51 protein-coding genes (2 of these 51 only partly in view) are annotated in these 57,671 nt (G+C 66.0%); 14 read left to right on the forward strand and 37 right to left on the reverse strand.

Annotated features, from left to right (window positions below):
- Both NGB94_RS07135 and NGB94_RS07140 read right to left on the reverse strand, forming a co-directional pair.
- Window positions 1-365, reverse strand: the 5' end (the start) of a protein-coding gene (locus NGB94_RS07135; protein ID WP_325789919.1) for a S41 family peptidase. The gene continues 3,151 nt to the left of window position 1, outside the view; only the first 365 of its 3,516 coding nucleotides appear in the window; the start codon lies at window positions 363-365; its stop codon lies beyond the left edge, outside the window.
- A gap of 31 nt (window positions 366-396) precedes the next feature.
- Complete coding sequence (locus NGB94_RS07140) at window positions 397-2,049, reverse strand: serine/threonine-protein kinase (RefSeq protein WP_325789920.1); 1,653 nt, start codon at window positions 2,047-2,049, stop codon at window positions 397-399.
- A 113-nt stretch (window positions 2,050-2,162) separates the two neighbouring features.
- Between NGB94_RS07140 and lipB the strand changes: the two genes are divergently transcribed.
- The 3 genes from lipB to NGB94_RS07155 all read left to right on the forward strand — a co-directional run bounded on the left by lipB (window position 2,163) and on the right by NGB94_RS07155 (window position 4,725).
- Window positions 2,163-2,879, forward strand: coding sequence for a lipoyl(octanoyl) transferase LipB (gene lipB / locus NGB94_RS07145; RefSeq protein ID WP_091605581.1), 717 nt, complete (start codon window positions 2,163-2,165; stop codon window positions 2,877-2,879).
- Window positions 2,876-3,880, forward strand: a complete 1,005-nt coding sequence (lipA, locus tag NGB94_RS07150; protein WP_325789921.1) for a lipoyl synthase — start codon at window positions 2,876-2,878, stop codon at window positions 3,878-3,880. Before lipB ends, lipA begins: the two co-directional genes overlap by 4 nt.
- 92 nt (window positions 3,881-3,972) lie before the next feature.
- Complete coding sequence (locus tag NGB94_RS07155) at window positions 3,973-4,725, forward strand: DUF4191 domain-containing protein (RefSeq protein WP_325789922.1); 753 nt, start codon at window positions 3,973-3,975, stop codon at window positions 4,723-4,725.
- A gap of 63 nt (window positions 4,726-4,788) precedes the next feature.
- Here the strand turns inward: NGB94_RS07155 and NGB94_RS07160 are convergent, their stop codons facing one another.
- The gene (locus NGB94_RS07160; protein ID WP_325789923.1) at window positions 4,789-5,235 is read right to left on the reverse strand and encodes an RDD family protein; all 447 of its coding nucleotides are present in this window, start codon (window positions 5,233-5,235) and stop codon (window positions 4,789-4,791) included.
- Between the two features lie 262 nt (window positions 5,236-5,497).
- Here NGB94_RS07160 and glnA point away from each other — a divergent pair, with 262 nt between their 5' ends.
- Both glnA and NGB94_RS07170 read left to right on the forward strand, forming a co-directional pair.
- The gene (gene glnA, locus NGB94_RS07165) at window positions 5,498-6,922 is read left to right on the forward strand and encodes a type I glutamate--ammonia ligase (RefSeq protein WP_325789924.1); all 1,425 of its coding nucleotides are present in this window, start codon (window positions 5,498-5,500) and stop codon (window positions 6,920-6,922) included.
- A gap of 134 nt (window positions 6,923-7,056) precedes the next feature.
- A complete protein-coding gene (locus tag NGB94_RS07170) occupies window positions 7,057-8,193 on the forward strand; it encodes a serine hydrolase domain-containing protein (protein WP_325789925.1) in 1,137 nt (378 codons plus the stop codon).
- Between the two features lie 71 nt (window positions 8,194-8,264).
- On the opposite strand, the gene NGB94_RS07175 is transcribed toward NGB94_RS07170, so the two are convergent.
- From NGB94_RS07175 to NGB94_RS07190, 4 genes are all read right to left on the reverse strand, one after another.
- Window positions 8,265-8,993 (reverse strand): amino acid ABC transporter ATP-binding protein, encoded by a 729-nt coding sequence (locus tag NGB94_RS07175; RefSeq protein ID WP_325789926.1) that lies wholly within the window; start codon window positions 8,991-8,993, stop codon window positions 8,265-8,267.
- A complete protein-coding gene (locus NGB94_RS07180; RefSeq protein ID WP_418910617.1) occupies window positions 8,990-10,465 on the reverse strand; it encodes an amino acid ABC transporter substrate-binding protein/permease in 1,476 nt (491 codons plus the stop codon). The genes NGB94_RS07175 and NGB94_RS07180 overlap by 4 nt, the downstream gene beginning before the upstream one ends.
- Window positions 10,466-10,572: 107 nt before the next feature.
- The gene (locus NGB94_RS07185; RefSeq protein WP_325789928.1) at window positions 10,573-13,590 is read right to left on the reverse strand and encodes a bifunctional [glutamine synthetase] adenylyltransferase/[glutamine synthetase]-adenylyl-L-tyrosine phosphorylase; all 3,018 of its coding nucleotides are present in this window, start codon (window positions 13,588-13,590) and stop codon (window positions 10,573-10,575) included.
- Between the two features lie 16 nt (window positions 13,591-13,606).
- A complete protein-coding gene (locus NGB94_RS07190) occupies window positions 13,607-14,947 on the reverse strand; it encodes a glutamine synthetase family protein (RefSeq protein ID WP_325789929.1) in 1,341 nt (446 codons plus the stop codon).
- A gap of 248 nt (window positions 14,948-15,195) precedes the next feature.
- Here NGB94_RS07190 and panB point away from each other — a divergent pair, with 248 nt between their 5' ends.
- On the forward strand, window positions 15,196-16,050 hold the full coding sequence (gene panB / locus NGB94_RS07195) for a 3-methyl-2-oxobutanoate hydroxymethyltransferase (RefSeq protein WP_325789930.1): 855 nt from the start codon (window positions 15,196-15,198) through the stop codon (window positions 16,048-16,050).
- A 45-nt stretch (window positions 16,051-16,095) separates the two neighbouring features.
- On the opposite strand, the gene NGB94_RS07200 is transcribed toward panB, so the two are convergent.
- Window positions 16,096-16,260, reverse strand: coding sequence for an SPOR domain-containing protein (locus NGB94_RS07200; RefSeq protein ID WP_325789931.1), 165 nt, complete (start codon window positions 16,258-16,260; stop codon window positions 16,096-16,098).
- Window positions 16,261-16,362: 102 nt separating this feature from the next.
- Between NGB94_RS07200 and map the strand changes: the two genes are divergently transcribed.
- Window positions 16,363-17,241 carry a type I methionyl aminopeptidase gene (gene map, locus NGB94_RS07205; RefSeq protein ID WP_325789932.1) on the forward strand — a complete coding sequence of 293 codons (879 nt, stop codon included), beginning with the start codon at window positions 16,363-16,365 and terminating at the stop codon, window positions 17,239-17,241.
- Window positions 17,242-17,265: 24 nt separating this feature from the next.
- Entirely contained in the window at window positions 17,266-18,063 is a 798-nt protein-coding gene (gene ppgK / locus NGB94_RS07210; RefSeq protein WP_325789933.1) for a polyphosphate--glucose phosphotransferase, read from the forward strand.
- A gap of 100 nt (window positions 18,064-18,163) precedes the next feature.
- On the opposite strand, the gene nrdR is transcribed toward ppgK, so the two are convergent.
- The 25 genes from nrdR to dinB all read right to left on the reverse strand — a co-directional run bounded on the left by nrdR (window position 18,164) and on the right by dinB (window position 46,893).
- Window positions 18,164-18,661, reverse strand: a complete 498-nt coding sequence (gene nrdR, locus NGB94_RS07215) for a transcriptional regulator NrdR (protein ID WP_325789934.1) — start codon at window positions 18,659-18,661, stop codon at window positions 18,164-18,166.
- Between the two features lie 92 nt (window positions 18,662-18,753).
- A complete protein-coding gene (hisD, locus tag NGB94_RS07220) occupies window positions 18,754-20,115 on the reverse strand; it encodes a histidinol dehydrogenase (protein ID WP_325789935.1) in 1,362 nt (453 codons plus the stop codon).
- Between the two features lie 13 nt (window positions 20,116-20,128).
- Window positions 20,129-23,668, reverse strand: a complete 3,540-nt coding sequence (gene dnaE, locus NGB94_RS07225; RefSeq protein ID WP_325789936.1) for a DNA polymerase III subunit alpha — start codon at window positions 23,666-23,668, stop codon at window positions 20,129-20,131.
- A gap of 29 nt (window positions 23,669-23,697) precedes the next feature.
- Window positions 23,698-24,633, reverse strand: coding sequence for an RluA family pseudouridine synthase (locus NGB94_RS07230; RefSeq protein ID WP_325789937.1), 936 nt, complete (start codon window positions 24,631-24,633; stop codon window positions 23,698-23,700).
- The gene (gene lspA, locus NGB94_RS07235; protein WP_325789938.1) at window positions 24,626-25,195 is read right to left on the reverse strand and encodes a signal peptidase II; all 570 of its coding nucleotides are present in this window, start codon (window positions 25,193-25,195) and stop codon (window positions 24,626-24,628) included. Before lspA ends, NGB94_RS07230 begins: the two co-directional genes overlap by 8 nt.
- Before the next feature lie 168 nt (window positions 25,196-25,363).
- A complete protein-coding gene (locus tag NGB94_RS07240; RefSeq protein WP_325789939.1) occupies window positions 25,364-26,023 on the reverse strand; it encodes a DivIVA domain-containing protein in 660 nt (219 codons plus the stop codon).
- A 148-nt stretch (window positions 26,024-26,171) separates the two neighbouring features.
- On the reverse strand, window positions 26,172-26,465 hold the full coding sequence (locus NGB94_RS07245; protein ID WP_152229168.1) for a YggT family protein: 294 nt from the start codon (window positions 26,463-26,465) through the stop codon (window positions 26,172-26,174).
- Between the two features lie 60 nt (window positions 26,466-26,525).
- Window positions 26,526-27,059: a cell division protein SepF gene (locus NGB94_RS07250; RefSeq protein WP_325789940.1), complete on the reverse strand. Its 534-nt coding sequence runs from the start codon at window positions 27,057-27,059 to the stop codon at window positions 26,526-26,528.
- 82 nt (window positions 27,060-27,141) lie between these two features.
- Window positions 27,142-27,888, reverse strand: a complete 747-nt coding sequence (locus NGB94_RS07255) for a YggS family pyridoxal phosphate-dependent enzyme (RefSeq protein ID WP_325789941.1) — start codon at window positions 27,886-27,888, stop codon at window positions 27,142-27,144.
- A gap of 32 nt (window positions 27,889-27,920) precedes the next feature.
- Window positions 27,921-28,631 carry a polyphenol oxidase family protein gene (locus tag NGB94_RS07260; protein ID WP_325789942.1) on the reverse strand — a complete coding sequence of 237 codons (711 nt, stop codon included), beginning with the start codon at window positions 28,629-28,631 and terminating at the stop codon, window positions 27,921-27,923.
- A gap of 31 nt (window positions 28,632-28,662) precedes the next feature.
- Complete coding sequence (gene ftsZ, locus NGB94_RS07265; protein ID WP_325789943.1) at window positions 28,663-29,829, reverse strand: cell division protein FtsZ; 1,167 nt, start codon at window positions 29,827-29,829, stop codon at window positions 28,663-28,665.
- A 216-nt stretch (window positions 29,830-30,045) separates the two neighbouring features.
- Window positions 30,046-31,053 carry a cell division protein FtsQ/DivIB gene (locus NGB94_RS07270; RefSeq protein WP_325789944.1) on the reverse strand — a complete coding sequence of 336 codons (1,008 nt, stop codon included), beginning with the start codon at window positions 31,051-31,053 and terminating at the stop codon, window positions 30,046-30,048.
- Window positions 31,043-32,482 carry a UDP-N-acetylmuramate--L-alanine ligase gene (gene murC, locus NGB94_RS07275; RefSeq protein WP_325789945.1) on the reverse strand — a complete coding sequence of 480 codons (1,440 nt, stop codon included), beginning with the start codon at window positions 32,480-32,482 and terminating at the stop codon, window positions 31,043-31,045. The genes NGB94_RS07270 and murC overlap by 11 nt, the downstream gene beginning before the upstream one ends.
- A complete protein-coding gene (murG, locus tag NGB94_RS07280; protein WP_325789946.1) occupies window positions 32,479-33,588 on the reverse strand; it encodes an undecaprenyldiphospho-muramoylpentapeptide beta-N-acetylglucosaminyltransferase in 1,110 nt (369 codons plus the stop codon). Before murG ends, murC begins: the two co-directional genes overlap by 4 nt.
- Window positions 33,585-34,916: a putative peptidoglycan glycosyltransferase FtsW gene (locus tag NGB94_RS07285; RefSeq protein ID WP_325789947.1), complete on the reverse strand. Its 1,332-nt coding sequence runs from the start codon at window positions 34,914-34,916 to the stop codon at window positions 33,585-33,587. The genes murG and NGB94_RS07285 overlap by 4 nt, the downstream gene beginning before the upstream one ends.
- Window positions 34,917-36,458, reverse strand: a complete 1,542-nt coding sequence (murD, locus tag NGB94_RS07290) for a UDP-N-acetylmuramoyl-L-alanine--D-glutamate ligase (RefSeq protein WP_325789948.1) — start codon at window positions 36,456-36,458, stop codon at window positions 34,917-34,919.
- The gene (gene mraY, locus NGB94_RS07295) at window positions 36,455-37,561 is read right to left on the reverse strand and encodes a phospho-N-acetylmuramoyl-pentapeptide-transferase (protein WP_325789949.1); all 1,107 of its coding nucleotides are present in this window, start codon (window positions 37,559-37,561) and stop codon (window positions 36,455-36,457) included. The genes murD and mraY overlap by 4 nt, the downstream gene beginning before the upstream one ends.
- Complete coding sequence (locus tag NGB94_RS07300; protein WP_325789950.1) at window positions 37,558-39,042, reverse strand: UDP-N-acetylmuramoyl-tripeptide--D-alanyl-D-alanine ligase; 1,485 nt, start codon at window positions 39,040-39,042, stop codon at window positions 37,558-37,560. Before NGB94_RS07300 ends, mraY begins: the two co-directional genes overlap by 4 nt.
- A 6-nt stretch (window positions 39,043-39,048) precedes the next feature.
- Window positions 39,049-40,641 (reverse strand): UDP-N-acetylmuramoyl-L-alanyl-D-glutamate--2,6-diaminopimelate ligase, encoded by a 1,593-nt coding sequence (locus NGB94_RS07305; protein WP_325790025.1) that lies wholly within the window; start codon window positions 40,639-40,641, stop codon window positions 39,049-39,051.
- A 51-nt stretch (window positions 40,642-40,692) separates the two neighbouring features.
- Complete coding sequence (locus NGB94_RS07310; protein WP_325789951.1) at window positions 40,693-42,486, reverse strand: penicillin-binding protein 2; 1,794 nt, start codon at window positions 42,484-42,486, stop codon at window positions 40,693-40,695.
- A 27-nt stretch (window positions 42,487-42,513) separates the two neighbouring features.
- Window positions 42,514-43,206: a hypothetical protein gene (locus tag NGB94_RS07315; protein ID WP_325789952.1), complete on the reverse strand. Its 693-nt coding sequence runs from the start codon at window positions 43,204-43,206 to the stop codon at window positions 42,514-42,516.
- A complete protein-coding gene (rsmH, locus tag NGB94_RS07320) occupies window positions 43,206-44,201 on the reverse strand; it encodes a 16S rRNA (cytosine(1402)-N(4))-methyltransferase RsmH (RefSeq protein WP_325789953.1) in 996 nt (331 codons plus the stop codon). The genes NGB94_RS07315 and rsmH overlap by 1 nt, the downstream gene beginning before the upstream one ends.
- Before the next feature lie 195 nt (window positions 44,202-44,396).
- Window positions 44,397-44,828, reverse strand: coding sequence for a division/cell wall cluster transcriptional repressor MraZ (mraZ, locus tag NGB94_RS07325; RefSeq protein WP_325789954.1), 432 nt, complete (start codon window positions 44,826-44,828; stop codon window positions 44,397-44,399).
- 291 nt (window positions 44,829-45,119) lie between these two features.
- Window positions 45,120-45,500, reverse strand: coding sequence for a DUF3040 domain-containing protein (locus tag NGB94_RS07330; RefSeq protein WP_325789955.1), 381 nt, complete (start codon window positions 45,498-45,500; stop codon window positions 45,120-45,122).
- Between the two features lie 169 nt (window positions 45,501-45,669).
- A complete protein-coding gene (gene dinB, locus NGB94_RS07335; RefSeq protein WP_325789956.1) occupies window positions 45,670-46,893 on the reverse strand; it encodes a DNA polymerase IV in 1,224 nt (407 codons plus the stop codon).
- A gap of 84 nt (window positions 46,894-46,977) precedes the next feature.
- Here dinB and NGB94_RS07340 point away from each other — a divergent pair, with 84 nt between their 5' ends.
- Together NGB94_RS07340 and NGB94_RS07345 are read left to right on the forward strand one after the other, a co-directional pair.
- Window positions 46,978-47,493: a hypothetical protein gene (locus NGB94_RS07340; protein WP_325789957.1), complete on the forward strand. Its 516-nt coding sequence runs from the start codon at window positions 46,978-46,980 to the stop codon at window positions 47,491-47,493.
- Between the two features lie 68 nt (window positions 47,494-47,561).
- Entirely contained in the window at window positions 47,562-48,638 is a 1,077-nt protein-coding gene (locus tag NGB94_RS07345) for a polyprenyl synthetase family protein (protein WP_325790026.1), read from the forward strand.
- A gap of 8 nt (window positions 48,639-48,646) precedes the next feature.
- On the opposite strand, the gene NGB94_RS07350 is transcribed toward NGB94_RS07345, so the two are convergent.
- Complete coding sequence (locus tag NGB94_RS07350) at window positions 48,647-49,000, reverse strand: Rv2175c family DNA-binding protein (protein ID WP_325789958.1); 354 nt, start codon at window positions 48,998-49,000, stop codon at window positions 48,647-48,649.
- Window positions 49,001-49,277: 277 nt separating this feature from the next.
- Between NGB94_RS07350 and NGB94_RS07355 the strand changes: the two genes are divergently transcribed.
- Both NGB94_RS07355 and pknB read left to right on the forward strand, forming a co-directional pair.
- Window positions 49,278-50,615, forward strand: a complete 1,338-nt coding sequence (locus NGB94_RS07355) for a LysM peptidoglycan-binding domain-containing protein (protein ID WP_418910618.1) — start codon at window positions 49,278-49,280, stop codon at window positions 50,613-50,615.
- A gap of 93 nt (window positions 50,616-50,708) precedes the next feature.
- Window positions 50,709-52,790, forward strand: a complete 2,082-nt coding sequence (gene pknB / locus NGB94_RS07360) for a Stk1 family PASTA domain-containing Ser/Thr kinase (RefSeq protein WP_325789960.1) — start codon at window positions 50,709-50,711, stop codon at window positions 52,788-52,790.
- 54 nt (window positions 52,791-52,844) lie between these two features.
- Here the strand turns inward: pknB and NGB94_RS07365 are convergent, their stop codons facing one another.
- On the reverse strand, window positions 52,845-54,233 hold the full coding sequence (locus tag NGB94_RS07365) for a class II 3-deoxy-7-phosphoheptulonate synthase (protein WP_325789961.1): 1,389 nt from the start codon (window positions 54,231-54,233) through the stop codon (window positions 52,845-52,847).
- Between the two features lie 79 nt (window positions 54,234-54,312).
- On the reverse strand, window positions 54,313-55,233 hold the full coding sequence (locus NGB94_RS07370) for a lysophospholipid acyltransferase family protein (protein WP_325789962.1): 921 nt from the start codon (window positions 55,231-55,233) through the stop codon (window positions 54,313-54,315).
- A gap of 175 nt (window positions 55,234-55,408) precedes the next feature.
- On the opposite strand from NGB94_RS07370, the gene NGB94_RS07375 reads away from it, so the two are divergent.
- A complete protein-coding gene (locus tag NGB94_RS07375; protein WP_325789963.1) occupies window positions 55,409-56,173 on the forward strand; it encodes an alpha/beta hydrolase in 765 nt (254 codons plus the stop codon).
- Window positions 56,170-56,691: a hypothetical protein gene (locus NGB94_RS07380; protein WP_325789964.1), complete on the forward strand. Its 522-nt coding sequence runs from the start codon at window positions 56,170-56,172 to the stop codon at window positions 56,689-56,691. Before NGB94_RS07375 ends, NGB94_RS07380 begins: the two co-directional genes overlap by 4 nt.
- A 13-nt stretch (window positions 56,692-56,704) precedes the next feature.
- On the opposite strand, the gene NGB94_RS07385 is transcribed toward NGB94_RS07380, so the two are convergent.
- Window positions 56,705-57,671, reverse strand: partial view of an ROK family glucokinase gene (locus NGB94_RS07385; protein ID WP_418910619.1) — the 3' portion only. 104 nt of this gene lie beyond the right edge of the window; only the last 967 of its 1,071 coding nucleotides appear in the window; the start codon falls outside the window, past its right edge — the gene reads right to left on this strand; its stop codon occupies window positions 56,705-56,707.

The raw sequence follows: 57,671 nt of genomic DNA on the forward strand, positions 1-57,671 counted from the left end.
ACGGGGACTTCATAGGCCCAGCGGAGCCGGAAGTCTTCGAACTCAAACGGGCTGGTGGCGATCACGGCTCCCGAGGGAGCGAACCCCCGCACCGTGGTGTTCTGGTTGCCCCAGAACGTGAGCTGGCGGAAATCCCCGCCGTCGGTATCGGCCGTAACGACTTCAGGGGCAGAGCCCTGGGTGACGCTCCAGGCGATCCTCGAACCGTCCGGAGAGAATTTCGGGTTGCGGGCCGGCAGCTGGAGCGAGGAAACCCGCCAGGCCCGGCCGCCGGAGACTGGTGCCACCCAGACATCGTCCTCAGCCACGAAGGTCACTCGGTCGCCGTGCAGGTCGGGATAGCGAAGGTACGGAGTTGAACTCATACCTTCGATCCTATCTTTCGGTACCGGCAGGCTACTGAAGGCTTGCCGCCGCGGGCAGCACCGCCGCGATCCGCCACTGTTCCCCGGTGCGCGCCAGCTCCAGGAGCACTTCCTGCCGCATGGGGCCGCCCGGGGCCGCTGCCTGGGTGCCGTCACGGCGGACCTGCATCCAGCCTGACAATTCGGCGGAGACCGAAACGCGGGTCCTCTGGCCGGAGCCGCCGGCTGCAGAGCTTTCCAGGACTGCCACGGACAGGCCTTCCAGCCGTTCGCTGCGTTCCTGCAGGGCCAGGACCTGTTCCAGGTCTGCCGCTGCCGCGGGTGAACCAGGGAGGTTGACCCAGTCCAGCAGCCGCGGGTTCCCCTGCGCGAAGGCACGCGCCCGGATCACGGTGAGCACTTCTGCGGCAGCCACCGGATCGTCCCCGGTCAGCACGGCCAGCTCAGGCGGTTCGGGCGGCTCCCCGCCCGGGGCTCCTGCCGGCGCCTCAGCGGGCGGCGGCTCAGGTCCAGCCGGGGAAGGTGTGTCGCCGGCGGTGCCAGCGGAAACAGAGCCAGTGGCCTGACCCGTTCCTCCGTTCCCGCTTCCGGGCTCAGGCCGGAGCAGCTGGGGTGCCAGAACCGCGACGGCCCCGAGCACCGCCGTCACACTGACCATGAGCGTGGCCGCTATCAGCCAGCCGCTGAGCAGCCCTGGACCCCTGCCGCGCTTCCGCACTTCTTCCCAAGGCGCCTTCCGGGATCTCCGCCGCGCCCTTAGCCGGGGCCTCCGCGTCCCGGCCGGGCCCGGACTGCCGGACGTACGTCGGGTACGCAGTTCCGGACGAACGCTTGAGTGGACAGCCGGAAGCAGGTCCACCGGTTCCGCCGGGCAGGCCCGCAGCACCCGTGCGGCAAAGTCAGCTGCTTCCGGCCTCAGCTGCGGATCTTCCTCCAGGGCGGAATCCACCAGGTCCCGCAGGCCAGACGGAAGTTCCGGGAGCAGGACGCTGAGGGGAGGGCGCAGACCCGGCACCAGCGGCCTGCCGGTCAGCATGAACCAGCCCAAGGCACCCAGCGCAAACACGTCACCGGCCTGCCCGGCTCCGGAGTCCCCCGCCGGGCCCGCCGGATCGGCGGCCGTGAATCCCGGCGTCCCCGTCCTCGGGCCGCCAGGTTCGGCGAGAAGCCTTCCGGTCCCGAAATCTGCCAGCAGGGGCTTTCCGTTGGCGGTGAAGAGGACGTTTCCCGGGGAAACGTCCCCGTGGACGGCGCCGTCGGCGTGAAGACAGCCCAGGGCACGCCCCACCGCCACGAGCACAGTGACCGTTTCTCCGGCACTGAGGGTTCCGCGGGCGGCCACGAGCCGCGCCAGGCTGTCGCCGGGTGCGTACTCCAGCAGCAGTCCGAACCCGCGGACCGTGGCCAGGATGCCTTCGACGCCCAGCAGGTTCTCATGCCGGTATCTGGACAGGATGCCCAGCTCCCGGCGGATTTCAAAACCATCAGGCAGCGCATCCCGGCCGAGCGGCACCTTCAGGGCGTACCGTTTCCGGTCCACCGGCCGCTCCACCAGCCACACGGATGAGCTGCTGCCCTTCCCCAGGCAGCGGCCTACGTGCCACTGCGGATCAGGGAGTACCGGCCTGGGCGGGGAATCTTCTTCATCCTCTCCGGGTACGTCCGGGTCCTGGACCATTTGCATGCCGATATTTCTAGCCTCTTCGGCGCACTCACGCAGAAGTTATCCACAGGCCCGGCGAAACATGACGTGAATCATGCCCGCTTTCAGTCACAATCCCGGCTAGGGTAGCCGGTATGGATTTGCAGTTTCTGCGCGTGGGCCTTGCTCCGGACTACCTGGATTACCGGGAGGGGTGGGACCTCCAGCGCAGGGCCCACTCCGAGGTGAGGGACGGCAGCCGTCCGAACACCGTTTTCCTGCTCGAACACACGCCTGTTTACACGGCGGGCCGCCGCACCGAACCTCACGAGCGCCCTTTCGACGGCACGGAGGTTGTCAGTGTTGACCGTGGAGGCAAGCTCACCTGGCACGGCCCGGGACAGCTCGTCGGGTACCCCATTCTCAAGCTGCCGGACCCCGTCCTCGTGGTGGACTATGTGGCTGCACTCGAGGAGGCGCTCATTGCGGTGCTGGCCGGCTACGGCGTCGAAGGCCGGCGCGTCGAGGGACGGTCCGGAGTCTGGATCACCGGCACGGACAACGCCCAGGACCGCAAGATAGCCGCCGTGGGGATCCGCGTGGACCACGGCGTCACCATGCACGGCTTCTCGCTGAACTGCAGCAACGACCTGGCACCCTACGCCCAGATCATCGCCTGCGGCATCACGGACGCCGGAACCACCTCCCTGAGCCAGGAAACAGGAACCCTGGTGACCCCCGCCGCCGTCGTGCAGCGGGTCGAGGAGGAACTCATGCGTACCCTCGGGGGGCTCACCAGCCGTCCCGGAGCCGCCGCGTCCGCACCAGCGGCCGCCGGCACAGTCGAAGAAACACAAGGAGCCGTGACGTGACACTTGCCCCCGAAGGCCGCCGCCTGCTGCGCATCGAGCAGCGAAACGTCGCCGTTCCGGTGGAGCGCAAGCCCGACTGGATCAAAGCCAAGGTGAACATCGGCCCCGAGTATGTGCACCTCAAGGGCCAGGTGAAGAAGGAAGGCCTCCATACGGTTTGCGAGGAAGCCGGATGCCCCAACATCTTCGAATGCTGGGAAGACAAGGAAGCCACTTTCCTCATCGGCGGCTCGGACTGTACCCGCCGCTGCGACTTCTGCCAGATCGACACCGGCAAGCCCTCTCCCCTGGACCGCATGGAACCGATGAAGGTTGCCCGGTCGGTCCAGTCGATGAACCTGCGCTACGCCACAGTCACCGGAGTAGCGCGCGATGACCTGGCGGACGAGGGCACCTGGCTGTATGCCGAAACGATCCGCCAGATCCATGCAGTGAACCCGGGAACCGGCGTCGAAATCCTGATTCCGGACTTCTCCGGCAAGCCCGAGCACATCCAGGCGATCTGCGACGCAGCCCCTGAAGTCTTCGCGCACAATGTGGAGACAGTGCCGCGGCTGTTCAAGCGGATCCGTCCCGCGTTCCGCTACGAGCGCTCCCTCGACGTCATCACCCAGGGCCAGGCGCTGGGGATGGTTACCAAGTCCAACCTGATCCTGGGCATGGGCGAGACGCGGGAGGAGATTTCCGGCGCGCTGCGGGACCTGCGCGACGCCGGCTGCGACCTGCTGACCATCACGCAGTACCTGCGCCCCAGCGAACGCCACCTGCCGGTTGACCGCTGGGTCAAGCCCGAGGAGTTCGTTGAACTGAGCGCCGAAGCCGAGGAACTTGGTTTCCTGGGCGTCATGAGCGGGCCCCTTGTCCGGTCCTCTTACCGTGCCGGCCGGCTGTGGGCCGGCGCCATGCGGAAGAAGGGCAGGGTAATGCCGCCCAACCTGGCGCACATCGAAGACTCCGGGACCGCCGCCCAGGAGGCATCCGCCGTCCTGGCCCGGCGGTAGGACGGCGCTCTCCATCAGACTCCAACGGCCCGGCGCCTCCCTTTGTCACGGGGAGAAAGCGCCGGGCCGTCATCACGTAGAATTGACGCATTATGGCCAACAGCACTGATTCCGACGCATCCAAGGGCGCCCGCCGCGGCCTCTTCTCCCGCAAGCCGAAGGCGGAAAAGAAGAACAAGCAGCCCGGCCGCATGAAACAGATCGCCGATGTCTTCAAGATGACGCGGCGCAACGATCCCAGCGTTATCTGGCGGATGGTTGGTGCCTTCCTCGGCATCATCGCCATCGGCCTGGTCATCGGGTTCCTGATCGACAACTGGGTCACGATGCTCATCATCGCGATCCCGCTCGGTCTGCTGGCCGCAATGTTCATCCTTTCCCGCCGCGCCGAGCGTGCCGCCTTCGCCCAGATTGAGGGACAGCCCGGTGCCTCCGGCGCTGCGCTCTCCGTCCTGCGCCGCGGCTGGATCCTCGAGGAACAGCCCGTGGCAGTCAGCCCCCGCACCCAGGACGCAGTCTTCCGTGCGATCGGCCGTCCCGGAATCGTCCTCGTAACCGAAGGCCCGTCCAACCGCGTGAAGGCCCTCGTTGACGGGGAGCGCCGCAAGATGAACCGCATCGTCCCCAACGTCCCGGTCCACGTGATCCAGACCGGCCGCGGCGAGGGCCAGGTTCCGCTCCAGCAGGTGGCCAAGAAGGTCAAGAAGCTCAAGAAGTCACTGACCAAGCAGGAGGTCCAGGCCGTGAACAAGCGCCTCTCCGCCATCGGCCAGCGCCTTCCGATTCCCAAGGGAATCGACCCGTACAAGGCCCGTCCGGACCGCAAGGCCGCACGCGGACGCTAACCGACGCCAAACAGAACGCCCCCGGCAGATTGTGCCGGGGGCGTTTTTTCGTTTGCGGAAGGATCAGCGTCCGTGCTTGACCTTCACCAGGACGGTCTTCATGGCCCGGTCATGCAGGCCCCGCTGGTCGGCGTCGAAAATCAGCGCCGGAACCACGAGGCACAGCAGGACGGTGCGCACGACGCCGGCAAGGGGGCCGGCTGCCCCGCCGTCCAGTTTCTGGACCTGCAGGCTGAAAACGCGGTGGCCGATACTGTAGCCCAGCAGGCCCACGAGCAGGATCTGCTCCGCCGCGAACACCAGCAGGATCGAGTTTCCGGTGCCGCCGAAGAAGGCATAGGCGATCAGTGATGCCACGGCCCAGTCGATCACCAGGGCACCCAGCCGCGGCCCTACCCGGGCAATGGAGCCGGGGCCGGTGCGGGGCCTTCCCAGCCTGCGGCCCGGCCAGTTGTTTTCATCCGACGGAGGGCCTTCGAGCCATGAACCTAAGCTTCTTCTGTCAACCACCGTTTAAGACTACCGGGCTCACCCATGTCCCGCCGACGGACTGTGAAGCGGCCAATTATGCCTGTGGCAGCGCGCACAGGCTAGGGTGGTGATAGGAGCCCGGTGCACGTAACGTCGCCGAAACATTGGTGACACGGGCGGGTAATGGGGTGCTCCTAGACTATTTTTTGTTGCCGGATCCTGCGGGAATCACCGACTGGCGCATGGACAGGCCCACCGCCCGAGGCCTTCCAACCAAACATGTATAAGGAGCATAGACACGATGTTCAAGAATGCGGACGAGGTCCTCAAGTTCATCGCTGACGAAGATGTGAAGTTCGTCGACATCCGGTTCACCGACCTTCCCGGCGTGCAGCAGCACTTCAACGTTCCGGCAAAGTCCGTGGACGCCGACTTCTTCGTCAACGGCCAGCTCTTCGATGGTTCCTCCATCCGCGGTTTCCAGGGAATCGCCGAATCAGACATGCAGCTGATCCCCGATGTCACCACCGCCTTCCTGGACCCGTTCCGCATTGAGAAGACGCTTGCGCTGAACTTCTCCATCGTCAATCCCCGCACCGGCGAGCCCTACCACCGCGATCCCCGCGGCGTGGCCGAGCGTGCTGAGGCCTACCTGGCTTCCACCGGCATCGCCGACACCGCGTTCTTCGCTCCCGAAGCCGAGTTCTTCATCTTCGACAACGTGCAGTACGAATCTGCCCCGCAGGGCAGCTTCTACAAGGTCGACTCGATCGAAGCTCCCTGGAACAGCGGCCGCGAAGAAGAGGGCGGCAACCTGGGCAACAAGACCCCGTTCAAGGGCGGCTACTTCCCGGTTGCGCCCGTGGACAAGCAGGCCGACCTCCGCGACGCGATCTGCGTAGAGCTGGACAACGCCGGCCTCGAGGTCGAGCGCTCCCACCACGAGGTTGGCGGCGCCGGCCAGGCCGAAATCAACTACAAGTTCACCACGCTGACCCACGCGGCCGACGACCTGATGAAGTTCAAGTACATCGTCAAGAATGTCGCCGATGCCTGGGGCAAGTCCGCCACCTTCATGCCGAAGCCCGTCTTCAACGACAACGGCTCGGGCATGCACTGCCACCAGTCGCTGTGGAACGGCGGCGAGCCGCTGTTCTACGACGAGAAGGGCTACGCCGGCCTGTCCGACATCGCCCGCTGGTACATCGGCGGCCTGCTGAAGCATGCATCCGCTGTCCTGGCCTTCACCAACCCGACGGTGAACTCCTACCGCCGCCTGGTCAAGGGCTTCGAAGCACCGGTGAACATGGTCTACTCGCAGGGCAACCGCTCCGCCGGTATCCGCATCCCGATCACCGGTTCCAACCCGAAGGCCAAGCGCATCGAGTTCCGCGCTCCGGACCCCTCCTCCAACCCGTACCTGGCATTCGCTGCCCAGCTGATGGCAGGCCTGGACGGAATCAAGAACCGCATCGAACCGGCAGATCCGATCGACAAGGACCTCTACGAGCTCCCGGCCGAGGAAGCCAAGGACATCCAGAAGGCTCCGGGCTCCCTCGAGGAAGCCCTGGATGCCCTCGAAGCCGACAACGAGTTCCTGCAGGCGGGCGGCGTGTTCACCCAGGACATGATCGAGGCCTGGATCGCCTACAAGCGTGAGAAGGAAATCTTCCCGCTCTCCCTGCGCCCGAACCCCTACGAGTTCGAGCTCTACTACGGCGTCTAGCATTCACGGCGGCTGAACCATCCGCCGCTTGGAAGGCCCGCACCGCTGCTCCGGCAGCAGTGCGGGCCTTTCGTTTTGGCAAGGCCTCCCCGGCAGGCATTGACCCGCCGGGAAATCCGGTGGACCGTTGACGCATGCCCGGATCAATTCAGCCGCTGTGGGACAGCCTCGCTCTGCAGGTGGAGTCCGGATGGTGCCCCGGACTCGTTGCGGGGGTCCGGATTGCCGGACAGACCGAAGTCCGGGCCTTCGGGACGCTCGATACGGCCGGAACGGCGCCGGTCACACCGGAGACGCCGTTCCGCATCTCATCGCTGAGCAAGCTCATGGGCGGCGCCCTGGCCCTCGACCTGGTGGCCGAAGGGCGGCTGGCACTGGACGACGACGTCTCCCGCTGGCTCCCCGGCCTCGGCGGAGTGCGCGTGCTGGCCTCCCCTGACGCACCGCTTTCGGTGACGGTTCCGATCCGCGGCCCGGTGACGCTGCGGCACCTGCTCACCTTCACCGCAGGGTTTGGCATCGATTTCGGGCAGACCCCATATGCCGCGGCGACACGGGACCTGCTCTGGGGCCCCAACCCACCGGACATAGACCCGGATGCCTACCTCGCCCGGCTGATAGAACTGCCGCTTGCCGCGCAGCCCGGACAGCGCTGGATGTACCATTCAGGAGCGGATCTGCTCTCGGTACTGCTCGGCAAAGTCGCAGGCACGACGGTAAGCAGTCTGCTTGCCGAACGGATCACCGGTCCTTTTGGACTCACGGGCACCGGTTTCCCCACCGGCCGCGAACAGTTCCCGTCCGTATACCAGGCAGAAGCCGGCAGGCTGGCCGAGGCGCAGGACTACCGGGACGCGTTCCGCATCCCGCCGCGCTTTGAATCGCTGGCAGGCGGCATGGTCTCGACCGTGCCGGATTACCTGGCTTTCCTCTCGGCCCTGGCAGACGATGTGCTGCTTCCCGCCGGCTTTGCCGCAGAAATGGCCTCGGACCAGCTGGTGGGCAGCCAGCGTGCCGGATTCGCCGAAATGGCCGGTCCGGTGGAGAGCTGGGGCTACCTGACCGCGGTGCAGACAGAACCCGGTGCCGCCTGGTCCGAGCCGGGCATGTGGGGCTGGGCCGGAGGTTCCGGCACCAGTGCCGCGGTCTATCCGAACGGCGACATCGGCGCCGTCTTTACCCAGCGCTTTATGTCCGGCCCGCAGGACACCTTCGACTGGTTCTGGGAACCGTTCGGGCAGGTACGTTCCGCGGTACGCGGGGGCCGTTAATGCCCGACGGCGGCGCCTCTGACGATCCTTTGAGAACGTCCGCCGCACCGCCGTCGTTGGCTGCTGAGGCCCTAGAGGACCTTCGCCAGGAAGTCCTGCAGCCGCGGGGACTGCGGGTTGCCGAAGAGCTCCTCGGGTGAGTTTTCCTCCACAATGTGGCCATCTGCCATGAAGACCACCCGGTCGGCGACTTCACGGGCGAAGCCCATCTCATGGGTGACCACGACCATGGTCATGCCTTCCTTGGCCAGGTCGCGGATGACCTGAAGCACCTCGCCGACCATCTCCGGGTCAAGGGCGGAGGTTGCCTCGTCGAAGAGCATGACGTCCGGCTTCATGGCCAGGGCGCGTGCAATGGCCACACGCTGCTTCTGGCCGCCGGAGAGCTGTGCGGGCCGTGCGTCGGCCTTGTCGGCCAGTCCCACCCGCTCCAGGAGTGCCAGGGCGTTGGCACGGACCTCGGCCTTGGAGCCCTTCTTCAGTTCCACGGGTGCCAGCATGATGTTCTCCAGCACGGACATGTGCGGGAACAGGTTGAAGTGCTGGAACACCATGCCGATGTGCTGGCGGACCTTGTTCAGATCCACCTTCGGATCGGTGAGGTCGAAGCCGTCAATGACGACCTTGCCCGCGGTAATGTCCTCCAGCTTGTTCAGGCAGCGCAGGAACGTGGACTTGCCGGAGCCGGAAGGTCCGATCACGCAGACCACTTCGCCCTCGGCGACGGCGACGTCCAGTCCCTTCAGGACCTCGACCGGGCCGTAGGACTTGCGCAGGCCGATGGTTTCGATCTTGCTCACTTGTTGAACCTCTTATCCAGGACGTCCGCCAGCTTGGTCAGCAGCGTAATGACGATGAAGTACAGGGCAGCGACGATGATGAGCACCTCGGCGGTCCGGAAGTTCACCGCGTAGATCTGCTGTGCCTGGTACGTCAGTTCCGCGAAGCCGATGACGGCAAGCAGCGAGGTGTCCTTCAGGGTGATCACGAACTGGTTGATGAAGGACGGCGTCATGATCTTCACGGCCTGCGGAATGATGATCTTCTGCATGGTCTTGCCGTAGCCGAGGCCAAGGCTGCGGGCCGCTTCCATCTGGCCCGGATCCACGGACTGGATGCCGCCGCGCACGATTTCGGTCATGTACGCACCGGCGTTCAGGCTCAGGGTCAGGACACCGGCGGTCAGCACGTCCACCGGCTGGCCGATGATCTGCGGAAGGCCGAAGTAGAAGAAGAACGCCTGCACCAGGACAGGGGTGCCGCGGAAGATCGACACGTAGGTGGTGGCGATGCCGCGGAGCACGATCTTGGAGCTGACCTTGAAGAAACCGAAGATCACACCCAGGATCAATGCGAAGAACAGGGACAGCGCGGTGGCCAGCAGCGTCAGGCCCAGGCCCTTGGCGAAGGCGGGTGCGTTGTCGGTGACCAGGGACCAGAAGCTTGAGTCGGCTGCGCCGGCGTCCAGGTAGCGGTCCAGGATCTCGTCGTATTCGCCGGATTCGCGGAGGTCCGCGAGGCCTGCGTTGAAGGCCTCCAGCAGTTCGGGGTTGGTGTCGGCGTTGACGGCAAAGCCGTAGGAGGAGCCAACTTCCTTGTCGGTAACGGTCTTCAGGCCGTTGCCGGACTTGATGCCGTACGCCAGGACGGGGTAGTCGTCGAAGACAGCGACTGAGGAGCCGGCCTTGACGTCGTCGTACATCTGCGCCGACTGGGCGAAGGCAATGACGTCGAAGCCGTACTGGTCCTTAATGGACTCGGCGAAGGCCTGGCCTTCGGTGCCCGTCTTGACGGCCACGCGCTTGCCCTCGAGGTCTTCGTAGCCGGAGACATCGTTGTTGTTCTCGGCCACCGCCATCTGGATGCCGGACTCGAAGTACGGGTCGGAGAAGTCGAAGACTTTCTGCCGTTCTTCGGTGATGGACATACCGGCGATGACGCCGTCCACCTGGTTGGACTGCAGCGCCTGGAGCGCAGCGTCAAAGCCGAGGGAGCGGATCTCAACGGAGAAGCCCTGGTCTTCGGCGATGGCGTTCATCAGGTCAATGTCGATGCCGACCAGTTCGCCGTTCTCGCGGAACTCGAAGGGAGCAAAAGTTGTATCGGTACCGATGGTGTAAGTCTTGCCGGCCGCCTCACCGGCAGCCGGAGAGGTGGCCGCGAAGGCCCCGGATGCGGGAATGCCCAGCAGCAGCGCTACAGCTGCCAGCAGGGAGGGGAGGGGAACCGCGAGTGAGGCGGGGCCCTTGGGCACCCGTTTGCCACTGTGCAAAGTAAACATCTCCTAGCTAATGGTTCGCGGCGATGCGCAGCAAACGCCATCAAAGAGCCTACTAGGAATGACAGCACCGAAATTACCGCGGGGTGCCCTGAACGGCCTCAGCCGACCCCGTAACCGTAGAACCAGCGCTCAAAGACGCCGCGTGCCCGCCGGGTGATCCGAAGATAGTCTTCCTCCAAAACCCCGCCCTGACCTGCAGCGTAACCGCACCAGCGAGCGACGGCTTCCAATTCGCGGCGGGATGAGGGCAGCACGTCAGGGTTCCTTCCGCCGCGAATCACATTTGCACAACGGATCCGGCTGGCCAGTAGCCAGCTCTCCCGCAGGATGGCGGTGTCCGTCTCCGGCAGGAACCCCGCATCGGAGATTGCATCCAGCGCGGGCAGGGTGGCCGTGGTGCGCAGCGCGGGATATTTGCGGGCATGCTGCAGCTGGAGCAGCTGTACCAGCCACTCGACGTCGCTCAGTCCCCCGCGGCCCAGTTTGAGCTGCCGGGAGGGGTCCGCCCCGCGCGGCAGGCGTTCGGCTTCCACCCGGGCCTTGATCCGGCGGATTTCCCGCACGTCGGACTCTGCGACCTGCTCCGGATAGCGGATCGGATCGATGAGCGAGATGAAGTCCTCGCCCAGCCGGTCGTCACCGGCCATTGGACGGGCCCGCAGCAGTGCCTGCGCTTCCCAGGCCAGGGACCAGCGCTCGTAGTAACCGGCGTAGGAGTCCAGACTGCGCACCAGCGGCCCCTGGCGGCCCTCCGGCCGCAGTGCGGCGTCGAGCTCCAGGACCCGTTCGGCCTGGACTGCCGGGCGGCAGGGCTGCTGCAGCAGGGAAGAGACAAGCTGCACGATCTTCTCAGCCTGTCCCTGCGCGGCCTGGGCATCGGTGCCGGGCAGCGGGCGGTGCACGTAGAGCACGTCGGCGTCGGACCCGTAGCCGATCTCCCGGCCGCCCTGGCGGCCCATGGCAACCACCAGGACATCCGTGAGCTGTTCCTCACCGGCGTAGACCTCGTTTTCAGCCACATGCAGGGTCCCCAGGACCGCGGCGCGGTCGTTGTCGGACAGGGCGCGGCCCACCTCTTCCTGGCTCAGCAGGCCGGCGCTGTCCGCCAGCGCAATGCGCAGCATTTCCCGGCGCCGGATCAGGCGGATCAGGCGGACGGCTTCCGCCGGCCGGGGATGCCGGGACATCTTGGCGCGCATTTCCTGCCAGAGCGAATCGAAGCTGGAGGGCTGCAGGTCCTTGTCCGTTCCCAGCCAGGCGGTGGATTCCGGGGACACTTCCAGCAGGTCACTGATGAACCGTGAGGAGGAAAGGATCTGGCAAAGCCGCTCCCCCGCGGCGGATGAGTCCCGGATCATGCCGAGGAACCAGTGGCTGTCCCCGAGTGCCTCGCTGAGCCGCCGGAAGCCGAGCAGCCCGGCGTCGGGGTCCACGCCGTCGCCCAGCCAGCCCAGCAGCACCGGAAGCAGCTGGCGCTGCAGCGCTGCCCGGCGGCTGACGCCGCTGGTGAGGGCCTCGATGTGCTTCATGGCTCCGCGCGGGTCGGCGTAGCCCAGCGCCGCCAGCCGGGCCTGGGCCGCTTCCGGGCTGAGCCGGACCTCGGCTTCGGAGAGGTTCGCCGCGGTGGCGAGCAGTGGTCGGTAGAAGATCGCTTCATGCAGCCGGCGTACCAGGCGCTTGGTCCGCTGCCAGTTCTCCAGCAGCCGCTCGGCGCTGGGGCGGACCAGGGCCAGGGCGCCGGCCGAGGACTTGGAGAGGGCACGGAGGGCCGGCTCCGATTCGGGCATCAGGTGGGTCCGGCGCATGTGCACCATCTGGATCCGGTGCTCCAGCACGCGGAGGTAGCGGTACGCCGCGTCAAGGTCGGCGGCATCGCCGCGCCCAATGTAACCGCCCTCGCTCAGCGCTGCGATAGCCGCCGTAGTGGTGCGGACCCGCAGCGTGTCGTCGATCCTGCCGTGGACAAGCTGAAGCAGCTGGACGGTGAACTCAACGTCGCGGAGCCCGCCCTTGCCCAGCTTGATCTGCCGGGTCTCCTCATGGGAAGGAATGTGGTCGGTCACGCGCCGCCGCATGGCCTGGACCGACTCAACGAACCCGTCCCGCTCCGAGCTGGACCAGATGAGCGGGGCAACGGCGTCTTCATAGCGCCTGCCCAGTGCCGGGTCCCCGGCCACCGTGCGGGCTTTGAGCAGCGCCTGGAATTCCCAGGTCTGTGCCCAGCGCTGGTAGTAGTTCAGATGCGAGTCCAGCGTGCGGACCAGCGGTCCGTCCTTGCCCTCCGGGCGCAGGTTGGCGTCTACCTCCCACAGCCCGGGTTCGGGGACCGAGGCGTTGATGACACGGGAAATACCTGCCGCCATCGCCGTGCCGATGCGTCCGGCGAGTGTCTCATCAAGGTCCGGGGCATCCATCACGTAAATGACGTCGACGTCGGAAATGTAGTTGAGCTCGCTGGCACCGCACTTGCCCATGCCGATCACGGCCAGGCGCACCGCGGCGACGTCGGCCGGTTCGAAGGCATCTGCCAGCTCCGCGCGGGACACAGCCAGCGCAGCCTCCAGGGCGGCCCCGGCCAGGTCGGCGAGTTCACGCCCGACGGCGGGCATGGTGTCTTCCGGTGACGCTGCCCCCAGGTCGCGGATCGCCAGGTCCAGGAGATGCCGCCGGTAACGGGTCCGCAGCCGGACGTAGGCCTCCGGGCCCGTCAGGCGCGCCACTGGATTCGGACCTGTTCCGGCCTGCACGGACTCCAGCAGCGACGCGCGGAGTGTCCGGGCAGGAACCTGTCCCGGTTCGGCACGCGGGCCCGTGCGGAACAGCTCGGCGTTCTCCGGGTGCCGCATCACGAACTCGGCCAGTGCCTCGGACGCTCCAAGCACCCGGAACAGGGCTTCGCCATCCTCCTGCTCCCCGCCCGCCAGCTCAGCGAGCGACGGGACGCGCGCGAGCAGCCGCACCAGGGACTGCAGGGCCATGTCCGGATTCGCTGCCCGGACAAACCCGGCGAAGAGCCGTTCCTGGTCGATTCCGGAAAGTTCCGGAGCGGCCAGGAACCGTTCGCTTTTCTCGAGGTCCGTGAATCCGGCGGCGATCAGGCGTCTGGTCAGGCTCATCGGCAGTCAGCTTCCGTTAGAGGATGCTCAGGTTCTTCTTCAGCTCGAAGGCCGTGACCTGCTGGCGGTATTCGTTCCAGTCGGCCTGCTTGTTGCGCAGGAAGTTCTCGAAGACCTGCTCGCCCAGGATCTCCGCGACCAGTTCCGAGTCTTCCATGACGCGGATGGCATCATGCAGGCTCGACGGCAGCGGCGCATGGCCCATGGCCCGGCGTTCAGCGGCGCTCAGCGACTCGATGTCGTCTTCCGCGCCCGGGGGAAGCTCGTAGCCTTCCTCGATGCCCTTCAGGCCTGCACCCAGCAGCACGGCGTAGGAAAGGTAGGGGTTGGCCGCGGAATCGATGCCGCGGTATTCGATCCGCGCGGACTGTCCCTTGCCCGGCTTGTATAGCGGCACCCGCAGCAGGGCGGAGCGGTTGTTGTGGCCCCAGGACAGGTAGCTGGGAGCTTCTCCCCCTCCCCAGAGCCGCTTGTAGGAGTTCACGAACTGGTTGGTCACCGCTGTGAATTCGGGTGCGTGGCGCAGGATGCCGGCCATGAACTGCCGCGCGGTGGTGGAGAGCTGGAATTCGGCTCCGGCTTCGAAGAAGGCGTTGGAGTCGCCCTCGAAGAGGGAGAAGTGAGTGTGCATGCCGGACCCCGGGTGGTCGGAGAACGGCTTGGGCATAAAGGTGGCGTAGCAGTCAGTCATCAGGGCGACTTCCTTGACCACCGTGCGGAACGTCATGATGTTGTCCGCGGTCTGCAGTGCGTCCGCGTAGCGCAGGTCGATTTCGTTCTGGCCGGGGCCTGCCTCATGGTGGCTGAACTCCACGGAGATGCCCACGGCTTCAAGCATTGACACCGCGGTGCGCCGGAAGTCCTGGGCCACGCCGCCCGGAACGTGGTCGAAGTAGCCGGCACGGTCCACCGGGACCGGCTCGCCGTCGGGACCGGGCTGGTCCGACTTCAGCAGGTAGAACTCGATTTCCGGGTGCGTGTAGCAGGTAAAGCCCATGTCCGCGGCCTTGGCGAGCTGGCGCTTGAGCACATGGCGGGGGTCGGCTGCCGAGGGCTGTCCGTCGGGCGTGAGGATGTCGCAGAACATCCGGGAGGTCTGCTCCTCGTCTCCGCGCCAGGGCAGGATCTGGAACGTCGAGGGGTCCGGCTGGGCCAGCATGTCCGATTCGAAGATCCGTGCCAGTCCCTCAATCGAGGAACCGTCAAAGCCCAGGCCCTCCTCAAAGGCACCTTCGACTTCCGCCGGAGCCAGGGCCACCGACTTCATGGAACCCACCACATCCGTAAACCACAGCCGCACGAACCGCACGTCGCGTTCTTCGATCGTTCGCAGAACGAATTCCTGCTGGCGGTTCATGCTTAACCTCTTTCGCTGTACTTCGCTTGGCGGTTCCGGTTCCGGTGCCCAACGGGCTCCGGAAAACAGCATCGGGCCACTCAGGCCGCGCTGCGGGACAGGCTCGCTCGGCGGTGCGCGCAGCCTGCAATTACTCTACCCAGCCAACGCGGTTTTTCGACTCAGGACAGCGCGTGCCCTGCGGACATTACGCGCAGGACATAAAGCGGGCCCGGCACGGCCCGGCCAACGTTTAGTAGTCTCGAAGAATGACCAGCGCTGAACAGCCCAAACCGTACGGCACCGAACAGAGCACGGCACCGGTGCCGCCGCGGCGGGTACGAACCTCCTACCTCCAGCAGCTCAAGGACACCGGCGGGAAATTCGCCATGCTGACTGCCTATGACCAGTACACCGCGCAGATCTTCGACGAGGCCGGGATCGAGACCCTCCTGATCGGGGACTCTGCCGCCAACAACGTCATGGGGCACGAAACGACCCTGCCCATCACGCTGGACGAAATGATTGTCTTTGCCAAGTCGGTTTCAGCCGGAGCCAAGCGTGCACTGATCGTCTGCGACCTCCCGTTCGGCTCCTATGAAGTGTCCCCGGCCCAGGCGATCGAATCCTCGGTCCGGCTCATGAAGGAGGCTGGCGTGCAGGCCGTCAAGATGGAGGGCGGCGCCCACTACGCGGACCATGTCCGGGCCATGACCGCGGCCGGCATCCCCGTGATGGCGCACGTGGGCTTCACGCCCCAGAGCGAGCATGCACTGGGCGGCTACAAGGTACAGGGACGGGGCGACGCCGCGCAGGCGGTGATCGAGGACGCAACGGCCCTGGCCGAAGCCGGCGCCTTCTGCGTCCTGATGGAGATGGTTCCGGCAGACGTCGCAGCCGCCGTCGACGCCGCCGTGCGCGTTCCGACGATCGGCATCGGCGCCGGAAACGCCACTACCGGGCAGGTACTGGTGTGGCAGGACATGGCAGGAATGCGCGGCGGCAAGGCGCCGAAGTTCGTCAAGGCCTTCGCGGACGTCCGCTCAGTTCTCTCCAACGCCGCCCGCGAATACGCTGACGAAGTCCGCAGCGGCACCTTCCCGGGTCCGGAACACAGCTTCTAGCCGGTGTGTCCCGGCGGGGGCCCGCAAGCCGCCCGCCGGGACTGCTCAGTCTTCGTCCTGCTTGTCCCAGGCCTCGTTGCGCGCCTGGACCTTCTGCAGGGCGGCGGCAGCTTCCTCCCGGGTCTGGTACGGCCCCAGCAGCTTCGTCCAGTCCGACTGCGGGCCCACCTCGACTTCGTGGGTCTGAACATTGAACCAGTACTCGGCCATTGGCCCTCCTCAGTCTCGGCCCCGGGACCGTTGGGGCGGCCCGGGGATGCGCGGCCACCGTTCCATGCAGCAGCACGGAACGCTGGCGATAAGATCGATACTATGCCCCAGAATATTGCCGCCGCACCCCTTGGCCGCCTGCAGCCGGGAACGGTCTCTCCCCGCCGGCACGTGCCTGCCTCGATCGCCCGTCCCGAATACGTGGACAGGGACGCACCCGCGAAATTCACCGGCTCCGAGGTCAAGTCCGCGGAAACCATCGAGAAGATCCGCATCGCCAGCAGGATCGCTGCGCAGGCCATCGCAGAGGTGGGCAAGCATATTGAACCCGGTGTCACCACTGATGAGCTGGACCGGGTGGCCCATGAATTCCTGCTGGACCACACGGCCTACCCTTCCACTCTGGGCTACCGGCACTTCCCCAAGTCCATCTGCACCTCCATCAACGAGGTCATCTGCCACGGCATCCCGGACACGACCGTGATCCAGGACGGCGACATCGTCAACGTGGACATCTCCGCGTACATCAACGGCGTGCACGGCGATACCAATTACACCTTCCTGGCCGGAAATGTGGACGAGGAGTCCCGGCTGCTGGTCGAGCGCACAGCCGAATCGCTCCGCCGGGCCATCAAAGCCGTGATGCCCGGCCGCGAAATCAACGTCATCGGCCGCGCCATCGAGTCATATGCCAGGCGCTTCGGCTACGGTGTGGTTCGGGACTTCACCGGGCACGGCGTGGGCGAGGCGTTCCACACCGGGCTGATAATCCCGCACTACGACGCCGCACCGGCGTACAGCCGCCTCATCGAAACCGGAATGGTGTTTACCATTGAGCCTATGCTCACTCTTGGGACCATTGAGTGGGACATGTGGGAAGACAACTGGACCGTGGTCACCAAGGACCGCAAACGCACCGCCCAGTTTGAACACACCCTGCTCGTCACCGATGACGGCGCCGAAATCCTGACCCTGCCCTAGGGCAACGCCTAGCACTGGAGAACCATGGCCAAGAAGCACAAGAACAAGCACGACGCCGTCATCGGCATCGACATCGGCGGCACGGGCATCAAGGGCGGCATCGTCGACCTCGCCAAGGGCAAGCTCATCGGTGACCGCTTCCGCATCCCCACGCCGCAGCCCGCCACCCCCGAGGCAGTGGCCGGCGTCGTTGGCCAGATCGTCGCCGAGCTCTCCTCCCGCCCGGAGGGACCCGGCACCGATGTTCCCGTTGGCGTGACCTTCCCGGCCATCATCCAGCACGGTGTTGCCCGCTCCGCGGCCAACGTCGACAAGAGCTGGGTGGACACCGACGTCGACGCCCTCCTCACCAAGGCGCTGAACCGCGAAGTGCAGGTCATGAACGACGCCGACGCCGCGGGCCTGGCTGAGGCCCGCTACGGCGCGGGCCGCGGCGTTGACGGCACGGTGCTGGTCATCACCCTGGGCACCGGAATCGGATCAGCCCTGATCTCCAACGGCGCCCTGGTTCCCAATGCCGAGCTGGGCCACCTGGAGATCGACGGCGTCGACGCTGAAAGCAAGGCTTCGGCCTCTGCCCGCGAACGCGACGACATCAGCTGGGAAGAGTACGCCAAGCGACTGCAGCGCTACTTCTCCCACGTGGAGTTCCTCTTCTCCCCGGACCTGTTCGTCATTGGCGGCGGCATCTCCAAGCGCAGCGAGGACTTCCTGCCCATGCTGGACCTGCGTACGCCCATGGTCACGGCCAACCTGAAGAACAACGCCGGGATCGTCGGCGCAGCGCTGCAGGCAGCCCTGCACTTCAAGTACATCAAGTAGCACCGCCCCCCCCCAATCGAGAGGCCAGTTGCGGCTCTTTTCAGCCCTGGAAAGAGCCGCAACTGGCCTCTCGGTGTTTGCTGGGGGCACCCGACGGCGTCTACTGGGCCGTCAGCGGCCTCTGGGCTCCCGCCGGCACCCCGCCGGTACGGGCGGACTCGGCTCGAAGGGCTGCAATCGCGGTTTCGAAGTCCTCCAGGGAGTCGAAGGACTGGTAGACGCTGGCGAAGCGCAGGTAAGCCACCTGGTCCAGTTTCTGCAGCGGCTGCAGGATGGCCAGGCCCACTTCATGGGCCTGGATCTCGGCCACGCCGGAGGCACGGATGGTTTCCTCCACCTCCTGGGCCAGCAGCGCCAGGTCATCCTCGCTGACCGGACGGCCCTGGCAGGCCTTCCGTGCGCCGTTGATAACCTTGCTGCGGCTGAACGGCTCAGCCACGCCGGAACGCTTGATGACACTCAGGCTCGTTGTCTCCACGGTGCTGAACCGGCGTCCGCATTCGGGACACTGCCGGCGGCGGCGAATCGCTGACCCGTCGTCAGCCAGGCGGCTGTCCACGACCCGCGAATCGGCGTTGCGGCAATACGGACAGTACATTCCTCGGTCCTTTCACACGCTGCGGCGGGCTTGGCGCCCTCATTCTAGGTCTGCGCTCCGCCTGGCTCACAACCGGGCGGAACCGGGCGCCGCTATTCGGCGAAGCGGATGCTTACGGCATCCCCGTGTGCCGGCAGGTCCTCGGCGCGGGACAGCGCCACGACGTGCCCGCTGACCTCTTCCAGCGCGCTGCGCCCGTAATCGATCACCTGGATGGCACGCATGAAGGTCGTGACGTTCAGGCCGGAGGAGAATGCGGCGGTCCCGGCGGTCGGAAGCACATGGTTGGAACCGGAGCAGTAGTCGCCAAGGCTGACCGGGCTGTAGCTTCCCACGAACACCGCGCCCGCGCTGGTGATGCGGCGGGCCACGTCCTGCGCCGCGGCAGTGTGGATCTCAAGGTGCTCGGCTCCGTAGGCGTTGCAGACCGCAATTCCCTGCTCCAGCGAATCCACCAGCACGACGGCGGACTGCGCACCGGAGAGCGCAGTGGCCACACGTTCCGTGTGCTTGGTGGCGGGTACCTGGATGTCCAGTTCAGCGCGCACGGCTTCAGCGAGGTCAGGCGAGTCCGTGACCAGCACGGAGGCTGCGTTGGGGTCGTGTTCGGCCTGGCTGATCAGGTCCGCTGCCACGAACTTCGGTTCCGCCGTGGCGTCCGCTAGGACGGCGATCTCCGTAGGGCCGGCTTCCGCATCGATTCCGACGACGCCCTTCACCAGCCGTTTGGCCGTCGCCACGAAGACGTTGCCCGGTCCGGTCACGACGTCCACCGGTTCCAGTGCGGGGCCGGCGCCGCCTTCCGGAATGCCGTAGGCAAAGGCGGCGATCGCCTGGGCACCGCCAACGGCGTAAACCTCTTCGATCCCCAGCAGTTCGGCGGCAGCAAGGATGGTTGGGTGCGGCAGGCCGCCGAATTCCTTCTGCGGCGGCGAGGCGAGGGCCAGCGATGCGACACCGGCGGCCTGCGCCGGAACCACGTTCATGACCACGGAGGACGGGTAGACGGCCAGGCCGCCCGGAACATAGAGACCCACCCGGTTGACCGGCACCCACCGGTGCGTGACCGTGGCGCCGTCGGCGATGTCCACCTCGACGTCAGCCGGGCGCTGCGCCTGAGCGAACAGCCGGGCACGGCGGATGGATTCCTCGAGTCCGGCACGGACTGCCGGGTCCAGGTTCGCCAGCGCCTCGGCCAAGGCCTGCCTCGGAACGAGCGGATGGTCCTGGCGGACGCCGTCGAACTTTTCGGCGAGTTCCGCCAGCGCCGCGAATCCGCGGGAACGAACGTCGTCGATGATGGCGGAGACGGCGTCGGAGGCCACGTCGGTGGTGGTCTCCGCGCGCGGCATCACAGCCTTGAGCTGCGCGGGGGTATGAACCCTGCCGCGCAGGTCGATGGTACGCAGGGATTCAAAGGGCTGACCGGTTCGTTCAGCTGCGGAGAAAGTCACAAATCCATTCTACCTAGGCATCCAGGCACGCAGGCCCCAGCAGCACCTTCAGGTCGCCGAAGAGGGACGGCGTGGGGTTCACGCGGAGGTCCACGCCCAGTTTCATGACTTCCACCGTGCGGTTGCCGTTAAGCCGGATCTGCACTTCCGAGGTTCCCGGATGTGTCCGCAGCACGTCGCCGAGCTGGGTCACGACGGTCTCGGTCGCCTTGTAGGTAGCCATCGAAATGACCACCGGCCCGGAGTGGCCCTCGCTGAGGTCGGGAACGGTGAGTTCCTGCGCGTTCAGCGTCACCGCGCCGTCGTCCCGGCGCTGCAGGCGGCCGCGCACGACGACGATCAGGTCCTCTGCCAGCACGGCGGCAATCGGGCCGTAGACCTGGCCGAAGAACATGACTTCCATGGAGCCGGCAAGGTCCTCGATCTCGCAGCGGGCGTAGGCGTTGCCGCTGTTCTTCGCGATGCGCCGCTGCAGGGAGGTGATCATGCCCGCGATCGTCACGATCGAGCCGTCGGGCGGACCTTCCTCGCTGACGATCGAGGTAATGGAGGAATCTGCATGCTGGCTGAGGATTCCTTCCAGCCCCTGCAGCGGGTGGTCGGAGACGTAGAGGCCCAGCATGTCCCGCTCGAAGGAAAGCTTGTCCTTCTTCTCCCACTCCGGCAGGTCCGGAATATCGATCGAAATTGAATCTTCCGGCTCGGACTCCCCCATGCCCGCGAAAAGGTCGAACTGGCCGACCGCCTCGTTGCGCTTGAGTACCACCACTGAGTCGATGGCTTCTTCATGGATCATGGCCAGCGGCCGGCGGGCGTGCCCCATTGAATCGAAGGCACCGGCCTTGATCAGGGACTCGATCGTGCGTTTGTTGCAGACCACCGCAGGGACCTTCATCAGGAAGTCCTTGAAGTTGGTGTACGCACCCTTTTCCTCGCGGGCACCGACCATTGCCTGCACCACGTTGGTGCCGACGTTGCGGATGGCACCCATGCCAAAGCGGATGTCCTTGCCCACCGGGGTGAAGTTCACGGAGGACTCGTTGACGTCCGGCGGCAGCACCGTGATGCCCATCTTGCGGCATTCGTTCAGGTACAGGGCGAGCTTGTCCTTATCGTCGCCCACGGAGGTGAGCAGCGCAGCCATGTATTCGGTGGGATAGTGCGCCTTCAGGAACGCTGTCCAGTAGGAGACCAGCCCATACGCGGCGGAGTGCGCCTTGTTGAAGGCGTAGTCGGAGAACGGCAGCAGGATGTCCCAGAGCGCCTTGATGGCAGCCTCCGAATAACCGCGCTCCACCATGCCGCCGTGGAAGCCTTCGTACTGCTTGTCCAGTTCGGATTTCTTCTTCTTGCCCATGGCTCGGCGGAGGATATCTGCCTGGCCGAGCGAAAAGCCGGCCACCTTCTGGGCGATCGCCATAACCTGTTCCTGGTAGACGATCAGGCCGTAGGTGGTGTCGAGGATTTCCTTGAGCGGTTCTTCCAGCTCAGGATGGATCGGCGTGATCTCCTGGACGCCGGTCTTGCGCAGCGCATAGTTGGTGTGCGAATTCGCGCCCATGGGACCCGGGCGGTACAGGGCGATCACGGCGGAGATGTCTTCAAAGTTATCCGGGCGCATCAGCTTCAGCAGCGACCGCATGGGCCCGCCGTCGAGCTGGAACACGCCCAGGGTGTCACCGCGGGCCAGGAGTTCGTAGGACTCCTTGTCATCGAGTTCAAGCGTCTCAAGGTCAAGGTCTACGTCCTTGTTGAGCTTTATGTTCTCGATGGCGTCGGAAATGATGGTCAGGTTCCGCAGGCCGAGGAAGTCCATCTTGATCAGGCCGAGGCCCTCGCAGGTCGGGTAATCGAACTGCGTGATGATCTGGCCGTCCTGCTCCCGCTTCATGATCGGGATGATGTCGATCAGCGGGTGCGAGGACATGATGACGCCGGCGGCGTGTACGCCCCACTGGCGCTTCAGCCCTTCCAGGCCAATAGCGGTCTCGAAGACGCGCTGGGAATCAGGATCGGTAGCCAGCAGTTCGCGCAGCTCTTCGGCTTCGCCGTAGCGCTTGGCTTCCTTGTTGTGGACGTCGGTCAGGGAGATGCCCTTGCCCATCACGTCCGGCGGCATGGCCTTGGTGAGGCGCTCACCGACGGAGAAGGGGTAGCCCATCACGCGGGAGGAGTCCTTCAGCGCCTGCTTTGCCTTGATGGTTCCGTAGGTGACGATCATTGACACACGGTCCGCGCCGTACTTCTCGGTGACGTAGTGGATCACCTCGGAGCGGCGCCGATCATCGAAGTCGACGTCGAAGTCAGGCATGGACACACGGTCCGGGTTCAGGAACCGCTCGAAGATCAGGCCGTGCGCCAGCGGGTTCAAATCGGTGATGCGCATGGCGTAAGCAACCATAGAACCGGCACCGGAACCACGGCCCGGGCCAACCCGGATGCCGTTGTTTTTGGCCCAGTTGATGAAGTCGGCAACCACCAGGAAGTAACCCGGGAAGCCCATCTGGGTAATGATGCCGATCTCGTATTCGGCCTGCTTGCGTACGTCGTCCGGAATGCCGTTGGGGAACCGGTACTGCAGGCCGGTTTCGACTTCCTTGACGAACCAGGATTCCTCGTTTTCCCCGGGAGGGCAGGGGAAGCGCGGCATGTAGCTGGCCTTGGTGTTGAATTCGACGTCGCAGCGCTCGGCGATGAGCAGCGTGTTGTCGCAGGCGTCCGGGTAGTCACGGAACATGGCGCGCATTTCGGCCGGGGACTTGAGGTAGAACTCGTCGGCGTCGAACTTGAAGCGCTTGGGGTCGGCGAGGGTGGAGCCGGACTGCACGCACAGCAGCGCCGCATGCGCCTTGGCGTCTTCGGCGTGGGTGTAGTGGAGGTCGTTCGTGGCGACCAGCGGCAGGTCCAGTTCGCGGGCGAGCTTGATCAGGTCGGCCTGCACGCTGCGTTCGATGTCCAGCCCGTGGTCCATCAGTTCGCAGAAGAAGTTGTCCGCCCCGAAGATGTCCCGGAAGTCCGACGCCGCCTGCTTGGCTTCGTTGTAAAGGCCCAGGCGCAGCTTGGTCTGGACTTCGCCGGACGGGCAGCCGGTGGTGGCGATCAGGCCCTTGCCGTAGGTCTGCAGCAGGTCCCGGTCCATGCGGGGCTTGTAGAGGTAGCCTTCCAGCGAGGCCAGGGAGGACATGCGGAACAGGTTGTGCATGCCTTCGGTGTTTTCCGCCCACATGGTCATGTGGGTGTAGGCACCGGCGCCGGAGACGTCGTCGCGCCCGCCGCCGCCCCACTTCACGCGGGTCTTGTCCTGTCGGGCCGTGCCCGGGGTCAGGTAGGCCTCCACGCCGATGATCGGCTTGATGCCGGAGTTCCGCGCCTTGTTCCAGAAGTCGAACGCACCGAAGACGAACCCGTGGTCCGTGGTGGCCAGGGCGTTCATGCCCAGCTCATCGGCGTGGCTGAACAGGTCGGTCAGGCGTGCTGCCCCGTCCAGCATCGAGTATTCGGTGTGATTGTGAAGGTGGACAAACGATTTCGACGTACCAGTTGCTGAAGCCACCTAACCATTCTAGGCCGCCGGGACGGTGCTTAGATGTCGCCGCGTCCCAGCGCGTCGAGGGCGTACTGGAGGTCCTGCGGGTAGGCCGAGGTGTACTCCACCCATTCCCCGGTTCCCGGGTGGGTGAATCCAAGCTTCCGGGCATGCAGCCACTGCCGGGTGAGCCCGAGTTCCGCTGCCAGGCGCGGGTCGGCTCCGTAGGTCAGGTCCCCGGCGCACGGGTGGCGCAGGGCGGAGAAGTGCACGCGGATCTGGTGCGTGCGGCCGGTCTCCAGGTGCACTTCCACCAGGGAGGCACGGCCGAAGGCCTCAAGGACCTTGTAGTGCGTCACGGAGTCCCGGCCGTCGTCGACGACGGCGAAGCGCCAGTCGTGGCCCGGGTGGCGCCCGATCGGGGCGTCGATGGTGCCTTCCAGCGGATCCGGCAGGCCCTGGACCAGCGCGTGGTATTCCTTCTCCACGGTGCGGTCACGGAAGGCCTGCTTCAGGAGCGTGTAGGCATGTTCGGTCTTGGCAACGACCATGACGCCGGAGGTTCCGACGTCGAGCCGGTGGACAATGCCCTGCCGCTCCCCCGCCCCGGAAGTGGAGATCCGGTAGCCTGCGGCCGCCAGGGCGCCCACAACGGTAGGCCCAACCCATCCCGGCGAGGGATGCGCAGCGACGCCCACGGGTTTGTCGATCACCACGAAGTGCTCGTCGTCACCGAGGATCTTCAGGTCATCTACGGGCTCGACGACGACGGCCAGCGGGTCCGGCTGTTCCGGCACGTCAGCGGCAACACTGTCCCCGGCACGCAGCCGGTCGGACTTGGCCAGCGGACGGCCTGCGCGGGTGAGCCAGCCTTCGGAACACCAGCCCGCGGCGGTGGATCGGGAGACTTCCAGCAGTTCGGCCAGCGCGGCGTCTGCCCGGACGCCGTCGTGTTCTTCACCGATGCTGAAGCGTTCGTGGATCTCAGGCATCGGTGCTGTCCTTGCCTGCCGCTGCCCGGGTGCCGTCCATGTTGATGCCGCGCAGAGTCAGCAGGCACACCAGGATCACGCCCGAGACAACACAGGAGTCGGCGATGTTGAAGATGGCAAAGTTGGGGAAGGCGATGAAGTCCACCACGTGGCCCTGCCCGAACGAGGGTTCGCGGAACAGCCGGTCCGTGAGGTTGCCTACGGCACCGCCCAGGACCAGGCCCAGGGCAACGGACCAGGCGGCCGAACGCAGCCGGAACATCAGGTAGATGAGGAACCCGGAAACCAGGACCATGATGATCGTGAAGATCCAGGTGTAATCCGTGCCGATGGAGAACGCGGCGCCGGGGTTTCGGATGAAGTGCCAGCGCAGCAGCGGCGGCAGGACGTCCGTGACCTGACCCTCGGTCATCGTTGCAACGACCCAGATTTTGGTGAGCTGGTCGAAAACCCAGGCAGCAAGTGCGATGACCGCCATGATCAGTGCATAACGGGTCAGTGCGGCTTTGGGACGCGCAGGCGGCTGCGGCTGCGGAGCAGGGGCCGGAGTTGAATCAGTCATGGTGCTTTCGGGGTCGGGCAGCGGAGGGACAGTTTGCCGGGAGGCATGTCCAGGCACTGGAACAGCATGGGCCGGTGGCCGGGAGATCCCGGCCACCGGCCCATGGCTCTGTTACCAGTCTAATCCTGATTCATATCCGTCCAGGCGGAAACGACTAGCTGCACACGCTTAGGCGTCTGCGGTCTCCGAGGCTACCGAGCCGCGGGAATCGAGGTCGCGCAGCTGGCCTTCGATGTAGGCCTTGAGGCGTGAACGGTAATCCCGCTCGAAGCCGCGCAGCTGCTCCACCTTGCGCTCCAGCAGCGCCTTCTGCTGCTCGAGGGAGCTGAGGATCTTGCGGCTCTTCTCCTGTGCTTCGGTAACCAGGCCGCTGGCTTCGATCTGTGCCTCGGCAATGATCTTGTCGCGCTGCTCGACGCCGGCGCTCACGTAGTCGTCGTGCATCTTCTGGGCCATCGCCAGGATGCCGGCGGCCGACTCAGCCGTATTGGCGGACGGGCCGGGCTCTGCGGCGCGCGGGGCTTCAGCCTTGGGCTCTTCAACCTTCGGTGCCGGAGCCGGTTCGGGCTTCTTCTCTTCCTTGACAGGCTGGGATACCTGCTCGGTCTTTGCCGCAGCAGAAACCGGGGCGGGAACCTGGTTGCCAGCAGGAGCATCAGCCACTGCCTCGGCGAGCTGCCGGCGCAGGTCCTCGTTCTCGGCATTCAGCCGGCGGAGCTCCACGACGATCTCGTCGAGGAAGTCATCCACCTCGTCCTGGTCGTAGCCTTCACGGAACTTAGTCGGCTGGAACCGCTTATTGACTACATCTTCTGGCGTCAGGGCCATCTGGTCACCTCATACTGGTTATCAGGCCGGCCTGCCCTGGGGCAGTGAGCCTAGTTACAGAATCTCGAACATAAAATCAGGGATCATTTCAATATAATTTTCACATTATATCTTTTGCGAACCGATATCGAACCAACCCCTCGTCTGCCTAGCGAACGGCTGCTGCCCACACGATCTGCATGGCAATGCTGACCACGATGAAGAGCACCAGGAACGCCAGGTCGAGGGAGATCCCTCCCAGCCGCAGCGGCGGAATAATCCGCCGCAGCGCCCTTATGGGCGGGTCGGTGGCTCCGTAAACGGCGGTAGCAAGGACCAGTGCAGGCCCCTTGGGCCGCCACTGCCGGGCAAACATCTGCACGGCGTCATAAACGATGCGCAGGATCAGGGCAAGCTGAAACAGCATCAGCACCAGGTACAGCAGGGCAAAAATAATACTCACGCGTGTTGTCGTTTCCGCCGTAGGAGAACGGCTGCCCGCTCCGCCCGCGAGGGGCGGCGGCTAGCTCTGGTTGAAGAACGTGGACTGGGACTCGCTGACCTTCTTGTCATCCCCCAGCACCTCGACGTATGACGGCGAGAGCAGGAAGACCTTGTTGGTCACCCGTTCGATGGTACCGCGCAACCCGAACACAAGTCCCGCCGAGAAGTCCACGAGACGCTTGGCGTCGGCTTCTCCCATGTCGGTGACGTTCATGATGACCGGAATCCCGTCGCGGAAACTCTCGCCAATGATCTTGGCGTCGTTGTAGGAACGGGGATGGACGGTAGTGATTTGCCGCAAACCTGCCACGTCTTCCTTTGCCGATGAGGGGGCCCGCTTGATCGGAGTTACCGGAGCACGGTATTCCTCCACCGCGGTCTTGCGCTCGGGCTGGGACGGTGCGGCCGGCTCACGGTCGATCCGCTCGCCTTCCGGTGCGCGGTCCTCATCCCTGGCCGGAGCCTCGCGGACAGGCTTCTGCTCGTCCTCGTACAGCTCATCGCCATCGGCGAGCCCAAGGTAGATCATCGTCCTGCGCATTGCGCCAGCCATGGTTGCTCCTTCAGTCCTTCAGCGTCCCGCGTTATCCAGTGGTACCCAGTGATTTGCAGTGTTACCCCTGCCGTCTTTGACGCTACCCCACAGCGGGGCGGGGACCGAGAACATCCGAACCAATCCGCAGGTGTGTCGCGCCGTGCGCCACTGCGGCTTCAAGGTCCTGGCTCATCCCTGCGGAGATGCCGGCGGCCCCGGGATAGGCGGCTGTCAGTTCAGCCGAGTGCTCCTGCAGCCGGGCGAAGGCTGCCGCGGGGTCCTCACCCAGGGGCGCCACCGCCATCAGTCCGGCCAGACGCAGTCCGTCGGCTGCAGCCACAGCCGCTGCCAGGTCCATCATGTCTCCGGGGCGGGCTCCGCCGCGGCCGGGCTCCAGGTCCTCGCCAAGGCGCAAATCCAGCTGGAGATAGCAGTCCAGCGGTTCCCTTGCCGGTTCGCCGGCGTCGGCCCGGCGGCGGTTCTCTGCTGCCATTGCCTTGCCGAGGGCCGTTACCAGGCCGGGCCGGTCAACTGAGTGAACCGCTGCGGCATACCGGACCACGGATTTCGCCTTGTTGGTCTGCAGCTGCCCGATGAAGTGCCACTTCAGGCCGGACCCGTCCAGTTCGGCTGCCTTGGCTTCGGCTTCCTGCGCCTTGTTTTCGCCGACGTCGCGGACTCCGAGGCCCGCCAGGGCGGCGACGTCGGAGGCTGGGAAATACTTGGTCACGACGATGAGCGCCGGTTCCGTCCGTGCGCTTGCTTCCGCAGCCTCCGAGATGCGGCGCCGAACCCGGGCCAGGCGTTCTTCCAGCTGTGCTGCACGGTCAGTGGTGGTGGTGCTCATGGGTTCCTCATGCTGCTGTAGTTCGTTGCCCGTCAAGGGTGCTGTCGGGCCTGCCAGATGATGCCGGCAAAACGGCCCGTTGGTGCATCCCGGCGGTGGGAAAAGAGTTCCGGTTCTTCCATGGTGCACCCGGGGATCATCTGCACGGCGATGCCCAGTGACTGAAGCTGGTTCCGGGCGGCCGCGGGCAGGTCCAGCGCCGGTGTCCCCCAGCTGGTTTCTGACGCAGCGCCGGGAAGGTGGGCTGCACCGGAGACCATTTCCCCGGGGACCTCATAGCAGTTTCCGCAGACTCCCGGCCCGATCCACGCCTGGATTCCGTCGGCCCCGGCATACCGGAGCGCAGCCGCCGTGTTGGCCAGGATCCCGTCCAGCAGTCCGCGGCGTCCGGCGTGTGCTGCTGCCGTGGCGATGCCGTCGGGACCAGTGCCGGCAAAGAGGACCGGCAGGCAGTCGGCAACCATGACGGCAAGCGGGGTGGATCCATCAGCGCTGACGAGGGCATCCGCGACGGGCACCTCCCCGGGAGCCGGCTTGCCGTCCACCAGGGCCACGTCCGCGGAATGCACCTGCTCCATGAACCGCAGCGATCCGGGTTCCACGCCCATGCGCTGCTCCAGGGCGGAGCGGCGGCCGCAGACGGCGGCGGAATCGTCCCCAACGTGCAGCGCGAGGTTGCCCGCCGCCGTGTCGGTGAAAGCTACCCGGATCCCCTGGGGACCCTGCCCTTCCCACCAAAACATACGATCGAACAACCCCGCGCCGGTGTTGGTCTTACTTGAGGAAATCAGGAACGTCCAAGTCGTCCTGGCGTCCTGCACTGAGGTCCGGCTCAACAACGGCCGGCAGGTCCACGTCGAAACCGGCGTCAGCCGGAACGGTCTGCGGGCGCTGGGCCCACGCGGAGGTACCGGCACCGGCGGCGGCAGCAGCCGCAGACGGAGAGGACAGCGGCTGCTCAGCGGGCTTGACCGAGGCAGGCTGTGACGTGACGTCCACCTGGTCGAACCCTGCGGCGATAACGGTAACGCGTGCTTCGTCGCCGAGGGCGTCGTCGATGACCGCACCGAAGATGATGTTGGCTTCGGGGTGGGCAACTTCCTGCACCAGGCGGGCTGCTTCGTTGATCTCGAACAGGCCGAGGTCCGAACCGCCCTGGATGGACAGCAGCACGCCGTGCGCGCCGTCGATCGAGGCTTCCAGCAGCGGAGAGGCGATGGCCAGCTCCGCGGCCTTCACGGCACGGTCTTCACCGCGGGCCGAACCAATGCCCATCAGCGCGGAGCCTGCGCCCTGCATCACGGACTTCACGTCGGCGAAGTCGAGGTTGATCAGGCCGGGGGTGGTGATCAGGTCGGTGATGCCCTGGACGCCGGACAGCAGCACCTGGTCAGCCGAGCGGAACGCATCCAGCATGGAGACGTTGCGGTCGCTGATGGAGAGCAGGCGGTCGTTCGGGATGACGATCAGGGTGTCGACTTCGTCCCGCAGGGTGTCGATGCCGGACTCCGCCTGGTTGGACCGGCGGCGGCCTTCGAACGTGAAGGGACGCGTGACGACGCCGATGGTCAGGGCTCCAAGGGAACGGGCGATCCGGGCTACCACGGGCGCGCCGCCGGTGCCGGTTCCGCCGCCTTCGCCGGCGGTCACGAAGACCATGTCCGCGCCGCGCAGCACCTCTTCGATCTCCTCGGCGTGGTCCTCCGCCGCCTTCCGGCCGACTTCCGGATCAGCTCCGGCGCCCAGACCGCGGGTCAGTTCACGTCCGACGTCGAGCTTCACGTCGGCGTCGCTCATCAGCAGCGCCTGGGCGTCTGTGTTGATGGCGATGAATTCGACTCCGCGGAGTCCGACGTCGATCATTCGGTTTACGGCATTCACGCCGCCGCCGCCGATGCCGACGACCTTGATGACGGCCAAGTAATTCTGCGGTGCTGCCACGTCCTGTGTCCCTTGTTCGAATCTGTGCAACTGATCAATGTGGCCGGGTCTGCCCCGGCCGAAACCTTCAACCGAACAACCTTAACCCTCGACTTGAGGGTTATAGTTATGTCAAGTAATGCTCTACTCCCGACGCTATGGGGCGCCGCATGCTTGCGCAATTACCGTTCAGCGCGTGTCGGTCAGAAACTTCGCGGGTCTTAGCCGCCGGTGTGCTCACCGGGTCACCGGCCGGTTGGGGGTGCTTACGTCAAACACTGAGACCGGCGGGTCTGCGGCGGGCATCAGCAGCAGGGCCTCGAGTGCCCGCGCCTTCGCCGCGTTCGCGTCCGCGCTCCCCCAGAATACCGTCTGGCCGCTGGTGAGCTTGAGTTCCACGGAGTCGACTGTCTCTGCCGAAGCATGGTCCAGCATGCCCAGCACGTTGGGCGGCAGGGCTGCGAGCACGGCCGTAACGGTGGGGAAGACCGAGCTGTTGACCGCTTCGGTGCCGCCGTCGATCAGCGGCAGGGCTGCCTCGCCCCGCTCCCCTACGGACTTGAGCTGGCGCCCCTCCTCGTCAATCAGCAGGAACTCCCGGCCGTTCTGCAGCACTGCCACCGGCACCCGTTCGGTTATCGTGACCACGAGGTCCGACGGCGGCACGGCGGTTACCTCCACTCCCTGCACCTCCGGACGGTCAGCAAGCAGGGATGCGGCGTCCGAATCCGAGATAAGTGCCAGAGGCGTACCCAGCAGCGGCGCCAGGGCGGCTTCCGCCTCCTGCGCAGGCAGCAGGGTATTCCCCTCCACCCGGAGGTTCTTCAGCGTCAGGGCCGGCGAGAAGAAGACGACAAAGAACAGTGCCGCGAGCAGCAGCACGGCCGTGCCGGTACCGGCGAGGAGATAGCGCCGGCGCCGGCGGACCGGCGGCTCCGGGAACGCCAGGATGCTCGCGTCGGGTCTTTCCTGCCCGCCCTTCGCTGCGTTGGCTCCGCCGGTGCCCGGCCCTTCTGCGGGGAAGTCGCCGAACGCTTCCCTGGTCGCGGAAATGGTGGCATCCGGGCGCCCGGAAACCCCGGGGCGCAGTTCGTGGATCTGCGCTTCCTGGGTTTCCAGCACCTCGACCTTGGCAGAGTTGGCTGCGCTGCGCGCAGGCTGTGCACGTTCCCCGTGCGTACCTGCCGCCGGAGTCTTCGGGCCCGCCGCTGCCGCCGGCGGACGGCGGGGTTTCCTACCCGGCATCGGCGGAGCTCCCGCCGGGTGCGGGACCGCCAAGGGCAGCTACAAGCTCCGGCCCGTACTGCGTGACGTCCCCCGCGCCGACGGTCAGGACGATGTCGCCGGAGGAAGCGCGCGCGGCGATCTCCCGGACGGCGCTGCCGGCGTCCGCGGCCACACTGGAGGGCGTCCTGAGCCGGGCGGTAATCAGCTCGGAGGTTACGCCGGGAATGGGGTCCTCACGGGCGGGATAGATCGGCAGCACGGTAACCGAGTCGGCCAGGTCCAGTGCCTGCGCGAATTCAGCCGCGAAGTTGCGGGTGCGGCTGAACAGGTGCGGCTGGAAGAGGACATGGACCGAACTGCTGCCGGCTACGGCACGGGCGGCCTGAAGCGCGGCGGCGACCTCCGTCGGGTGGTGCGCATAGTCGTCGAAGACACGGACACCGCGGGCTTCGCCCTTCGGCTCGAAGCGGCGCGCTGCCCCGGAGAAAGTCTCCAGGCCGCGTGCGGCGGTCTCCGGTTCCACGCCCAGCGCCAGGGCCACAGTGAATGCAGCAGCACCGTTCAGCACATTGTGCCGGCCCGGTACCTGCAGGGCCAGTCGCTGCTCATGGTCGCGGTTCCCGTGCCGGAAATGCAGGACGCTCGTGCTTTCCCGGCCTTCGGCTGCGGTGTCCGAAATCCGTACATCCGCACCCGGCGCATACCCGTAGGTCCGCACCAGCGGCCGCGCGGTTCCTTCCAGCGGCCGTTCGGTGCGTGCCAGGAGGTCACGCACGCCGGGATCATCCGCGCACGCCACCAGGACACCGTCCGCGGGGAGCAGGTCCACGAACCGGTCAAAGGACGCGAACACCGCCTCAGCTGTTCCGTAGTGGTCAAGGTGGTCTGCCTCGACGTTGGTGATTACGGAAATCCGGGGTGAGTAGTTCAGGAACGAGCCGTCGGATTCATCCGCTTCGGCAACGAACACGCCGCCGGACCCTGCCGCGGCGTTGACGCCAAGGGCAGCGACGTCCCCGCCGATGGCGAAGGAGGGGTCCCGCCCGGCTTCGCGGAGCAGCACGGTGATCATCGCCGTCGTGGTGGTCTTGCCGTGGGTGCCTGCAACGGCAACCACCTCGTGGCCTTCCATAGCCGCCGCCAGGGCCTCGGACCGGTGGAGAACGCGCAGGCCGGCGGCCTCCGCGGCGGCAAGTTCCGGGTTCTCGGCACGGATTGCGGTGGAAACAACCACCGTCCCTGCTCCGGTTACGTTGGCGGCGTCATGGCCCACATGCACGGCCGCACCCAGTGCCTCGAGGGCGCGCAGGCCGGCGGAGTCACGGGCGTCGGAGCCGGACACCCGGACACCGCGGGCAAGCATGACACGAGCAACGGCGGACATGCCTGCTCCGCCGAGGCCAATGAAATGGACCTGTCCCAGGTCCTCAAGCAACAGGTCGCTCATGCGTCTTTCCGTTCTGCTGCCGCGAGGATGAGCTCAGCCATTCGGGTATCGGCGTCGCGGATCCCGCGTGCGGCGGAAGCCTCCGCCATCGTCTTCAGTGCCTTTGGATCCTGCAGGAGCGGAATGAGGTTCGCGCTGATCCATTCGGGGGTGAACTGCGAGTCCCGGACCAGGAGGGCGCCGCCGGCCTCCACGAGTCCGGCCGCGTTCAGCGCCTGTTCTCCGTTGCCGTGCGGAAGCGGAACAAGGACGGCGGGCAGTCCCACGGCCGAGATTTCACTCACCGTTCCGGCCCCGGAACGGGCCAGCAGGAGGTCCGCTGCGGCGTAGGCCAGTTCCATCCCGTCAACGTATTCGACCTGGCGGTACAGCGGGGCCGTCAGCGCCTTGCCTTCGGCGTCCGCTGCCGCCTTGCCCCGGCCGGTAACGTGCAGGGTCTGGATACCGGCGGCGGCCAGCGCGGGAAGGGCCGCGGTGACGGCTGCGTTGATGCTCGCCGCACCGGAGGAACCGCCCGTGACAACCAGGGTGGGCAGGTCCTGGTCGAGTCCCAGTGCCTGGCGCGCATCGTGCCTTGCGGCCTCGCGGTCCAGGCCGGAGATCTCCCGGCGCATGGGCATGCCGACCCAGCGGGCGCCGGGAAGTTTGGTTTCCTCGAAAGCCACGCCCACCACGGCCGCGCTCTTGGCACCGACCCGGTTGGCCAGCCCCGGACGAGCGTTCGCCTCGTGCACCACAACGGGGATCCGGCGCTTGCGGGCAGCCAGGTACACGGGAGTTGAAACGTAGCCGCCAACGCCCACTACGACGTCGGCCGCGGCCTCATCGAGTACCTCCCCTGCCTGCCGCACGGCACGGGCCAGCCGGGCGGGAAGCCGGGCCAGGTCGCCGCTGGGCTTCCGCGGCATGGGGACACGGTCAATCACGGCAAGTTCATAGCCTGCTGCAGGAACCAGCCGGGTTTCCATGCCGGCCGAGGTGCCCACCACCCTGATGCGGGCATCGGGCCGCAGCTGCCTCACGGCGTTTGCTATGGCCAGCATCGGGCTGATGTGCCCTGCTGTGCCGCCGCCGGCGAGTACTACGGAAAGTGGGGACTGCGTCATGGAGCTGTGGGTTCCCTTTCAGGGATCGTGCGTGCAAAGGACAAGAGGACGCCTACGGCAGCCAGCGTGAACGTCAGGGACGAGCCGCCGTAGGAGATGAACGGGAGCGGAACGCCGATGACGGGCAGCAGCCCGGTGACCATGGCGATGTTCACGGCCGCCTGGCCGATGATCCAGACCAGGATGCAGCCGCAGACGATCCGGATGAACGGCTGGGTGTGGCGCATGGTTACCCGAACCGTGGCCACTGCAAGGATACCGAAGAGCACCAGCACCACCAGTGTGCCCAGCAGTCCGAACTCCTCACCGATGATGGCGAAGATGAAGTCGTTGTGGGCCTCGGGAATCCAGTTCCATTTCTGCCGGCTCTGTCCGATTCCCACGCCGAACCACCCGCCCGAGGCCAGCGCGTACATGCCTGCGTTGGCCTGGTCGCACAGGCCGGCCGAGCAGTCCAGCTGAAGCCAGGCGCTGATCCGGCTGGTCCGGTTGCCGCTGCCGATTGAAAACACGGCAGCAGCACCGGCGGCGAGCAGGCTGAGGATACCGAGCAGCTTCAGCCGGGCACCGGCAAAGAAGAGGGCTGCGAGCATGATCAGGCCCATGATGATCACGGTGCCGAGGTCGTGCCCCAGGAGCACGAGGAAAATGAGCAGGCCGCCGCCGGGAAGCACCGGAATGACGGCGTGCTTCCAATGGCTGATCAGCGGTCCCTTCCGTGACAGGACCGCGGCGAACCATACAGCCATGGCGAGCTTGGCAGCCTCGGAGGGCTGGCCGGTGACGGGACCGAATGCGAGCCAGTTCTTGTTGCCGTTCACCTCGACGCCGATGAAGAGCACCAGGACCAGCAGGACCACGGCTGCACCGAGGGCGGGCCAGGCGATGAACCGGTAGAAGCGCGGTCCGAAGCGTGAGAGCCCGAGCATCGCCGCCACGCCGATGGCGGCGAACATCAGCTGTTTCATGAAGAGATCGAACGTGGTGGCCTCGCCGGCGGCCGATCCGGCGGCTGCTGCGATGGCCTCCACGGAGGAAGCCGAAAGGACCATCATGAGCCCGATCGCGGTCAGCGCCAGTGTGGCGCCGAGGATCATGTAGTAGCTCGATCCCGTGGCCTTGGCATCGCTGCCTTCAAGCAGGACCATAAACGCGGTGAACCGCTCGCGCAGCCGCAGCCCGTGCTTTTTCGGTGCCTCGGTTTCGGCTGCTGCGGGCCGGCGGGGAGCGGTGGTGACCGGCTTTGCCGCTGCAGGGCCCGGGTGTGCGCCTGCCGGGCGCCTACGCGCCGTCGGCTTGCGGCCTTTGCCCGTGGGCGTGGTCACCATCTACGGCTCCTCGGTGGTCTGCGCCTGTCCTTCCACGTATCCGCGGACAGCTTCGATGAAGGCTTCGCCTCTGTGGGCGTAGGAGCGGAACTGGTCCATGGACGCCGATGCCGGAGCCATGAGGACCGTATCCCCTGCCTGTGCCGTGCCGGCTGCGGCTGCCACGGCCTGGACCATGACGGCTTCGCCGGTGGGCGTTCCTTCTTCTCCAGTGTCCGCCTGCCGGGCTTCAATTACCGGGACATTGGGAGCGTGTCGGCCCAATGCCGAGCGCAGCTGCGAAGAATCGGCGCCGATCAGCACCACGGCACGCAGGCGCTGCGCGTGGGCGGCCACCAGTTCGTCGTACGTGACGCCCTTGGACAGGCCTCCGGCTATCCAGACAACGCTGCTGAATGCAGCGAGGGATGCTGCTGCGGCGTGCGGATTGGTGGCCTTGGAGTCATTGACCCAGAGGACGTCGTTGAGCTTGGCCACCGGCTCGATCCGGTGGCCGCCGGGGGCGTAGTTCCGCAGCCCGTCGCGCACGGCAACGGGCTCGACGCCGAAGGCGCGTACCAGCGCCGCGGCGGCGAGGGCATCGGCAGCCAGGTGGCGGGGGGCGCTGTCGCCCAGGTCGTCCAGGGATGCCAGTTCCGCAGCGGAGTTCCGGCGTTCCTCGATGAAGGCCCGGTCCACGAGCAGCCCTTCGACGATTCCCACCATGCTGATGGCCGGCGTGCCCGTGGTGAAGCCCACTGCGCGGCAGCCCTCAACGACGTCGGCTTCCTCGACCATATGCTCGGTCTCGGCCTGCTCGGCGTTGTAGATGCAGGCCACCTGGGTGTTCTCGTAGACCTTGGCCTTGTCTGCACTGTAGGCCTCGTAGCTGCCGTGCCAGTCCACGTGGTCTTCGGCAATGTTCAGGCAGACGCTGGCCAGCGGTGACATGGAGTAAGTCCAGTGCAGCTGGAAGCTGGAGAGTTCGACGGCGATCGCGTCCCAGCCCTGGGGGTCCCGGATGGCGTCCAGGATGGGCGTGCCGACGTTGCCTGCCGCTACAGCCCGCAATCCGGCTGCGCGCAGCATCGACTCGGTCATCCCCACCGTGGTGGTCTTGCCGTTGGTGCCGGTGATGGCCAGCCACGGCGCCGTCGGACGGCCTTCGCGGATGCGCACCCGCCAGGCCAGCTCGACGTCTCCCCAGATGGGGATGCCGGCGTCCGCTGCAGCCGCGAGGAGCGGGTGGGTGGGCCGGAAGCCGGGTGAGGTGACGACGAGTTCTGCCGGCTCTCCGTCTACCAGGGCCAGTCCGGACATGGCGTCTGCCCCGAGGAGGACGTCTGCCGCGCCGACGATCCTGAGGGTGTCGGCCTTTCCGCGGTTCTCTTCGGAGTCCTGGCCGTCCACGACGACCACGCGGGCGCCAAGTTCAATCAGCGTGTCCGCTGCAGAGAAGCCCGAAAGCCCGATGCCGGCTACCAGGACGCGCAGGCCGCGCCAGTCCGAGTCCCAGGTGGTCAGGGTCTCCAGACGGGCGTTTGATGAAGAGGGGATGCTCACTGTCCAGCCACCCAATCAGCGTAGAAGATTCCCAGGGCGAGGGCGACGCAGAGTCCGCCGATAATCCAGAAGCGGACCACCACCGTGACCTCGGCCCAGCCCTTGAGTTCGAAGTGGTGCTGCAACGGCGCCATCTTGAAGACGCGTTTGCCGCCGCTGAGCTTGAAGTAGCCCACCTGGATAATGACCGAGGCGGAGATGATCACGAAGAGTCCGGCCAGGATGACCAGCAGGATCTCGGTCCGGGAGAGGATCGCGAAGGCTGCGATGGCGCCGCCAATGGCAAGCGAACCGGTGTCTCCCATGAAGATCTTTGCCGGCGAGGTGTTCCACCAGAGGAAGCCGACCAGTGCACCGGCCATGGCGCCGGCCAGCAGGGCCAGGTCCATGGGGTCGCGCACTTCGTAGCAGACTCCGGTTTCGCCCGGGTTGGCCAGGCAGGACTGGTTGAACTGCCAGATGCCGATGAGGAAATACGCACCGAACACCAGGATGGACGCACCGGCTGCCAGGCCGTCGAGGCCGTCTGCCAGGTTCACCCCGTTGGTCGCGGCGGTGATGATCACGCTGGACCAGAGGATGAACAGGATGGCGCCGATGATCGTGCCGGCGAAGGCCAGGTCGATCGCCGTGTCGCGGACGAAGGAAACGTTCGTGGACGCCGGCGTCAGGCCGGCATTGTTCGGGAACTGCAGGGCGAGGATGGCAAAGACGATGCCTACCGCCGCCTGCAGGATGATCTTGGCCTTGGCATTCAGGCCCAGGGACCGTTGCCGGGAGATCTTGGTGTAGTCGTCGATGAACCCCACGAAACCCATGCCCACCATCAGGAACAGCACCAGCAGCCCGGACGCGGAGGGCCCAAAGGTGGTGGGGTTGATCGCATAGGAGATCAGGTGCGTGATGAAGTACGAGGCAACCACGGAGGCCACAATCACGGCACCGCCCATGGTGGGCGTTCCGCGCTTGGTGTGGTGCGACGTCGGGCCGTCGTCACGGACGAACTGTCCGTAGCCCTTCCTCACGAGGAAGCGGATGAACAGCGGCGTGCCGGCGAAGGCCAGCACCAGGGCCAGCAGGCAGCCAATGAGGAGGGAGATCACAGTGCCTCACCCCGGCTGGATTCGTCCTGGGCGCCGCCGGCTGCGGAAAGGGTATTCAAGGCAATCCGATCACCAAGGAACCGCAGGCCGGCCCCGTTGGAAGATTTGAACAGGACAATGTCCCCTGGTTCCAGGGAGGCTGCCAGGATGGCCTCGGCCTCTTCGGGAGTCTCGGCGAACGTCGATTCGTCGCCCCAGGAACCCTCCATGACGGCCCCGGTGTGCAGTGCGCGCGCACCGGTGCCCACGACAATGAGCTTGGAGATGTTCAGCCGGACCACATAGCGCCCAATGGCGTCATGCTCGGTGACTGATTCATCGCCAAGTTCGAGCATCTCCCCCAGCACTGCCCAGGTACGGCGGCCCTTGCCGAGTTCAGCGAGGGTCCGCAGGGCAGCCCGCATGGACTCGGGGTTGGCGTTGTAGGCGTCGTTGATGACCGTAACGCCGTCTGCGCGGTCGGTGCGTTCCATCCGCCAGCGGCTGGCCGCTTTCTGTCCGGAGAGGCCGGCGGCGATGTCCGCGGGAGCAATGCCGGCGGCGAAGGCGGCGCCGGCGGCTGCCAGCAGGTTGGCCGTGTGGTGGGCGCCGATCAGGCCGGATTCGACCCGGTGCTGCTCACCGTTCGGGAACTCAAGGGTGAAGACGGGCCGACCCTGTTCGTCCGTCCGTGCGTCGACGGCGCGCAGCGTGGCGTGGTTGCCCGGCAGCTCGTCGGAGGAGGATGTGAAGGACAGGACGGTGGCTGTGGTCCGCTTGTCCATGGCAGCAACGCGGATGTCGTCACCGTTGAGCACGGCCGTGCCTTCCGGGGCCAGCGCCTCGACCATTTCTCCCTTGGCCCGGGCAATGTTCTCCACGCCGCCGAATTCGCCGGCGTGGGCGGTGCCCACGCACAGGACGACGCCGATGTCCGGGCGGACCATGTCCGCCAGGTAACTGATATGCCCGACGCCGGTGGCACCCATCTCGACGACGAGATAGCGCGTGCCGTGCCCGGCGCTGAAGATGGTCAGCGGAACCCCGACTTCGCCGTTGTAGGAGCCGACCGGCGCCACGGTGTTCCCGTGCGATGCCAGGAGGCCTGCAAGCAGGTCCTTGGTGGTGGTCTTGCCGGCTGAACCGGTAATGCCAATGACAGTGAGCGGTCCCTCGGCGCGAAGCCGGCGGACAATCTCCGCAGCCAGCTGCCCCATGGCGGCCACGGCATCCGGCACTACGATGCCCGGGAACACGGTTCCGTCACTGCCGGTGACGGGACGCTCAGTCAGGGCCAGCGCGGCTCCTGCTTCGAAAGCCCTTGCCACGAAGAGGTGGCCGTCGGAAAACTCGCCGGGCTTGGCAATGAACAGGGCACCCGTACCCGCCTCGCGGGAGTCAGTGGTGGCCGACGTCACTGGGATGGAGGGGTCCGCTGCTGCGGCTCCAGCCAGCTCGCCGCCCGTAATTGCCGCAATTTCGGCTGCATTAAGTTCAATCATGACGAATTAGGACTCTACCCCGTCGTAAGTAGGCACTGTGAATCCGGCCCTGGCCAGCGCAGCGCGAAGTTCAACCCTGTCATCGAGTGCCAGATTGACTCCCTTGACCTCCTGCCAGACCTCGTGTCCGCGGCCCGCCACAAGAATGGTGTCGCTGGCTTCGGCCAGTTCAACGGCACGCGAAATCGCCGCGGCGCGGGGTGCCACTTCGAGGATCCGGGAGCCGTCCGGGCCGGCTGCCTCTGCCGCCCTGCGGGCGCCGCGCAGCACGTCCGCCCGGATGGCGGCGTCGTCTTCGTCATGCGGGTCGTCGTCGGTGACGATCACTACATCGGCCAGGCGGGCGGCAATTTCGCCCATCAGCGGGCGCTTGGTCTGGTCCCGCTCCCCCGTGGCACCGAAAACCACGATCACCCGGCCCTCGGGCCGGCGGACGGATTCAAGCGTGCGCTGAAGGGCATCCGGGTTGTGCGCAAAGTCAACAATTGCCGCGGGAGACTCGCAAAGCAGCTGCATCCGGCCGGGAACCTCAACGGTGAACGGGTCATGCTCATCCAGTGCCCGCTGGACCAGCGCCGGATCCACTCCGGATTCAAGGACCATGGCCAGGGCAAGGGCTGCATTGGAGACGTTGAAAGTGCCGGGCAGTCCGGTGCGCACGCGCAGCGGCGCTCCCTGCGGCGGGTGGAGCTCGAAACTGTGGCCCAGGCCCTGCCTCTGCACGGCGCGGACCTGCCAGTCGGCGTCGTGCACGCCGTCCGCTGTGGCAAGCGTGGTGCCTCGGCTGCCCGCTACCTCGGCCATGCGGCGCCCCCACTCATCGTCCACGGTGACCACGGCGCGCCTGCTGCGGCCGGCCCGGAACAGGTCCGCCTTTGCGGCGAAGTACTCCTCCATGGAGCCGTGCAGGTCCAGGTGGTCCTGCGTCAGGTTGGTGAAACCGGCGACGTCGAAAACCACCCCGTCCACGCGGCGGTAGGAAATGGCGTGGGAGGAGACTTCCATGGCGGCCGCGTCCAGGGCACGCTCGCGCATCAGCGCCAGCAGGCCGTGCACCTGGGGTGACTCCGGAGTGGTCAGGACGCTGGGTATCGCCTCACCACCGGCCAGGATCTCGATGGTGCCAATCAGCCCCGTGGACCGGCCAAGGGCCTTCAGCAGCGAGGTGATGAAGTACGTGGTGGTGGTCTTGCCGTTGGTTCCGGTCACGCCGAAAAGCAGCGGTGCGCTGCCGTCCTGCGGCTGGCTGTTGAACACGGCGGCCGAAAGCGGCCCCACCAGCCGGCGGATGTCCTCGGCCAGGAAAACCGGCAGGCCGGTGTCCGGCAGCTGGGCCAGTCCGGCAGCGTCTGTGAGGACCGCTGCCGCTCCGGCTGCTGCGGCGTCGGCCGCGAACCCGGCTCCGTGATGACGCGCACCGGGAAGTGCGAGGTACAAATCCCCGGGCAGGATTTGCCGGGAGTTGATGCATACTCCGGTGAGCTCAACAGACCACGCGCCTGCCTCTGTTCCGGGCGCCGCAGTGATGGCCGGAGCCCCCTGGGGAAGTGCCGCCGCGGCGTCGGCCAGGCTGACCGGCTGCACCCGTTCCGGGCGCATGCTGCTTTGGGCACGCTGATGGTTGCTATGTGGCACTGCACTGCTCCAGCTTTAGTACTCGATGGGGTACGTAACCGGCTCCCCTTCGGAGGGGGCTACGTTGTTGGTGGTCAGGACCTGTTCCATAACCTTCTGGAAGGTCTTTCCGGGTTCTATGTAGTAGAGGTCTCCCTTGGGCCGCTGCAGGGTCACCACAGCTACGTACTTGGGATCGTCCATGGGTGCAATACCAGCATAGGAGACGGTGTACCCGTCGTATCCGCCGCTGGGGCTTGGCGCCTCCGCGGTGCCGGTCTTCGAGCCGACGCGGTACTTCTCCAGCGCTCCCGAGGCACCGGAGCCTTCGACCGTGGTGGTCTCCAGCATGTGCTGCACTTCCAGTGCTGTCTTCTCGGAGACCACACGGGTTCCGGGCTTGGACTCTGCCGGGTGCTCGTTGCCCTCGGCATCTATGCGGGCATCTACCAGCCGCGGGGGCAGGCGCACGCCGTCGTTGGCGATGGTCTGGTACACCATGGCGGTGTGCAGGGCGGTCTGGGTGAGGCCCTGGCCGAAAAGCACGGTGTACTGCTGGCGGGTGTCCCAGTTCTCCGGCGGAGCCAGCAGCCCGGAGGTCTCGCCGTTGAGGCCGGTTCCCAGCTCGGTGCCAATGCCGAATTTCCGCAGCCAGTCGTAGCGCTGCTGGGGCGTCAGCTGCTGGCCCACCATCACTGTGCCCGTGTTCATTGACTTGGCCAGCACGCCGGATGCAGTCATGCGGACCGTGCCGTGGTCAAAGGCATCCTTGAACGTCTGTCCGTCGATGGAATAGGTGTTGTCGATCTGGAACTGGGACGTGGGACTGATGATCCCCTCTTCGATCGCCGCGGCCATGGTGATGACCTTCGTCGTGGAACCGGGCTCGAAGGAGTCCGTGACTGAGCGTGCCTTGCGCGACTCGGCGTCCGTGGCACCCGGGTTGTTCGGGTCCACGGTCGTTGACTCGGCCATGGCCAGGACGTTGCCTGTCTCCACCTCCACAACGACGACGTTTCCCCATTCGGCGTTGTATTCGCGCACCTGGTCCGCGATGGTCTGCTGGGCGAACCACTGCAGGTCCTGGTCGATGGTGAGCCGGATCGAGTCCCCGTCCTGGACAGGCACATCCTCATTGGTGGCATAGGGGATGCGGATGCCATCCCCGCCGATCTCGTAGGTCTTGCTGCCGGCCTCACCGGCAAGGATTGAATCCTGGGTCAGTTCCAGGCCCTCCTGGGCCCCTTCTGTGCCCAGGAATCCAACGATCGATCCGGCTACGGGTCCGGACGGGTAGGTGCGCAGCGTTGTGCGGTCCGCATACACGCCGGGGAATTTCACGGCCAGGACCTTGTCCCGGATTTCCGGGGTGACTGTCTTTGCGACGAAGTTGAAGCCCTTGTCCCCCAGGACCGAGCGGCGAAGCGTCTGCGTATCCTGGCCCAGGATGGCGGAGAGTTCCTGCAGCGCGGCGTCGAACGTCACCGTCTCAAGGTCGCCCTCGGCGTTGCGCCGCTGGTATTCCTCGTCGTCGTAGGCAGCGGAAAGCCGCTGGTCCACCACAATGTCGAAGCGTTCCACGCTGCGGGCCAGGTAGTTGCCCTCGTTGTCCAGGATTCCACCGCGCAGTGCCGGAACCTTCACGGTCACCAGCCGGTTCGCCACGGCCGCGTCGGCCATGCCCTCGGGGTCAACGGCCTGTACCTGGAAGAGCCGCACGCCCAGGAGTGTAAGCAGCACCAGGACGATCAGCAGGCCCGCCCGCAGCCTGCCGGTGACGAGGGTTACCCTGTGGTTCTCCTGTACCGGAGCCTGTCCTGCTTTTGCCACAACGTGTCCTCGCCGGTGCTGGTTGGTTTACTGGCCGCTTCTCTGGCTCGGAGCCGGAATCGTGCCGCCGTTCAAATCGGGTTCCGCCGGAGCGGGAGCCGGTGCCGGCTCTGCCTCTGCGCCGGCAACAGCGCTGTCCTGCTGCGCTGCATCCTTCTGCTCCGCGGCCCGGGCATTTTCAGCCGGTTCCGGGGCTGCAGGCTGCGCCGGGGTCACCGGCTGGGTCAGGACCTGGGGCAGTTCAATCAGGGTTCCGGGGCCTGCGCCTTCCTTGGCGGGCTCCGGTTCCCCGGTGACCGCCAGGGTCTGCAGGTCGATCGTACCGAATGTGGGAGAGACGACCATTCCCAGGTCCGCCGCGGCCCCGGCAAGGACCTGGGGAGCCTGGTTGTGCTCAACCTGCTGGGTCAGCGCCTCGTTCTTCTGGATGAGTTCCGTGCGTTGGTTCTGCAGCTGTACCAGCTGGTACTGACCGCTTGAAACCGAAATGTTCAGCCCCAGGACGGCGACGAGGCCGGCGGCAAGAACGGCAAAGCACAGCGCGGCCACGGGCACGCGGCGCCGGCGTGCGGCGGCCGGCACCAGCGAGAGCGGAGTCCGGCGCCGCGGTGCGGGCTGCTCCGGGGCTTCGTGCGGCAGCGCATGCGCGAGGTTGCCCTGGACGGGCTGGGCGGCCCGGGCGGGAACCTGCGGCCGGCGCCGGCCTGATCGTTCAGTCATCAGCGTGCCCCATCCATGGTTGCGCGAATCCGTTCGACTGCCCGCAGCTTGGCCGAGGCCGCGCGCGGGTTTTCTGCGATTTCCTGTTCCGTGGGAACTTCCGTTCCCTTGGTCAGGCGCTTGAGTTGTGCCTTGTGTTCTTCGAGCTCCACCGGGAAGCCCTTGGGCGCAGAGGACCGTGAACCGGCAGCGAAGATATCCTTCACGATCCGGTCCTCAAGGCTGTGGTAGGACATCACCACGATGCGGCCGCCGACTCCGAGAACGGACAGGGCGGACGGAATGGCACGTTCAAGCACATCGAGTTCCTCATTGACCTCGATGCGAAGGGCCTGGAAGGTGCGCTTGGCCGGGTGGCCTCCGGTGCGTGCCGCTGCCGCGGGGACCACGGCCCGGATGGCCTCAACCAGCTCACCGGTGGTGGAGAACGGCTTGCGGGCGCGGGTCGAGACGATGGAGGACGCGATCCGCCCCGCGAACTTCTCTTCGCCCCAGCGCCGGATGATCGAAACCAGCTCAGCCTCGTCGTAGGTGTTGACGATCTCCGCGGCGGTGCGGCCGCGGCTCGTGTCCATGCGCATGTCCAGCGGTGCGTCATACGAGTAGGCAAAGCCGCGGTCCCGCTCGTCGAGCTGCATAGAGGACACGCCGAGGTCGAAAAGCGCACCGTCGATTGAATCGAAGCCGAGGTCCTGGACCACGTCGGCAATTTCGTCGTAGACGGCGTGCACCAGGTCGGTGCGGTTCTCGAAGGCGGCGAGCCGCTCCCCTGCCAGCGCAAGCGCCTGGGTGTCCCGGTCGATGCCGATCACGTGCAGCTTCGGGAAGCGCTCAAGCATGGCCTCGGTGTGTCCGCCCATTCCGAGGGTGGCATCGACGACGACGGCGGTGCGCCCGGCTGCTTCGGCTGCCTCGATGGCGGGGGCGAGCAGGTTGATGCAGCGGTCCCGCAGTACGGGTACGTGCCGGTCCTCAGTTGGACGGTCTTCGTTCATTGGTCTCTCCCTCCGCTGCCTGTCCGGTGCAGCGGGTTCTTGGACCAGATCCCCATCCGCGCCTCACGGTACGCCTGGCTCCGGGGAAGGTGAGCCAGGTGAATTCCGCGGGGCGGCTGGAGATCTCGTTCAAGATCCCGCCGTTGCCGGCTTCGAATTTCCCTGGGTGCTGCTGTACTGCCTGCTTTGCAACGGCTAGAAGATGCCGGGCATCGTGTCTTCGTCTGTTTCCGAAAACGCGTTCTCCTGTTCTTCCAGATATTCCTGCCATGCCGTGGCGTCCCAGATCTCGGCCCGGGTGCCTGCGCCGATAACGGCGAGTTCACGTCCGAGCCCGGCATACGAGCGCAGTGCCGGCGGAATGGTGACGCGGCCCTGCTTATCGGGGACTTCGTCAGAGGCTCCGGACAGAAACACCCGAATGTAGTCACGTGCCTGGCGTGAAGACAGGGGTGCCTGCCTCATCTGCTCGTGGACCTTTTCGAATTCCTTCTGGCTGAAGACGTAGATGCAGCGTTCCTGGCCCCGTGTCAGCACCAGCCCGTCAGCCAGTTCGTCACGGAATTTGGCCGGAAGAATGAGCCTGCCCTTCTCATCAAGGCGCGGCGAGTGAGTTCCGAGGAACATCGCTCACCACCTGTCAGATTCGGGAGTTCCACCCCTCCTATACCGCCCTACCCTCTTACGCCCCCCACTTTACTCCACTTCCCTCCACAGTCAACGCAATTCGATAACGTTTTTCGGCGCGTCGCGCCCCTTCTTCCCAGTGAGGGCGCGGCAAAGCGGCCAGTGGTGCGCGGTGGAGGAAAAAGTGCACCTCAAGGCGCCTCGGAGCGGTTAAACGAAAGAAGACCCGCCTTGGCGGGTCTTCCTGGCCTCCTGCGGCAGGGCCGGGGAGGAAAGTGGAGCTGGGCGGCGCTAGGGCTGGTCCCGCTTGCGCTCGTCCCACTTGTTTTCGAGATTGGACATAAATCCGCGCGGGGCCGCCGCGCGTTCCTTGCGGCCTGCAGGAACCCGGGGCTCGCTCTGCTTGCCCTTGGTAGTTGCGTAGTACATTCCGGCGCCCATAACCATGAAGCCCAGAATGCCGACCAGGATGTTCAGTGGACTGTCCAGGGTTATCCCCAGTATCAGGACTGCTATTCCGGCGACTGCCACGAGAGCGCCCAGCACGATTCGCCGGGTGGACATGCCCCGGCCCGCCGATGATGCCATGGAATTGGCGAATTTCGGGTCCTCGGCGTGTAATTGCTGCTCCAGCTGATCAAGCAAGCGCTGCTCGTGTTCTGAGAGTGCCATTACTGTCTCCTTGCGGTCCAAATGTGCCCTGTAAACCAAGCAACGAACCCGGCGTGGTGGTTGTTCCCGCTGAAGTGTCGACGCTGATCTGCACTTACCCTCAAGGATAGATTGCAAACGGGTCCGGGGAAAGCCGCTTTCAGGCGGGGCCAAACCTCTCAGCTAAACCTCAGCCTGGTTCCCCCTGCGGCCGGTTCCTCTCCCGCCCCAGCAGGCGCGCCGGCATGATGCCGGACTCCCCGAACCTCCGGTTGATGCGGTCCAGCGCGTCCTCCGCCGAGCGCCAGTTGTCATCCCTGCCGTCCAGGGTCAGCTGCTGGGCGGCGCCGTCCGCAGTCTCGAGGTTCTCCGCGCGCAGTCCGATCAGACGCACGCTCATGGGGCGCCTGCCCAGCCCGGCCAGCAGGCCCCGCACCGCTTCGTAGAGGAGCTGCGCGCTGTCGACCGGCTCTGTGAGGGTGCGCGACCGCGTAAGCGTTGAAAAATCGGCATACCGGAGCTTCAGCGACACCGAACGGCTCTGCAGTCCGGCGGCCCGCATCCGGGCAGCAGTCCGGTGTGCCAGCCGCAGGAGTTCGGTCTCCAGTACGTCGTCCTCATCCACGTCACGGGCAAAGGTCTCCTCCGCCCCAATGCTTTTCTCCACTCGCACCGGAGTTACGGCACGCTGATCACGCCCCCACGACAGGTCGTAGACGTGCCTGCCGGTCGATCCGAGAAGGCGCTGCAGTACGGCCGGGGGCGTATGTGCCACGTCGGCAACAGTGTTGATGCCGACCCGGGCCAGTGCTTCCCGGGTCTTGGCCCCCACGCCCCAGAGCGCGGACACATCCAGCGCGTGCAGGAAAGGTACGGTCTGGTCCTTCGGCACTAGGAGCAGCCCGTCAGGCTTGGACCGCGTAGAGGCAATCTTTGCGACGAACTTGGTGGAGGCTATCCCGACGCTCGCCGTAATCCCAAGCTCCCGCGACACCCGGCTGCGCACCAGTTCGCCGATCTTCCGCGGAGGACCCAGCCGGCGCATGGACCCGGCGATGTCCAGGAATGCCTCATCCACGCTCAGGGGTTCGACCAGCGGCGTAATCGACTCGAATATCGCCATGAGCCGTGCGGACACCTGCCGGTAGACGTCCTGGTGTGGTTCCAGGATCCGCGCCTGGGGACAAAGCCTGCGTGCGGTCACCATGGGCATGGCTGACCGGACCCCGAACCTCCGCGCCTCGTAGGAGGCGGAGAGGACAACCGACCTGCCGCCGAGCCCGCCGACGATCACAGGTGTGCCGGCAAGTTCCGGCCGGCGGAGCAGTTCAACGGCGACGAAGAAGGCGTCCATGTCCACGTGCATGATGGTGCAGTCCCGGTTTTCCGCCGGTGCCTGCGTTTCAGTTCCCACGTCCTCATACTAAGCAGCCATCGGACACCCTGAGGCTCCCCTAGACTGGATTCAGGCCCTGACCCTTCGTCGATGCGGATCCACATGAAGAAAATCGTCGCCATTGCCTTCAGCGCAGCCGTACTGGCCGCTGCCGCCGGCTGCAGTTCCGAAAACAGCTCCCCCGCCGAGTCGCCTTCGCCGTCCGGCACAGCAGCGTCCGCTTCGTCCTCGCCCACGCAGGAAAGCCCCACGCCGGCACCGTCGCCGTCCTCGGCCATCGCCGACGGGTTCCCCGAAGCCCTTATTCCCGTCTTCGCGGGGTCCGAGCCCACCGCGTCCAGCTTCGAAGCTGACGGCGGACTGCTGACGGCGTCACTGACCGCGTCCTCCCCCGCTGCGCCGGAGGAGATCCTCGCCTTTTACACCACCCACTTCGAAGGGCTCGGCTTTACGGCCCTCGAAGGGGATGCCGTCGATTCAACGCCGGCCAAGGACTTCGCCCGGACCACTGGGGCGGAGACCGAAACCGTGAACGTTTCAGTCATTACGCGTGACGGCAGCTCCATTTACACCGTGGGGGCCAACGTGCTTCCCGGCACCGCAGAGACTGCAGGATAGGACAAGCAGTGAGCCAGGCACCCGCCGCATCAGAAGCCAACAGGGAACCCGGAAGGGCATTCGGATCCGTGCCTGAGGAGCAGGCCGCCTACCGGCAGTCCCTCTCCGTGGACCTGGAGCAGTTCCTGGAGATCCAGCGCGGGATCCTGGAAGATGTTTCAGCTGAATCCGTCCCGCTGCTCGGCGCCGTGCAGTCGCTGGCCAGGGGCGGCAAGCGGCTGCGGGCGCTGCTGAACTACTGGGGCTGGCGCGGTGCCGGAGGCGATGTGCTTGGCGCCCCTGCAGTCCGGGCAGGCGTGGCTCTGGAACTGTTCCAAAGCGCGGCCCTGATCCACGACGACATCATTGACCGCTCCGACACGCGCCGCGGTGCGCCGAGCGTCCACCGGCACTTCAGCAACCGCCACGCAGAGGCTGACTGGTTCCTGGACGGAGCCCATTTCGGGTCCTCTGCGGCAATCCTTGCCGGCGACCTCTGCCTGGCCCTGAGCGAGGAGGCGTTTGCCTCCGTTGGTGAACGAGCCGCGTACAACACCCGCGCACGGGCGCTCTTTAACCGGATGCGGACGGAGGTCATGGCCGGGCAGTACCTGGACATTCTCGAAGAGGTAGTGGGGCCGGGACACGACCCCGAACGCGCCGTCGTGCGGGCGCGGAACATCCTGCGCTATAAATCCGCCAAATACAGCATTGAGCATCCGCTTGCCATTGGCGGAGCGCTGGCCGGTGCCGGCGATGACCTGCTCGCCGCGTACTCGGAGTTTTCGCTCCCGCTGGGCGAGGCCTTCCAGCTGCGCGACGACGTGCTGGGTGTCTTTGGCGATCCCGAGCTCACCGGGAAGCCCGCAGGCGACGACCTGAGGGAGGGAAAGCGGACCGTGCTCATCGCGTATGCGCTCAGCACGGGTTCCGAGGCTGTCCGGAAGGAAATCACGGACAAACTGGGCCGGCCGGACCTGAACGACGATGCTGTGGCGTCCCTGCGGACTGCGATCGAGGAAAGCGGCGCACTGGCCACCACTGAATCACTTATTGCCGAGCACACCGAGCAGGCCTTCAGCACCCTTGCCGCACTGGCAGTGGATGAGCAGACCCGCTCGGCGCTTGAATCACTGGCGCACGCGGCAGTGACCCGTACTGCCTAGGAGCTTCTCTACCAGGCCAGGGCCTGGGCCCGGCGGCGGATTTCCGTCTTGCGGCCTTCCTTCAGGGCGTCCACGGGACGGCCGGGAAGGGTTTCGTCGGCGGTGAAGAGCCAGCGGAGCATCTCTTCATCGGAGAAGCCTGCATCCGTGAGGACCGAAATAGTCCCCTTCAGGCTGTCCAGAATCGTTCCGTCATTAATAAAGGCGGCGGGCACGCTGCGGATTTTGCGCTCTCCGAGCCGCACCGCAAGGAGCGCCCGTTCTTCCAGCAGGCTGTGCACCTTGCTGATTGTTACGTCTAGTTGTTCGGCCACATCGGGCAGGGTTAGCCAGTCGGAAACCAGTTCCTCGAGTTCATTCACGTTCCCAAGGTTGCCATGCCTGCGGCAATACGGGCCAGTCGGGAGCCTTTTCGCCCCGTCCGCAAAGACCTAAAAGTTTCTCCCCGGGTATCGCAATCCGGCAATTCTCGTGTAAATTCGCATTAGTCACAGTAATCACACCTGTAACACCCGTATCACTACTTGTTTTTTGTCCCGCGGACTGCGGTAGAAGCCGCACCGCCAACAGATGAGGAAACAACCCGTTATGACCGTGCAGCCCAATGCCAGGCCGCGTACCGCAGCCTTGCCCCGCAAATTGAGCGTTGCTGTAACCACGGCAGCGATTCCGGCTGTCATGATGTCCTCACTGGCTCTCGCGGAACCGGCCCAGGCCGCGGTGCCGCAGTCTCCGGCCAAGGCGCTGTTCCCGCAGCTTCCCCTACAGGCGAAGAAGAACCTCACGGGCGCCGTCATTCCTGCAGCCCAGCTTGCGGCACAGGTTCCGGCTACCGTGGCTGCGGAATCAGCAGTGCCCGCGACGCACCGGATCGTTCCCGGCGACACCGTCAGCGCCATCGCCGCCCGGTACGGGCTGGACATGAACGAAGTGCTGCGGATCAACAACCTGACGCCGAGCTCGATCATCTACGCCGGCAAGGAACTCAAGCTGACCGGTTCGTCCCCGGCCCCCGCAGCGCCGGCCCCCTCGGCCCAGGCGCCTGCGGCCGGCACCTACACGGTGGCCGCAGGCGACACCCTCAGCGCGATCGCAGCGAAGCACGGCGTCAGCCTCGCCTCCATCCTCCAGGCGAACAACCTCAGCATGACCACCGTGATCTACCCGGGCGACAAGATCACCATCGGGGCAGGCGCTCCGACCTCCGTAACCACGGCGTCAAGCACTCCCGCACCTGCCCCGGCCGCTCCCGCCGCGCCGGCTGCCCCTGCCGCACCTTCGGCCGGCACTTACACGGTTGTTCCGGGCGACACGCTTGGCGCCATTGCCGCACGCCACGGCGTAAGCCTGAAGTCAGTGCTGGATGCCAATAACCTGAGCATGACCTCCATCATCCGGCCGGGACAGAAGATCTCCCTGTCCGGCGGCTCGACGGTCACCACGGCCTCCTCGGCGCCGGCTGCCCCGGCTGCGCCCGCAGCGGCACCGACGGACCTGGTGCCCAGCACCTTCCTGCATTACACATACCCGCAGCATGTTGTTGCGAACGCCAACCTGAACAAGCAGGCCCTGAACTCGGTTGACGTGCCTTCGCGGGCACAGATGCAGCAGATGGTCGCCAGCACCGCTGCCTCCATGGGCGTTGATCCCGCACTGGCGCAGGCCTTCGCCCTGCAGGAGTCCGGCTTCGACCAGCGGGCCGTCTCCCCTGCCAACGCCATCGGCACCATGCAGGTCATTCCCTCTTCCGGTGAATGGGCCTCGGACCTTGTGGGCCGCCAGCTCAACCTGCTCGACCCGCAGGACAACGTCACTGCAGGCGTGGCAATTATCCGGGCACTCGTACGCACGAGCCCCAGCCTTGAGGTCGCAATCGCGTCCTACTACCAGGGCCAGTACTCGGTGACCACCCAGGGCATGTACCCGGACACGAAGGCCTACGTGGCCTCGGTCCTCGCCCACCGGGCCGGCTTCTAGCAGCCCCGCACGGAACTGGAGCCGGGAGGCGGATCGGGTGTCGATCCGCCTCCCGGCCCTTTCCGCTTATAGGATCAAAGGGTGCATGAGCCCGTGAGTGACCCACTTCTGGAAACCCTGGTAGACAACCGCTACCTGGTGCGTTCCCGCATTGCCCGCGGCGGAATGTCCACCGTCTACCTGGCCACCGACACCCGCCTGGACCGCGATGTTGCACTGAAGGTGCTCTACCCGCACCTTGCGGCTGACCGCGGCTTCCTTGACCGTTTCGAACGCGAAGCGAAGTCCGCTGCCCGGCTGTCCCACCCGCACGTCGTCGGCGTTTTGGACCAGGGCGTCTCCGAGTCCCTGTCCTATCTGGTGATGGAGTATGTTCCGGGCCGCACCCTCCGTGACGTGCTCAACGAGCGGCACAGGCTCTCCCCCAGGCTTGCACTGGCCATGATGGATGCCGTGGTGGACGGACTGGCGGCTGCGCACGAAGCCGGACTGGTGCACCGCGACGTCAAACCCGAAAACGTCCTGCTGGCCAGCAGCGGTGCGATCAAGATCGCAGACTTTGGCCTGGCACGCGCCGTGACCACCAGCACCAACACGGGCACGCTTGTGGGTACCGTCGCTTATCTCGCCCCTGAACTGGTTACCGGGGCCGGAGCGGACGCCCGGAGCGATATCTATTCAGCGGGAATCATGCTCTACGAGATGCTCACCGGATCGCAGCCCTTCACCGGCGAGGTCCCCATCCAGGTTGCCTTCGCACACGTCCACTCCTCAGTGCCGGCTCCCTCTGCTGCCTGCCCGGGACAGGCAGAAGACCTGGATGAACTTGTCCTCTGGTGCACCTCGCAGGATCCGGAGGACCGTCCCGTTGACGGCCGCGCCCTGCTTGGGGAACTGCGCCACATCCGCACCTCCCTCAGCGATGAGCAGCTGGACTTCCACGCTCCGGGTTCTCCGCCCGCCCGGCTGCCAGGCCAGGGCGACCGGACCACAGTCATTGCACAGCCGCCCTCCGGTGCCACGGAAGTGATCAGCCGAGCCCAGCCGAACGCCACCGAGGTACTCCAGCGCACGGATAATGCCACCACGGTCATGGGCCGCCCCGGCGCCGGTCCCGGCCACGGCGGCGACGGCAGTTACGACGACGCCAGCTATGACGACGACGGCGAGTACACGGAACTGTCCGGCCGGGCAGGCCGGCGCCAGGCACGACGGGACTTCAAGGCCAGCCAGAAGGAGGCCAGCCGGGCGGCACAGCGTCCGGAGGTCTCCCTGCGCCCGGGCCGTCCGCGCCGGCGGGGAGTGCTGGTGGCACTGCTTCTGGCCCTCCTGGTCGCAGCTGCAGCGTTCGCCGGCTGGTTCTTCGGCGCCGGCCCCGGCGCGCTGGTCTCCGTCCCGGAGGTTGCGAACACCTCGGTGGAAGCCGCTGGAAACCGGCTGGGCGAAGAAGGGCTGCGGTACACCACGAACGAGGTCTATGACGAGGTGGTCGCGGCAGGTCTGGTAGTAGGCACTGACCCTGCGGCCGCGCAGCAGGTCAGGCGGTTCCAGCCCGTGACGCTGCTCGTCTCCCGCGGACCTGAACTGTTCAGCGTTCCCAACGTGATCCAGCGTTCCCTTGAGGATGCGGAGGAAAAGATCTCTGAAGCAGGTCTCGCAACCGGATCCGTCACGGAGGAGTTCAGCGAGGATGTTGCGGCGGGGCAGGTGCTGGCGCAGGTGCCGGAAGCCGACGCCGATCTGCGCCGCGGCACGCCGGTGGACCTCACGGTTTCCAAGGGACCGGCCCCGGTAGAGGTGCCCGCCGTGGGCGGAAAGACGGAACAGGAAGCCGTCCGGCTAATTCAGGAAGCGGGGCTGAAAGCCTCCGTCTCCCCTGACCGGGTCAACAGCACCGATGTGCCCAAGGGTTCCGTGGCGGCCCAGAGCCCGGCTTCAGGGCTTCTTGAGCGGGGCGGAACCGTCACCCTGACCATTTCCGACGGACCCCGCATGGTCCAGGTTCCCAGCTATGTGGGCAAGCAGGCAGACACTGCCCGGCAGGAACTGGAGCGGCTTGGTTTCCGCGTGGAGGTCAACGAAATCCTCGGCGGGTTCTTCGGGACCGTCCGGGCCCAGGATCCGGCCAACGGGACGGCACCGGAAGGTTCGGTCATCACCCTCACCGTGGTCTAACCCAGCACCTGCAGTGCGGGCGGCAGCACCTGCCGCCCGCACTGCAGGAGAGGATCAGCTCTTTTCCGCGAGGGCTCCGGCCACCAGGAACGCCATCTCCAGGGACTGCATATGGTTCAGGCGCGGATCGCAGACCGACTCGTAGCCTTCGACGAATGCTTCCTGGTCCACCGGGTCTGCGCCGCCCAGGCACTCGGAGACATCGTCCCCGGTCATCTCCACGTGCAGGCCGCCCGGGAAAGTTCCCAGTTCGTTGTGGACCTCGAAGAACCCGCGCACCTCATCCATGACGTCGTCGAAATTGCGCGTCTTGTACCCGTTGGGAGACGTGACGGTGTTGCCGTGCATCGGGTCAGTCACCCACAGCACCTGCGCACCAGTTGCGGTGACCTTCTCCACGAGGGTGGGCAGCTTCTCCCGGATGTTCCTGGCACCCATGCGGGTGATGAACGTGAGCCTTCCCGGCTCGCGGTCCGGATCCAGCTTGTCGATCAGTGCCAGCGCGTCCTCGGCGGTGCTGTTGGGCCCCAGCTTCACGCCAATGGGGTTGCGTACCCGGGACAGGAAGTCCACATGCGCGGAATCAAGGTCACGGGTGCGTTCCCCGATCCACAGGAAGTGGGCGGAGGTGTCGTAGGGCTGGCCGGTCCGGGAGTCGATCCGGGTCAGTGCCCGCTCGTAATCCAGCAGCAGTGCCTCGTGACTGGCGAAGAACTCCACCCGCTTGAGCGCTTCGAAGTCTGCTCCGCAGACGTCCATAAAACGCACAGCGCGGTCGATGTCACGGGCGAGGGATTCGTACCGCGAGTGTGCCGGATTGGCAGTGAATCCGCGGTTCCAGTGGTGCACGAGACGCAGGTCGGCGAAGCCGCCCTGCGTGAAGGCACGGATCAGGTTCAGCGTGGAGGCAGACGTGTGGTAGGCCCGGACCATGCGGGCCGGGTCATGACGGCGGGATTCGGGGGTGAAGTCGAAGCCGTTGACCATGTCCCCCCGATAAGCCGGAAGGGTCACGCCGTTACGGGTCTCGTCGTTGGATGAGCGCGGCTTGGCGAACTGCCCCGCCATGCGGCCCATCTTGATGACAGGCAGGGAGGCACCGTAGGTCAGCACCACCGACATCTGCAGGATGGTCCGGACACGGGCGCTGATCTTGTCGGCCGTCGCAGCCTCAAAGGTCTCCGCGCAGTCGCCTCCCTGCAGCAGGAACGCCTTCCCCTGGGCAGCCTGGGCGAGGCGGTCCCGCAGGATGTCCACTTCACCGGCGAATACCAGCGGGGGAACCATGGAGAGTTCGGCCACCGCCGCCTCATACCCGGGGTCATCGTGCCAGGTGGGCTGCTGGGAAATCGGCAGCGACCGCCAATCATCCAGTCCGGGATACACGGCGGCTCCGGAGGACGGCGGGAAACTGGGATCGAGTTCAGCAGGTTTATGGGTCACCCCTTAACCCTACGTCCCCGTGTCCCCCGGCAGCGATCCAATGTGTCCTGTTACGCAGGACGGCAGACCAGCTCCGGCTTCAGGCTCCGCGCTGGGTCTCCTTGGCTTCGCCGGATTTCTCGCCGCCGCTTTGTCCGGGGCCGCGTTCCGCTGGCCCGGCCTCCGCGGCGGTTCCGGGAGCGCCGATGATGGTCACTTCTCCGGGTTCCTTGTGGCCTTTCCTGCGTCGGGTCCCCGGGCCGACCCCGGTCTCCGGAGTCTCCGCATGCGGCAGCCGTACGGCAGCGCTGCGGGATTCAGCCGTCTTGGATGCCTTGCGCGCCGCCGCCATCTTGTCCTTGACGGTGCTGGCGTACACGTCCACGTATTCCTGCCCGGAGAGGCGCATGAGTTCGTACATGATCTCGTCGGTGACCGAGCGCTGGACGAAACGGTCGTTTTCCATTCCGGCGTAGCGGGAGAAGTCCAGCGGTTCGCCGACAATGATGCCGATGCGGCGGATGTTCGGGATGCGGCGGCCGATGGGCTGCACCTTGTCGGTGCCGATCATGGCAACGGGAATGACGGGCACTCCGGTCTGCAGGGCCATCTTCGCCACACCGGTCTTACCGCGGTAGAGCCGGCCGTCAGGGCTGCGGGTCCCTTCAGGGTAGATGCCCAGGAGGTTGCCTCCCTCCAGCACCTTAACGCCGGCGCGCAGCGCTGCCTCCGAGGCAGCACCTCCGGAACGGTCGATAGGCAGCTGGTTGGTGAGGCGGAAGAACGCCGCGGTGAGCTTTCCCTTGATGCCGCTGCCCGTGAAGTACTCGGACTTGGCCAGGAAACTGACCGGACGGGGTACGGCGAGGGGAAGGAAGATTGAATCCGAGAAGGAGAGATGGTTGCTGACGAGAATCGCCGGCCCTGTGGCGGGAACGTTGTCCATGCCCTTGACCCACGGCCTGAACAGGAGATTCACCACCGGTCCGATGAAAATCGTCTTCATCACCCAATAGAACACGCGGCCAGCTCTCCCGTCCGGACAAGACACTTCAAGATAACGGGGAACCCGATTGGCTTCCCTTAGTACTACTGTAAGCGCCGCGGCGGCAGCGTAGCATTTCTGCCGGTTCTGACACAGGGAACTTTGTTTCCTGCGGGGTGGAAAATCGCCCGCCTAATGCAACCATAGAGACATGACTTCCCCTGGGGGCCCGGCGCCGTTTGCGAGTGCCGGCGAGGGCCCGAATGCATCCACCGGTGTGCTGCTCAGCCATGGGTTCACCGGTTCCACCGTGAGCATGCTGGGCTGGGCCCGGCATCTGGCCGGGCAGGGGTACGCGGTGAGCCTTCCGCTGCTGCCGGGTCACGGAACTACGTGGCAGGAACTTGCACGCACTCCCTGGCAGCGGTGGTACCAGGGATACGAGGATGCCTACACGGAACTTGCCGGCCGGACTGATCGTGTGGTTGCCGCCGGCCTGTCCATGGGAGGGGCCCTGGCACTTCGCCTGGCCGCACTGCAGCCGGTTGCCGGCGTCGCCGTCGTCAATCCCGGCCTCACCGTCGCCGACCCGCGGGCCCGCTACGCCGGCCTGCTGAAGTACGTTCTGCCTTCGGTTCCCGCGATTGGAAACAGCATCCGCCTGCCCGGCCAGGACGAGGGCGCGTATGCCCGGACCCCCGTGGGGGCCGTCGCCCAGCTGCTGAAGCTGTTCAAGGACACTGCGGGACTGCTTCCCCGGGTCAATGTTCCCGTCATCGCCTTCCGTTCCACGGTGGATCCGATAGTCCCCGAATCAAGCATGGACCTGCTGCGCCGCCTGGTGGGCAGCACCGAGCTGGAGGTGGTCCCGCTCACGAACAGCTACCATGTGGCGACAATGGACCATGATGCACAGCTGATCTTTGACCGTTCCCATGAGTTCATCCAACGGGTGAGTGCAGGTGCCACAGCATGAGTGACCGCGAACCGGACCGCAACGAGTCCACCGACGAAGCCACCTGGCTGGACCTGGTGGCCCGCCTGCAGGAAACGCCGGAGACTGATCCACGGCACCAGCCGCCCGAACGCCGGCCGGGAGACTCCAGCCAGTCTCCTGCCCCGGGCCCCGGCGTGCCGCCCGCCGCAGGACCGCGTTCAGCGGCGGACCGCACGCGTGCCATTTTCGAGAACCAGCCGCTGCACCGGGCTCCGGAGCCCGGCCCCAGGGATTACAGTCCCGAAGAGGATGAGTCGGACGGGTCGTTCGTGCCGGAGGAACCGCCGCCGCTTGGCAGCGGGGAGCCGCTGGTAATCCTGGCCTGGCTGGGCGCAGCGGGCGGACCGCTGCTGCTGCTCCTGTTCGCCATGTTCTGGCGCGGAGCACCGATGGCCGTGGTCCTGGGCATTGTCGCCATTTTCGTAACCTGCGCCGGCTACCTGCTGTTCCGCCTCCCGCAGTCCCGGGATGAAGGCGACGACGGCGCGGCGGTCTAGCCGCCGCGCTCCTTCACCGCCGGGCGGCCACCCGGGAAAGATCCGCGGCGCCGATCAGGCCGGCTTCGGGCCCCAGCGCCGCCTTTTCGATACGGGCTTCCGGCCGGAATCCGCGGCCGGTGAGGTTCCTGGCGTAGGCCCGCCGGGCCGGTTCCAGAAGCAGCTCACCGGCGTCGCTCAGTCCGCCGCCGATCACGAACATGCCCGGATCCAGTGCCGCGGCGAGGTTCGCCAGGCCAAGCCCCAGCCATTCGCCCACTTCCCCAACCAGTTCAATGGCGGTGCGGTCACCTTCAAGTGCCAGCCGGGTGACGACTGCCCCGGTGATATCCGGAATTCTCCCCTCGACGCTCCGCAGCAGCTCCTGGGCAACGGGCGAGTTGGCTGCCGCCAGTTCACGGGCCTCACGTCCAAGCGCGTTGCCGGAAGCATACTGTTCCCAGCAGCCGCGGTTGCCGCATTCGCAGCGCTGTCCCTGCGGCATGATGATCTGGTGGCCGAACTCTCCGGCCACGCCAAACCGTCCCCGTTCCAGCCGGCCGTCCATGATCATGGCACCGCCGATACCGGTTCCGAGGGTGATGCAGACGAGCCTGCTCTCTCCCCGCCCGGCGCCGTAGCGCCACTCCGCCCAGGCAGCGCCGTCGGCGTCGTTGGCCAGGTACACCCGCCGGCGCAGCAGCCGCTCCAGGTTTTCCTGCAGCGGTTCATTGCGCCAGGCAAGATGCGGACTGAAGAGCACGGTGCTGCCGGAGAGGTCCATCCAGCCGGCGGCACCGATGCCGACCGACCAGACGTGTTTGTGCGCGGAGAGTTCGCGGACCAGTTCAACGATGACTCGTTCCACTTCGCGCGGGTCCTGGCCCGGCGTGGAGCGGCGGAGGACTTCAAGGACCCGGCCGCTGGCATCGACCAGGCCGGCCGCTACCTTGGTTCCGCCAATATCGATCCCGATTGCCAGGCCGCGGCGGCGCATTGGC

This window comes from Arthrobacter koreensis (assembly GCF_035792275.1).
GTDB lineage: Bacteria > Actinomycetota > Actinomycetes > Actinomycetales > Micrococcaceae > Arthrobacter_B > Arthrobacter_B koreensis_A.

Coding starts and splice junctions, on each gene's coding strand:
- NGB94_RS07140 (WP_325789920.1), bottom strand. CDS start 2,049: ATGCAAATGGTCCAGGACCCGGACGTACCCGGAGAGGATGAAGAAGAT.
- lipB (WP_091605581.1), top strand. CDS start 2,163: ATGGATTTGCAGTTTCTGCGCGTGGGCCTTGCTCCGGACTACCTGGAT.
- NGB94_RS07155 (WP_325789922.1), top strand. CDS start 3,973: ATGGCCAACAGCACTGATTCCGACGCATCCAAGGGCGCCCGCCGCGGC.
- glnA (WP_325789924.1), top strand. CDS start 5,498: ATGTTCAAGAATGCGGACGAGGTCCTCAAGTTCATCGCTGACGAAGAT.
- NGB94_RS07170 (WP_325789925.1), top strand. CDS start 7,057: ATGCCCGGATCAATTCAGCCGCTGTGGGACAGCCTCGCTCTGCAGGTG.
- NGB94_RS07185 (WP_325789928.1), bottom strand. CDS start 13,590: ATGAGCCTGACCAGACGCCTGATCGCCGCCGGATTCACGGACCTCGAG.
- NGB94_RS07190 (WP_325789929.1), bottom strand. CDS start 14,947: ATGAACCGCCAGCAGGAATTCGTTCTGCGAACGATCGAAGAACGCGAC.
- panB (WP_325789930.1), top strand. CDS start 15,196: ATGACCAGCGCTGAACAGCCCAAACCGTACGGCACCGAACAGAGCACG.
- NGB94_RS07200 (WP_325789931.1), bottom strand. CDS start 16,260: ATGGCCGAGTACTGGTTCAATGTTCAGACCCACGAAGTCGAGGTGGGC.
- map (WP_325789932.1), top strand. CDS start 16,363: ATGCCCCAGAATATTGCCGCCGCACCCCTTGGCCGCCTGCAGCCGGGA.
- ppgK (WP_325789933.1), top strand. CDS start 17,266: ATGGCCAAGAAGCACAAGAACAAGCACGACGCCGTCATCGGCATCGAC.
- nrdR (WP_325789934.1), bottom strand. CDS start 18,661: ATGTACTGTCCGTATTGCCGCAACGCCGATTCGCGGGTCGTGGACAGC.
- NGB94_RS07230 (WP_325789937.1), bottom strand. CDS start 24,633: ATGCCTGAGATCCACGAACGCTTCAGCATCGGTGAAGAACACGACGGC.
- lspA (WP_325789938.1), bottom strand. CDS start 25,195: ATGACTGATTCAACTCCGGCCCCTGCTCCGCAGCCGCAGCCGCCTGCG.
- NGB94_RS07240 (WP_325789939.1), bottom strand. CDS start 26,023: ATGGCCCTGACGCCAGAAGATGTAGTCAATAAGCGGTTCCAGCCGACT.
- NGB94_RS07250 (WP_325789940.1), bottom strand. CDS start 27,059: ATGGCTGGCGCAATGCGCAGGACGATGATCTACCTTGGGCTCGCCGAT.
- NGB94_RS07255 (WP_325789941.1), bottom strand. CDS start 27,888: ATGAGCACCACCACCACTGACCGTGCAGCACAGCTGGAAGAACGCCTG.
- NGB94_RS07260 (WP_325789942.1), bottom strand. CDS start 28,631: ATGTTTTGGTGGGAAGGGCAGGGTCCCCAGGGGATCCGGGTAGCTTTC.
- NGB94_RS07270 (WP_325789944.1), bottom strand. CDS start 31,053: ATGCCGGGTAGGAAACCCCGCCGTCCGCCGGCGGCAGCGGCGGGCCCG.
- murC (WP_325789945.1), bottom strand. CDS start 32,482: ATGAGCGACCTGTTGCTTGAGGACCTGGGACAGGTCCATTTCATTGGC.
- murG (WP_325789946.1), bottom strand. CDS start 33,588: ATGACGCAGTCCCCACTTTCCGTAGTACTCGCCGGCGGCGGCACAGCA.
- NGB94_RS07285 (WP_325789947.1), bottom strand. CDS start 34,916: ATGGTGACCACGCCCACGGGCAAAGGCCGCAAGCCGACGGCGCGTAGG.
- NGB94_RS07300 (WP_325789950.1), bottom strand. CDS start 39,042: ATGATTGAACTTAATGCAGCCGAAATTGCGGCAATTACGGGCGGCGAG.
- NGB94_RS07305 (WP_325790025.1), bottom strand. CDS start 40,641: ATGCGCCCGGAACGGGTGCAGCCGGTCAGCCTGGCCGACGCCGCGGCG.
- NGB94_RS07315 (WP_325789952.1), bottom strand. CDS start 43,206: ATGACTGAACGATCAGGCCGGCGCCGGCCGCAGGTTCCCGCCCGGGCC.
- rsmH (WP_325789953.1), bottom strand. CDS start 44,201: ATGAACGAAGACCGTCCAACTGAGGACCGGCACGTACCCGTACTGCGG.
- mraZ (WP_325789954.1), bottom strand. CDS start 44,828: ATGTTCCTCGGAACTCACTCGCCGCGCCTTGATGAGAAGGGCAGGCTC.
- NGB94_RS07330 (WP_325789955.1), bottom strand. CDS start 45,500: ATGGCACTCTCAGAACACGAGCAGCGCTTGCTTGATCAGCTGGAGCAG.
- NGB94_RS07340 (WP_325789957.1), top strand. CDS start 46,978: ATGAAGAAAATCGTCGCCATTGCCTTCAGCGCAGCCGTACTGGCCGCT.
- NGB94_RS07375 (WP_325789963.1), top strand. CDS start 55,409: ATGACTTCCCCTGGGGGCCCGGCGCCGTTTGCGAGTGCCGGCGAGGGC.
- NGB94_RS07380 (WP_325789964.1), top strand. CDS start 56,170: ATGAGTGACCGCGAACCGGACCGCAACGAGTCCACCGACGAAGCCACC.